At 51.1% G+C, this 56,165-nt stretch carries 57 protein-coding genes and 2 tRNA genes; 30 read left to right on the top strand and 29 right to left on the bottom strand.

Annotated elements, in window-relative coordinates; genetic code table 11:
• Window positions 1-191 precede the first annotated feature (191 nt).
• A complete protein-coding gene (locus DPA2511_RS17570; RefSeq protein ID WP_015855087.1) occupies window positions 192-1,334 on the top strand; it encodes a Fic family protein in 1,143 nt (380 codons plus the stop codon).
• 242 nt (window positions 1,335-1,576) lie between these two features.
• Here DPA2511_RS17570 and DPA2511_RS17565 read toward each other — a convergent pair whose 3' ends face one another.
• The 4 genes from DPA2511_RS17565 to DPA2511_RS23035 form a co-directional block, all read right to left on the bottom strand.
• Window positions 1,577-2,875 carry a DUF3644 domain-containing protein gene (locus DPA2511_RS17565; protein ID WP_015855086.1) on the bottom strand — a complete coding sequence of 433 codons (1,299 nt, stop codon included), beginning with the start codon at window positions 2,873-2,875 and terminating at the stop codon, window positions 1,577-1,579.
• A gap of 103 nt (window positions 2,876-2,978) precedes the next feature.
• Complete coding sequence (locus DPA2511_RS17560; RefSeq protein ID WP_015855085.1) at window positions 2,979-3,566, bottom strand: hypothetical protein; 588 nt, start codon at window positions 3,564-3,566, stop codon at window positions 2,979-2,981.
• A 55-nt stretch (window positions 3,567-3,621) separates the two neighbouring features.
• A complete protein-coding gene (locus tag DPA2511_RS23040) occupies window positions 3,622-3,882 on the bottom strand; it encodes a helix-turn-helix domain-containing protein (protein ID WP_015855084.1) in 261 nt (86 codons plus the stop codon).
• A gap of 103 nt (window positions 3,883-3,985) precedes the next feature.
• Window positions 3,986-4,246, bottom strand: a complete 261-nt coding sequence (locus tag DPA2511_RS23035) for a helix-turn-helix domain-containing protein (protein ID WP_012883609.1) — start codon at window positions 4,244-4,246, stop codon at window positions 3,986-3,988.
• Between the two features lie 120 nt (window positions 4,247-4,366).
• Here DPA2511_RS23035 and DPA2511_RS17550 point away from each other — a divergent pair, with 120 nt between their 5' ends.
• From DPA2511_RS17550 to DPA2511_RS17525, 6 genes are all read left to right on the top strand, one after another.
• Window positions 4,367-4,609, top strand: a complete 243-nt coding sequence (locus DPA2511_RS17550; protein WP_023638472.1) for a helix-turn-helix domain-containing protein — start codon at window positions 4,367-4,369, stop codon at window positions 4,607-4,609.
• Window positions 4,610-5,189: 580 nt separating this feature from the next.
• A complete protein-coding gene (locus DPA2511_RS17545) occupies window positions 5,190-5,456 on the top strand; it encodes a hypothetical protein (protein ID WP_015855082.1) in 267 nt (88 codons plus the stop codon).
• A gap of 9 nt (window positions 5,457-5,465) precedes the next feature.
• The gene (locus tag DPA2511_RS17540) at window positions 5,466-5,807 is read left to right on the top strand and encodes a hypothetical protein (RefSeq protein WP_023638471.1); all 342 of its coding nucleotides are present in this window, start codon (window positions 5,466-5,468) and stop codon (window positions 5,805-5,807) included.
• Between the two features lie 630 nt (window positions 5,808-6,437).
• Window positions 6,438-6,965 carry a hypothetical protein gene (locus tag DPA2511_RS17535; protein WP_015855080.1) on the top strand — a complete coding sequence of 176 codons (528 nt, stop codon included), beginning with the start codon at window positions 6,438-6,440 and terminating at the stop codon, window positions 6,963-6,965.
• On the top strand, window positions 6,955-7,692 hold the full coding sequence (locus DPA2511_RS17530) for a hypothetical protein (protein WP_015855079.1): 738 nt from the start codon (window positions 6,955-6,957) through the stop codon (window positions 7,690-7,692). The genes DPA2511_RS17535 and DPA2511_RS17530 overlap by 11 nt, the downstream gene beginning before the upstream one ends.
• A gap of 170 nt (window positions 7,693-7,862) precedes the next feature.
• Complete coding sequence (locus tag DPA2511_RS17525) at window positions 7,863-8,861, top strand: reverse transcriptase domain-containing protein (RefSeq protein ID WP_015855078.1); 999 nt, start codon at window positions 7,863-7,865, stop codon at window positions 8,859-8,861.
• A gap of 141 nt (window positions 8,862-9,002) precedes the next feature.
• On the opposite strand, the gene ccdB is transcribed toward DPA2511_RS17525, so the two are convergent.
• From ccdB to DPA2511_RS17505, 4 genes are all read right to left on the bottom strand, one after another.
• Complete coding sequence (gene ccdB, locus DPA2511_RS17520) at window positions 9,003-9,308, bottom strand: type II toxin-antitoxin system toxin CcdB (RefSeq protein ID WP_015855077.1); 306 nt, start codon at window positions 9,306-9,308, stop codon at window positions 9,003-9,005.
• A gap of 2 nt (window positions 9,309-9,310) precedes the next feature.
• Complete coding sequence (gene ccdA / locus DPA2511_RS17515; RefSeq protein WP_015855076.1) at window positions 9,311-9,529, bottom strand: type II toxin-antitoxin system antitoxin CcdA; 219 nt, start codon at window positions 9,527-9,529, stop codon at window positions 9,311-9,313.
• A gap of 58 nt (window positions 9,530-9,587) precedes the next feature.
• Window positions 9,588-10,331: a MobC family replication-relaxation protein gene (gene mobC / locus DPA2511_RS17510; protein ID WP_015855075.1), complete on the bottom strand. Its 744-nt coding sequence runs from the start codon at window positions 10,329-10,331 to the stop codon at window positions 9,588-9,590.
• 892 nt (window positions 10,332-11,223) lie between these two features.
• Complete coding sequence (locus DPA2511_RS17505) at window positions 11,224-11,574, bottom strand: hypothetical protein (protein ID WP_015855074.1); 351 nt, start codon at window positions 11,572-11,574, stop codon at window positions 11,224-11,226.
• 122 nt (window positions 11,575-11,696) lie between these two features.
• Here DPA2511_RS17505 and DPA2511_RS23565 point away from each other — a divergent pair, with 122 nt between their 5' ends.
• Entirely contained in the window at window positions 11,697-11,885 is a 189-nt protein-coding gene (locus DPA2511_RS23565) for a hypothetical protein (protein WP_033111580.1), read from the top strand.
• Between the two features lie 140 nt (window positions 11,886-12,025).
• Here DPA2511_RS23565 and DPA2511_RS17495 read toward each other — a convergent pair whose 3' ends face one another.
• From DPA2511_RS17495 to aspA, 7 genes are all read right to left on the bottom strand, one after another.
• Window positions 12,026-13,300 carry a tyrosine-type recombinase/integrase gene (locus tag DPA2511_RS17495; protein WP_015855073.1) on the bottom strand — a complete coding sequence of 425 codons (1,275 nt, stop codon included), beginning with the start codon at window positions 13,298-13,300 and terminating at the stop codon, window positions 12,026-12,028.
• A gap of 161 nt (window positions 13,301-13,461) precedes the next feature.
• A tRNA-Phe gene (locus tag DPA2511_RS17490) sits at window positions 13,462-13,537 on the bottom strand.
• A 326-nt stretch (window positions 13,538-13,863) separates the two neighbouring features.
• Window positions 13,864-14,439 carry a division control transcriptional repressor DicD gene (gene dicD, locus DPA2511_RS17485; RefSeq protein WP_015855072.1) on the bottom strand — a complete coding sequence of 192 codons (576 nt, stop codon included), beginning with the start codon at window positions 14,437-14,439 and terminating at the stop codon, window positions 13,864-13,866.
• A gap of 84 nt (window positions 14,440-14,523) precedes the next feature.
• Window positions 14,524-16,236, bottom strand: coding sequence for a protein-disulfide reductase DsbD (locus DPA2511_RS17480; RefSeq protein WP_015855071.1), 1,713 nt, complete (start codon window positions 16,234-16,236; stop codon window positions 14,524-14,526).
• Window positions 16,212-16,544 carry a divalent cation tolerance protein CutA gene (gene cutA / locus DPA2511_RS17475; RefSeq protein ID WP_015855070.1) on the bottom strand — a complete coding sequence of 111 codons (333 nt, stop codon included), beginning with the start codon at window positions 16,542-16,544 and terminating at the stop codon, window positions 16,212-16,214. The genes DPA2511_RS17480 and cutA overlap by 25 nt, the downstream gene beginning before the upstream one ends.
• Before the next feature lie 106 nt (window positions 16,545-16,650).
• Complete coding sequence (locus tag DPA2511_RS17470; protein WP_015855069.1) at window positions 16,651-17,952, bottom strand: anaerobic C4-dicarboxylate transporter; 1,302 nt, start codon at window positions 17,950-17,952, stop codon at window positions 16,651-16,653.
• A gap of 139 nt (window positions 17,953-18,091) precedes the next feature.
• Window positions 18,092-19,531, bottom strand: coding sequence for an aspartate ammonia-lyase (aspA, locus tag DPA2511_RS17465; protein ID WP_015855068.1), 1,440 nt, complete (start codon window positions 19,529-19,531; stop codon window positions 18,092-18,094).
• 407 nt (window positions 19,532-19,938) lie between these two features.
• On the opposite strand from aspA, the gene DPA2511_RS17460 reads away from it, so the two are divergent.
• The 5 genes from DPA2511_RS17460 to ubiA all read left to right on the top strand — a co-directional run bounded on the left by DPA2511_RS17460 (window position 19,939) and on the right by ubiA (window position 24,351).
• A complete protein-coding gene (locus DPA2511_RS17460; RefSeq protein WP_015855066.1) occupies window positions 19,939-20,412 on the top strand; it encodes an FxsA family protein in 474 nt (157 codons plus the stop codon).
• A 247-nt stretch (window positions 20,413-20,659) separates the two neighbouring features.
• Window positions 20,660-20,953: a co-chaperone GroES gene (locus DPA2511_RS17455; protein ID WP_015855065.1), complete on the top strand. Its 294-nt coding sequence runs from the start codon at window positions 20,660-20,662 to the stop codon at window positions 20,951-20,953.
• Between the two features lie 50 nt (window positions 20,954-21,003).
• On the top strand, window positions 21,004-22,650 hold the full coding sequence (groL, locus tag DPA2511_RS17450) for a chaperonin GroEL (protein WP_015855064.1): 1,647 nt from the start codon (window positions 21,004-21,006) through the stop codon (window positions 22,648-22,650).
• A 299-nt stretch (window positions 22,651-22,949) separates the two neighbouring features.
• Window positions 22,950-23,465, top strand: coding sequence for a chorismate lyase (gene ubiC, locus DPA2511_RS17445; protein ID WP_015855063.1), 516 nt, complete (start codon window positions 22,950-22,952; stop codon window positions 23,463-23,465).
• The gene (ubiA, locus tag DPA2511_RS17440) at window positions 23,428-24,351 is read left to right on the top strand and encodes a 4-hydroxybenzoate octaprenyltransferase (protein WP_081636767.1); all 924 of its coding nucleotides are present in this window, start codon (window positions 23,428-23,430) and stop codon (window positions 24,349-24,351) included. Before ubiC ends, ubiA begins: the two co-directional genes overlap by 38 nt.
• 83 nt (window positions 24,352-24,434) lie before the next feature.
• On the opposite strand, the gene plsB is transcribed toward ubiA, so the two are convergent.
• Entirely contained in the window at window positions 24,435-26,918 is a 2,484-nt protein-coding gene (plsB, locus tag DPA2511_RS17435; protein WP_015855061.1) for a glycerol-3-phosphate 1-O-acyltransferase PlsB, read from the bottom strand.
• A gap of 128 nt (window positions 26,919-27,046) precedes the next feature.
• On the opposite strand from plsB, the gene DPA2511_RS17430 reads away from it, so the two are divergent.
• Together DPA2511_RS17430 and lexA are read left to right on the top strand one after the other, a co-directional pair.
• Window positions 27,047-27,412, top strand: coding sequence for a diacylglycerol kinase (locus tag DPA2511_RS17430; RefSeq protein WP_015855060.1), 366 nt, complete (start codon window positions 27,047-27,049; stop codon window positions 27,410-27,412).
• A 110-nt stretch (window positions 27,413-27,522) separates the two neighbouring features.
• Window positions 27,523-28,134, top strand: coding sequence for a transcriptional repressor LexA (gene lexA / locus DPA2511_RS17425; protein ID WP_015855059.1), 612 nt, complete (start codon window positions 27,523-27,525; stop codon window positions 28,132-28,134).
• Window positions 28,135-28,284: 150 nt separating this feature from the next.
• On the opposite strand, the gene zur is transcribed toward lexA, so the two are convergent.
• Both zur and DPA2511_RS17415 read right to left on the bottom strand, forming a co-directional pair.
• The gene (gene zur, locus DPA2511_RS17420; protein WP_015855058.1) at window positions 28,285-28,794 is read right to left on the bottom strand and encodes a zinc uptake transcriptional repressor Zur; all 510 of its coding nucleotides are present in this window, start codon (window positions 28,792-28,794) and stop codon (window positions 28,285-28,287) included.
• 112 nt (window positions 28,795-28,906) lie between these two features.
• Window positions 28,907-29,608, bottom strand: a complete 702-nt coding sequence (locus DPA2511_RS17415; protein ID WP_015855057.1) for a pirin family protein — start codon at window positions 29,606-29,608, stop codon at window positions 28,907-28,909.
• 111 nt (window positions 29,609-29,719) lie between these two features.
• On the opposite strand from DPA2511_RS17415, the gene DPA2511_RS17410 reads away from it, so the two are divergent.
• On the top strand, window positions 29,720-30,616 hold the full coding sequence (locus tag DPA2511_RS17410) for a LysR family transcriptional regulator (protein WP_015855056.1): 897 nt from the start codon (window positions 29,720-29,722) through the stop codon (window positions 30,614-30,616).
• 111 nt (window positions 30,617-30,727) lie between these two features.
• Here the strand turns inward: DPA2511_RS17410 and DPA2511_RS17405 are convergent, their stop codons facing one another.
• The 9 genes from DPA2511_RS17405 to DPA2511_RS17365 all read right to left on the bottom strand — a co-directional run bounded on the left by DPA2511_RS17405 (window position 30,728) and on the right by DPA2511_RS17365 (window position 37,524).
• Entirely contained in the window at window positions 30,728-31,708 is a 981-nt protein-coding gene (locus tag DPA2511_RS17405; RefSeq protein ID WP_015855055.1) for a glutathione S-transferase family protein, read from the bottom strand.
• Window positions 31,709-31,795: 87 nt separating this feature from the next.
• Entirely contained in the window at window positions 31,796-32,191 is a 396-nt protein-coding gene (locus tag DPA2511_RS17400; protein ID WP_015855054.1) for a DoxX family protein, read from the bottom strand.
• Between the two features lie 167 nt (window positions 32,192-32,358).
• On the bottom strand, window positions 32,359-32,646 hold the full coding sequence (locus DPA2511_RS17395; RefSeq protein ID WP_015855053.1) for a YqjK-like family protein: 288 nt from the start codon (window positions 32,644-32,646) through the stop codon (window positions 32,359-32,361).
• Entirely contained in the window at window positions 32,643-33,038 is a 396-nt protein-coding gene (locus tag DPA2511_RS17390) for a phage holin family protein (RefSeq protein ID WP_015855052.1), read from the bottom strand. Before DPA2511_RS17390 ends, DPA2511_RS17395 begins: the two co-directional genes overlap by 4 nt.
• A gap of 6 nt (window positions 33,039-33,044) precedes the next feature.
• A complete protein-coding gene (locus tag DPA2511_RS17385) occupies window positions 33,045-33,350 on the bottom strand; it encodes a DUF883 family protein (RefSeq protein WP_015855051.1) in 306 nt (101 codons plus the stop codon).
• A 287-nt stretch (window positions 33,351-33,637) separates the two neighbouring features.
• Entirely contained in the window at window positions 33,638-34,012 is a 375-nt protein-coding gene (gene mzrA / locus DPA2511_RS17380; RefSeq protein WP_015855050.1) for an EnvZ/OmpR regulon moderator MzrA, read from the bottom strand.
• A 2-nt stretch (window positions 34,013-34,014) separates the two neighbouring features.
• Window positions 34,015-34,689, bottom strand: a complete 675-nt coding sequence (locus tag DPA2511_RS17375; RefSeq protein ID WP_015855049.1) for a DedA family protein — start codon at window positions 34,687-34,689, stop codon at window positions 34,015-34,017.
• 527 nt (window positions 34,690-35,216) lie between these two features.
• Window positions 35,217-35,993 carry a transcriptional regulator ExuR gene (gene exuR, locus DPA2511_RS17370; protein ID WP_015855048.1) on the bottom strand — a complete coding sequence of 259 codons (777 nt, stop codon included), beginning with the start codon at window positions 35,991-35,993 and terminating at the stop codon, window positions 35,217-35,219.
• A gap of 226 nt (window positions 35,994-36,219) precedes the next feature.
• Window positions 36,220-37,524 carry an MFS transporter gene (locus DPA2511_RS17365; protein ID WP_015855047.1) on the bottom strand — a complete coding sequence of 435 codons (1,305 nt, stop codon included), beginning with the start codon at window positions 37,522-37,524 and terminating at the stop codon, window positions 36,220-36,222.
• A 539-nt stretch (window positions 37,525-38,063) separates the two neighbouring features.
• Here DPA2511_RS17365 and uxaC point away from each other — a divergent pair.
• From uxaC to DPA2511_RS17345, 4 genes are all read left to right on the top strand, one after another.
• Window positions 38,064-39,473, top strand: coding sequence for a glucuronate isomerase (gene uxaC, locus DPA2511_RS17360; RefSeq protein WP_015855046.1), 1,410 nt, complete (start codon window positions 38,064-38,066; stop codon window positions 39,471-39,473).
• Window positions 39,474-39,637: 164 nt separating this feature from the next.
• On the top strand, window positions 39,638-41,089 hold the full coding sequence (locus tag DPA2511_RS17355; protein ID WP_015855045.1) for a tagaturonate reductase: 1,452 nt from the start codon (window positions 39,638-39,640) through the stop codon (window positions 41,087-41,089).
• Between the two features lie 18 nt (window positions 41,090-41,107).
• The gene (locus tag DPA2511_RS17350) at window positions 41,108-42,598 is read left to right on the top strand and encodes a UxaA family hydrolase (protein WP_015855044.1); all 1,491 of its coding nucleotides are present in this window, start codon (window positions 41,108-41,110) and stop codon (window positions 42,596-42,598) included.
• Window positions 42,599-42,685: 87 nt separating this feature from the next.
• Complete coding sequence (locus DPA2511_RS17345; RefSeq protein ID WP_015855043.1) at window positions 42,686-43,231, top strand: YgjV family protein; 546 nt, start codon at window positions 42,686-42,688, stop codon at window positions 43,229-43,231.
• Between the two features lie 61 nt (window positions 43,232-43,292).
• Here DPA2511_RS17345 and DPA2511_RS17340 read toward each other — a convergent pair whose 3' ends face one another.
• Window positions 43,293-44,252 (bottom strand): TerC family protein, encoded by a 960-nt coding sequence (locus tag DPA2511_RS17340; protein WP_015855042.1) that lies wholly within the window; start codon window positions 44,250-44,252, stop codon window positions 43,293-43,295.
• Window positions 44,253-44,630: 378 nt separating this feature from the next.
• Between DPA2511_RS17340 and rlmG the strand changes: the two genes are divergently transcribed.
• The 10 genes from rlmG (at window position 44,631) to apbE (ending at window position 55,700) form a co-directional block, all read left to right on the top strand.
• Window positions 44,631-45,773 carry a 23S rRNA (guanine(1835)-N(2))-methyltransferase RlmG gene (gene rlmG, locus DPA2511_RS17335; RefSeq protein WP_015855041.1) on the top strand — a complete coding sequence of 381 codons (1,143 nt, stop codon included), beginning with the start codon at window positions 44,631-44,633 and terminating at the stop codon, window positions 45,771-45,773.
• 118 nt (window positions 45,774-45,891) lie between these two features.
• A complete protein-coding gene (locus DPA2511_RS17330) occupies window positions 45,892-46,188 on the top strand; it encodes an MbeD/MobD family mobilization/exclusion protein (RefSeq protein WP_015855040.1) in 297 nt (98 codons plus the stop codon).
• A 393-nt stretch (window positions 46,189-46,581) separates the two neighbouring features.
• Complete coding sequence (locus DPA2511_RS17325) at window positions 46,582-47,526, top strand: pectate lyase family protein (protein WP_015855039.1); 945 nt, start codon at window positions 46,582-46,584, stop codon at window positions 47,524-47,526.
• 229 nt (window positions 47,527-47,755) lie between these two features.
• Window positions 47,756-48,229: an ATP-independent periplasmic protein-refolding chaperone Spy gene (gene spy, locus DPA2511_RS17320; RefSeq protein WP_015855038.1), complete on the top strand. Its 474-nt coding sequence runs from the start codon at window positions 47,756-47,758 to the stop codon at window positions 48,227-48,229.
• Between the two features lie 640 nt (window positions 48,230-48,869).
• On the top strand, window positions 48,870-50,528 hold the full coding sequence (locus DPA2511_RS17315) for an ABC transporter substrate-binding protein (RefSeq protein ID WP_015855037.1): 1,659 nt from the start codon (window positions 48,870-48,872) through the stop codon (window positions 50,526-50,528).
• A gap of 46 nt (window positions 50,529-50,574) precedes the next feature.
• The gene (locus DPA2511_RS17310; RefSeq protein ID WP_015855036.1) at window positions 50,575-51,528 is read left to right on the top strand and encodes an ABC transporter permease; all 954 of its coding nucleotides are present in this window, start codon (window positions 50,575-50,577) and stop codon (window positions 51,526-51,528) included.
• Between the two features lie 32 nt (window positions 51,529-51,560).
• Window positions 51,561-52,424, top strand: coding sequence for an ABC transporter permease (locus DPA2511_RS17305; RefSeq protein WP_035050349.1), 864 nt, complete (start codon window positions 51,561-51,563; stop codon window positions 52,422-52,424).
• Window positions 52,425-52,427: 3 nt separating this feature from the next.
• The gene (locus DPA2511_RS17300; RefSeq protein ID WP_015855034.1) at window positions 52,428-53,474 is read left to right on the top strand and encodes an ABC transporter ATP-binding protein; all 1,047 of its coding nucleotides are present in this window, start codon (window positions 52,428-52,430) and stop codon (window positions 53,472-53,474) included.
• Complete coding sequence (locus tag DPA2511_RS17295) at window positions 53,464-54,465, top strand: ABC transporter ATP-binding protein (RefSeq protein ID WP_015855033.1); 1,002 nt, start codon at window positions 53,464-53,466, stop codon at window positions 54,463-54,465. The genes DPA2511_RS17300 and DPA2511_RS17295 overlap by 11 nt, the downstream gene beginning before the upstream one ends.
• A gap of 173 nt (window positions 54,466-54,638) precedes the next feature.
• Window positions 54,639-55,700 carry an FAD:protein FMN transferase ApbE gene (apbE, locus tag DPA2511_RS17290; RefSeq protein WP_015855032.1) on the top strand — a complete coding sequence of 354 codons (1,062 nt, stop codon included), beginning with the start codon at window positions 54,639-54,641 and terminating at the stop codon, window positions 55,698-55,700.
• Window positions 55,701-55,832: 132 nt separating this feature from the next.
• Here apbE and DPA2511_RS17285 read toward each other — a convergent pair.
• Window positions 55,833-55,908: transfer RNA gene (locus DPA2511_RS17285), tRNA-Ile, on the bottom strand.
• Window positions 55,909-56,165: the final 257 nt, after the last annotated feature.

Below are 56,165 nucleotides of genomic sequence, written 5' to 3'. Positions count from 1 at the left end.
AGTGGGCTATTGACCCAGGCAACGGCCTGTTTCTCTCCATATTGAACATCGTTTAAACGTAGATTTGATATGTTGGATTTGTGATTTTTGAGATAATCATAGATGGTGTGATTTATAATCTATGGATTATATTGGTATTTTTGCTATTATTTTGAGATGTTCTCATGCTCGATTTGAGATAACCACATATCATGGCTCAATTTAATCACTTTGAACTCTCGCTTCTGAACCCCAGTTTTGACTCCCCTTTAGTTGATGCGCTGACGGAACTGGAGTTACTCCGGCATCTGAGACTGGAAACGGATGTTCACCCTATTCTGTTTGCGCAGTTGAAAGCCGTTTTCCACATGCTGGAGAGTCTGGGTTCTGCGAGGATTGAGGGAAACCACACCACGCTTGCCGACTATGTGGAAAGCAAAGTCGAAGGAACCCAAAGTTCGACGGATCAGCTCAAAGAAATCAACAATATTGAAGCTGCGATGGAATTCATCGACGAGCATCTAAATAATGGTGATGAGATAACGGAATATTTTATCCGCGAGCTACATAGTCTGGCGGTTGTCGGGTTGCAACAGGAAGGTGATAAAACGCCCGGTGCCTATCGACAACATAACGTCAGCATCGCTCAGTCTGACCATTTACCGCCGGATCATATCCACGTTCCTGACTATATGTCAGAACTGACCGCCTTTATTAACCGTGCTGATAAACCAAAATATGATCTGATGAAGATTGCACTGGTGCATCACCGTTTTGGTTGGATACACCCATTTGGCAATGGTAATGGCAGAACGGTTAGACTGCTGACCTATGCGTTATTGATCAAGTATGGTTTTAATGTTCAGGTAGGTGGCCGGGTTCTTAATCCGACAGCGGTATTCTGTAATGATCGTGAGCGTTATTACGCCATGCTGTCGCTAGCGGATAAGGGAACAGAGCAGGGCTTAGAAGAGTGGTGTTTATATGTACTTTCGGGAATTTCATCTGAGCTGAAGAAAGTCGACCAACTGACAAACCATGCTTTTTTGAGTACAAAAATACTGTATCCGGCGATCGACTTTTCATCTGAAAGAGGGCTAATAAACCCGTTGGAATCTAAAGTTCTGAAACGCGCCGTTGAGCTAGGGACGATAAAAGCGAGTGATCTACGCACCGCTTTACCTGACCTGAAACCGGCGCAGGTGACTTATCAGCTAGGTAAATTGATTGACCGGGGACTGCTCCAACCAGTGGAAGAAGGCGCTCGCTCCTATACGGCGAAGTTTTCTAACTCGTATTTGATTCGTGGGGTGATTAAGGTTCTGCGGGAGGAAGGGTTTATTCCTGATTTGTAAAATAAAAATTAATTGTAGAATAATTACTCTAAGGTATATATAACTAATGTGAAAACACAGAAATAATTTATGTGATATACCGTAACAGCATAATGATCTATTAGAAGATATAGATTAAAAGCTATTGGCCTGCCCCTCATAGATTAACGCCATCTTTGTTTGAGGATAGCGTTACATCGACTAGTTTGACTCACAGAAAAAATATTCCCCAGCACACTTTTGATATTTATCTTAATGTTTTTTTATTTTCTTCTATTATATGATTCCTTTGCTTTCACCAGATATCCTTCATGCTCCATGATCTTTTGTATAAATATTTCTATTAAATCAATGGAGTAGTAGTGATATTCTGGATTTTCATTTTTATGATGATATTTATTATTACTATTTTTCCATGAATTTTTGCATATAACCGAATCGAAACAATTTCTATTTATTACATACTTACCTTCTCTATTTTTCGAAGTAAGACATTTTGACAACTTATCTTCACTATATCTGGAATGCAATCTATCATTGATTTCTTTTATAGCATTTTTTTGCAGAAATGGATGCGTTTGAGAGCGATCAACAGCTTGTTTTATAACAAGTGCTTTCTTTAGCCCTTCCATACCTTCTTCTGCTTTAGCAAGAATGATGGAATTCCCATCCTCTGAGTCTTTCACGAAGACAAGTTTTACATTTAGGGGAATTGCGAATTCAATATCATCATTATTTTCCATAACATTATATAAAGATGATGTTAAGTTAAGTATGTCATCAGCAATATTTCCATATGTTGATTTCATCATTGCAACTGGAGGGGATTTAAATTCTCCAACTAATGAAATCATCCCCACATGGGAGTTTTTTAAAAATGATATCTCAGTAAATTCTTCAAAATGAGAGGTAAAATTCAAAACACCTGACTGAAATATTCTTGATATAATACCTTGAACTTCTGGCATTAACAAATGAACAGCTTGATCCCTGAAGTAAGCTATTTGCTCAATGTTCTTTCTGACTTTTGATTCGACAGGATAAATCCTGTCCAAACATTCTCTTAAAGAAATTGTTTCTTTAATTCCTTTTTTGTTGGTTTGTTTAAAGATTGTTTTTTCGCCATCCTTCTCAATTATTTTTGCTTTGAGAAATTGCTCCCATGCTGTACAAAAACACATAACAAACGCATCCATTTTATTTTCTAATGATGGTCTGTTATATAACTCTAATGCTAATATCATATTATCTCTTGACTTTTTCAATAACGCCTTTGCTAACTTTGATTTGCAGTTATGTCCTAAAGCTATTATATGTTTACTCTGAGATAATTGTTTGGCAAACTCTATCAGAGAAATACTTAGTGTATTTGAAGACTCAAATGAACTATTCCCGCTTTCACTGATAAATTCAGAAAGTTGACCTTTTCCATAATAAGTTTTAAATGTTGCTGGCTTCCAGCCTGTAGCTTTTAGAATATCAAACTCATCAAATATCTTATGGTTTTTTTCTGCATCTTGTAAAAAAATATAAAGTGCAGAAATGCTCTTGTTAATTTTCATACTATAATGCCTTATCTTGAATTTATTATTTTTGAATAAATATATTTTCTAATTTATTATAATTACTTGAATTTTTTGTTTATGTTTTTTTATTCATTAATAATTATCTTTCTAGAAAATATGTTATTAATTTTTTAAAACTAAACCCAATGCCAGATATATTAGGTTCTAGTATTATTGAATCTACGATCGCAGAACCAACTCCTTTTTTTATTTCTTTTGCTATTGCAAAGTCAGAAAGATCTTTTTCTGACTCAATATCTGAAAATACTCTTCCAATGAGAGATATAACTTCAGTCGTGTTTGTGCAAAACTTTTTTATAGGAATTAATACTAGTTTAAGGCCACCTGAATTGGATTCTTTATATAATCCCTTGTTCTTGTTATATCCGTAATTGTTTTCCTTGAAATAGGATGGGTGAGCATTGGTTATTAAAATAGCTGGGAGAATGTTATCTCCTTTTTCATTATTTATCTGATGCCATGAAAACACTTCATTTTCAAAATGAGCAAGTTCGGTTCCTTTTATCACAATAGCCCTATTTTTTGCAGCTATGCTTGCCATCTTATCAAAATTCTCATTTATAGCTTTTGCTAATGGTTCATGCCATCCGTAATCGAGCAAATATATTAGATAATCTCTGTTTTCACTTTTAGGGATATTATTAAGTGAGTGAACATAAAGCCCCATGTTTTCCCTCCAAATATATCATCTGTGCATACTATGATTTCTATTTTTAAATATATTAAAGGTTATTTGACCATTGATTATGTGTTTTCAGTACAACCTCAGCAAAATCATCATCAACCGTATAAAAATAACACTCCGGCACATTAAGCACCTTAGCAAATGCGCATATCATCTCAAATGTTGGGCGATGTATACCGCTTTCATATTGGGATATGCGTGATCGTGCAGTGGCTTCTTCAATACCCGCCAGTACGCCTAGCTTTTCCTGAGTGAGATTGGCTCGTAGGCGAGCAGTTTTAAGGCGAATGGGCAGCATAATGGCACCATCAATAAGAATATTGATAGCATGTTTAGCACTACTTTACATGAGGGTTGCTTAGACTTCCTGAACAATAGAGAGGGGGACTTATTTGCATTCATCAGGAATGGCGCTGATGTTTAAGATAAAGCTCCAGAATCATGTCAGCAAAATCATCGTTAACGGTGTAAAAGTAGCATTCCGGCACATTAAGCACCTTTGCAAATGCGCACATCATTTCAAATGTTGGACGATGTATCCCACCTTCATACTGAGACACGCGGGAACGTGCAGTTTCTTCCTCGATGCCAGCAAGAACTCCCAATTTTTCCTGAGTGAGATCTGCCCGTAGTCGGGCGGTTTTGAGACGAGCAGGCAGCATTCATTACACCATCAATGATCATAGATTGACTTAGTGTTTAGCATTACTTAACATCGTGGTTGTTTAGAATCTCTGAACAAGTGATGTTTAATGTAGGGCTACAGAATAAGGATCATGGCGATGATTGATAAGGACTGGCACCCGGCTGATATCATCGCCGGGTTAAGAAAGCGAGGCACAACTCTGGCGGCGGTATCAAGAGCATCTGGATTAGCGTCTTCAACACTCGTTAACGCATTGATAAGACATTGGCCGAAAGGTGAGAGATTAATTGCTGGTGCATTGGGAAAGCAGCCTGAAGATATCTGGCCGTCACGCTATCAGGATATGAGCCCACATCATGGGGAAGGGGAGGCACAATAGTCCCTTCGTAGAGAATCTCACTCTGTTTCCCAAAAGCAAAAAACCAGCCCGCAGGCTGGTTTTTCTGAATAAGTGGTGCCCGGACTCGGGATCATTCAGCTTTCTATTAAGTTGAAATACAGCATGAATTTTAATCGTAGTTGTTGTCAAGACCCGTAGGTTGACCCGTTTTTTTATAGATAGATCAGAATGATGGGGCGCATATGATAAAGAAATACTCGGTTTGTTCCTTCGGTTCGATTCCCTATGATGCCGACAAATCGTAATGACATTACCCGGATTAGACTGGCCCAGGGACGGGGAAATATGGGGGCGAAGGAAATTTTAGCTGGGACAACTGCCATCGGATATACGAGCCGTCTTGAGGCGCTAGGCGGCCCCGACCCCCTGAGAGCTGGAACACAAAATGAGAGGTAAAATTTATGACAAATATTGACACCTCGCCACTTTTTGGATAATCTATAAACTGAAAGCACGTACGGATGCCATCCCGGCAACCCGACATAGCAGGAGAACGTGACTGGCGGACGCTTTCATCCGAGCAGGCACATTAATTACCTATTAAGTGAGAGGAATTAACATGACTACCATTTCGCAGAAGTCTGCGAGGGAAATGCTTGGTACGCCGCAGCATTTCAGAGGCGGTGTCTATGTGACTAAAAATGGTGCCGCTGAGCTTTTCATCCAGACCGCAGAAGAACGTGAAGCGGAACTGGCGGAACGCCATCAGCAGCAGCAAGTAAATGCCATGCTGAAGCTTGTGAGCTTATCACAGCATGATTTTGATAACGGCCGTCATACGTCAATTGAGGACTACGTGTCCCGGAGGCGAGCGGCAAAAACATGATAAGGTGAAATGATGACTGATGTACGACTGACCCAGACGGGAGAACAAACTTTAGACAGTATTGAATCTTTCTTACAGCCGAAACTTGGCGAGGAAGATGCTCAAGAATTTGTGATTAACATAGCGCAACAAGCTGGTGCTGCTATTGGCGCCAATCCTTTGATGTATCCGCTTGAGCTGAGCGCTCAGGAACGCGGCGTTCAGTTAAGGCGCTGGTTAGATCCCACTGGTAAATACATCTGTCTTTTTCGCTACCACCCTCAGACCGATACTGTGCTACTGGATATCTTCGCCAGCACGCGTCAGGACTGGTTATCGCTTCTCTATCTCGTCCAGATATCCCGGCCATAAAACTCTCTCGTGAAAACGAAAGCCCCCTGCGATTAGCTGAGGGGGGCTCGTTCATTTTTATCTATGCCACCAGCATACCAGTAGAGAAATAAAAAACCGTCAATGAATGAAGGCGGTTTAAATCACTAACGGTTCTTTGAACCACTACGAAGGTAATATGACGTGCAATTTGCATGTGTTCTGAGAATAAATATTTAGTGTTTAATCCAACCCTTCAAAGTCCGACAGGGTAAACCAGTTAATCAACCGCTCACCTATGAACAGGCATAGCAGAGTGTTCTGGCAACATCACTGAAGCTGGCATCCCTAATAGTTTTACTTAATAGCGCTACACTTGGAGGTGTGCGACCTTCCGTCAGCGTTGGACTCGCACGATGAGAAGTGAAGCATCAGTGTTAGAATGACAGTGAGCCTGCGGTATGATGTTATGGATGGTTTTCTACATCAATCGCTGTTTGGTACGAAGTTTGGTGCTATGGGCAGCATTGATTAGTCTGGTTGGTTATTTGTGCTGTTTGAGTATTGATCAGATCGCATGATCCGGGCTGAGTTCTTTCAAAGCGATCTAGCTAGTAATAGCGCAAGGATTAGTTTATAAAACAGTGAAACTAATTTTTCAGGCGCTGCATAATGTCGGAGTTACACACTGTAGCAGACTATTTGGCTAAGCAAGCAACCAGTGTTCATAGTAAAGGCGGGCCGAGTTTACTACTTGCTGGGGCATTTGGACGCACGGCCTACAACAGATACTATTATGCTTGTTATCTTGATATTAGAATGTTTGTGGCCGAAATTAATTCAAAGTGGGGAAGCCTGAATCACTCAGAGGTACCTGATTTTTTAATTGGAGCTGTCAATAATAGAATTTCTCAAGAGTTAACCAAATGTGAAAGAGGAGGAATGATTACAAAAGGGGAATTATTATCAAAAAAAAGCTTAGTCCACACATCCTTGAATAATATGGCATCTGTAATGTCGAAGGCTTATACAATTCGTTGTACGGTTGATTATGAGCCAGATGTTAATATTGAATTCGATAAAAATACATTTTTGATAGATCAGGTTCCAGTAGCATCAGCAAAAGATTGGCTTAAAACAATAACCATTGAGAAGGTTAAAGTGATTAAAGTTATGAAGGAGATAGGTCTTGTTCAGTGATTTTATGATATCCGATATATTAAACAAATATCCTATGATTCAAGTCAAAGAGGTTGCAGGATACTCTGATGCAGTTTTACTTGTGGTTGATATGGGGAAAGTTTCCCCTGTTGCTTCGCGCGGGATGATTTCACATAGACAAGTCAATTATATCTCCAAGAAAATAAGTGAATTGTTAAATGTTAAGGTTTTTATTAGCTACTCCTTCTCAGAACAAAAAGAAAATATTGAGGCAGGGCTAAAAGCATTAGTGTCAGCAAATTTTAAACGTGGGAAGATAGTCGAGCTATATATTTCTTTTTCAAATGCTAAGGAAATAAATATATATTCTTTCTGTAAAGGTTTTAGTGAGCAGGATAGATCTAGATGGGAAAGTATTTCTGCTGACTATTTATCCAGTCTGAGTATTAAGGTTAGCCAATTTCTCTATGAACAAAAATTAAATCCTGAGCCTCCGCTCATGGTTATTTTAAGGTTTTCCAAGAAAATTTTCCCGTTTAACTTGGTGCAGTTGTCAGAGCAGATTGAAAATAATGGATATCATATCACCTCTGGCGATTGGCTGAATGCAAAACTAGATTCATTACGGAAAAAAGGATTTCTGCTTAGGGAGCTAAATGGAATTTATCGTTTAACTCAGTCGGGTCTCGAAGCTGTACCTGTGACAAAGTCTAGGCAAAGTTCTGATGTTGAAAGAATTCTTTACCTTGCACGAAAGCATCTGTAATGATATTTTTACTTCGGTAGTGGCGTTCACGAGAGTGTGTATCATGCTCATTTGTGAAGGTCGCGTACAGAATGTGCGCCTGTGAATCAGCAGGCGTTCCTTCGAAACGCCTGCTGATTCACAGGCGTCATCAACGAAAGTTTTCATCAGCTTTGCTAAGGAATGACCTTATGAAAACGCCACTACCTCTTCTGTTTTCTTATGAAGACGAGGCACAATTTCTAAGGAGTTTGTCTTCCGGTCTTCGCAATCGTCATTCTGAAGAGGTTCGACGCCTAGTGGCGATTGGCTTGCCTCCGGTAGTTTCATGGAGTGTTCTTTCAGTAGCTATTGGCGTAAGCCCACATTTTTTGAACTCTATCATTAAGAATAAATGTAAATACTATCGCTCTTTTACTATTTCTAAAGGTAAAGGTAAGAAAAAAAGACTTATCGAAGCTCCAAGGATAAGCCTGAAACTGATTCAGGCTTGGCTTGCATATCATTTAAGTCGTAATTCGGCTGATTATATTAGTGAAAATAGCTACGCGTTTATTCCAGGAGTAAATGGGATATATGAAGCAGCAAAAAGACATTGTGGATCGCAATGGGTTCTTTCTATTGATTTGAAAGATTTTTTTCATTATGTTAATTCAAATAAAATCATGCCGGCACTGCTCGATTTGGGTTACCGTACAGAGCAGGCTGCAAAAATTATTGATATTGTCACACTGCAAGATCGTCTCCCACAAGGTGCTCCTTCCAGCCCTTATATTTCAAATATTGCTTTTAAACCTACTGATGAGTTGATTGAAAGAATTATTACGGGACGCGGGGTGAGTTATACTCGCTATGCTGATGATTTAACTTTTTCAGGTTGTGATGCTGAATTTAATATAGATGGTTTTAAGGGGGAAATTATAAATGCATTGAAAAGTCATGGTTGGATAGTAGCTTTAGACAAAGTTAAAATTTCTAAAAAACCCAATAGATTGAAAGTACATGGGTTCCTTGTCCATAATCAAAAGCCTGTATTGACAAAAGGTTATAGAAACAAACTTAGGACATATCGTCACCTTATGCAGGCTGGCACGATAAAACCCGATGATTTAGATAAAATAAAAGGGCATTTAAACTACGGTTATTATATAGATAGGTTAAATAGTCAGGAAGTGGAATTTAGTTGCTAGTGCTAGAAATAGTGTCGGTAGTCGGTAGTAGGTTGTACATATCCTAGTGAATCGTACTGTTCGATTTTTGAGATATTTCGATACTCTATGTGATAAAACTGTATATATAATTCTCGACTCACTGAATTCTATTAATACATCTCATATCCCCCAAAACATAAGATTAATCGCATCCTTGATCTCATCCGCGTAGTCGCCAAGATTCGCGATGGTTTCACCAATGACTTCAACGGGAACGCTCGATAGTTCAGTAGTCATTAGCCGATAATCTTCGCCGTCGATGCGGATCAGAGGGAACAGCGTTTTATTCACTTTCTCAGACAGGTGATGTGCTTCGATAAGTGGAATGACCATGCGCCGCTTGGGTGTCTCGACAATATCGCTTTGTACATCGACAAACATTTTGTAGTGACTGGCGCGTTTGTATTGATAAACAATGAATTGCATGATCACCAGTTCCTGTTTTCATCCGCAAAGGAGCCATTCTGTGCGATAAATCGGGCGACTTCCTCCATCCCTTCGCGGTTTTCTTTCTTCCACTCTTCAGCCTTTATGCGGCGGGCTTCTTTGCCAATGGCGTCATTCACCAGCCCGGAAATATTGACTCCGGCAGCACTTAGAACCTGATAATTGTCTTTGTCCACGGTAACGCTGACGCGGTGTTTCATGATAGTTCTCCTCTCGTGTGCATACTTTGAGTATATACTTCACGTGGTTGTTCAGCAATTAGTCAAAATTTAACGCTAACCGTTTAAGCTCCTCAACCGTATAAACCCGAAAAACATTGCGGTGCTTCGCTTCCAGCCTGATACGCTGATGATTCACGATGACGTGTTTGATGTTATTGAACAGCAGTTCGATAGCCAGTTTTTTCTGTGGATCCGGCACGATGTAGAAAACGTACATCCAGTGCTTTTGAGTACGCGCCAGTAAATGGTTGGTGATAATCGACTGGTAGCGGGCTTTGGTTTTCAGGCGACGCTCGGTTTCAATTGCGATGACCGTTCCGTTCGGGAGTGTGATCATCCCATCTGGGCGATGTTTGACCTGATAGCGGTTGCGGTACGTTGAACAAGCGCCGCTAATCCACCCATAAGCGCCTTTCTTTTCCAGAATAAGCCGGGCGAGCTGGTTATCAAGGTGATGCTCCAGCGTCCAGCCGGTGATTTTTGCAGGCTCAAAGCGTGCAGGAAAACCGTCATCATCTGGCGTGACGACTGCGGCCAATCCGTCGTTGGTGATCCCCCACAGTGAGATTTTCTCCATCCTTGTACAAAACGTCTGCTTTTGAATGAATCCCATGTCGATGGCTTTTCCCAGCAGCAGATACAGCGGCTTGTGATTTTTATAATCAAAAAGCAGCATCAGGGTTTTAAAATCGCTGTAGGTTTCTTCTTTCAGGAAATTGAGCAGTATCCGGATCTTTTCGTGACTACGCGCTTGGCGTTCACGGTAATCGGAAATCAACATTGATCCTCCTTTGTCTCTGGCTGCTTTTCTTGTTCGTCTTTATCGCCTCATGGAATCGACTCATATTTCCGTGAATGGCGTGCGTCCATGCGATGCGCCGATAGCGTGAGGCGAATGGGGTGGCCGCTTCGCAGCCATGCGCCGGAAAATACATTTCCCGGCACAGAACGGCGTGCGCCAGTTCATGCGGGCTGGACGCCCTTATTGCCTGGCACATGGGGGTAATGTCGTGGCTGGACGCCACGCCAAAACCCCCAACGTCAACAGCGGCACACCGTCGCACGCTACGCGCGACTCCCCCCTTTGAGACGCCGTTTTTAGCCCACTTTTTCTTTTGCCCGTTCCGGTCAGCGAAAAAATGGGAAAACGCCTTCAAAGTGGGGAGTCGCGCCTCGCTACCGGCTGGTGGCCGGAGACTTAGCCACGACGGTGTGCGGGGCTGAAGCCCCCCAAATAAACCGACGCGTGGGCGCGTCTTTTTGCTCGCTGGGGCGGCAAATTTATTCGGCTCCCCCGGCCTGCTCGGTTCCCCTTGGGGGAACGCTCGCCGGTGGGTTCGGGCGACGCAAATGCCCCCTTTCTGCAAAATGGCATTTACTCGCCTCACACCACGGGTGAATGCCCGCGAGGCGTAGGCATCCCCCGCCTGAACCCGTCGCGTCCTGCGTCGTGTTTGGATGGCCTGTTGAGCGCTGTCAGTGTTGCGAAAATAAAACGTGTTGGCATGTCTTCTCCCTACTGAAATCAGCCGGTAGAGAAGGCTATCGGGAAAAGGGGAGGAGGCCTGCAAACAACTCAATATCGCATATCAAGAATTAGGGGGATTCAGTTATGGCAGCAAAAAAGCCCTGACCGTGAGTCACTCACGGCAGAGCTTTAATCGGGCGCAGGTTCAGAGGCTTATCGGGCGGGTCGGTGCGTGTGCGCGTCTGTGCATATCGTTAAGCGCCGGGATGAGTAAGCTGATGGCATTTAGCCCATGCCCCAACTGGCATAAACTTTCCGGCGTGGATTCGCACACGTCATTATCGGCAAAGGTAATCAGTGCATCGCCAATGAAATTCAGGCAATGACACAGCCCGGCGCTGGTTTCGGCGCAATACTCTGCCACCTGCGAGAGCTCGTCATCGTCCATGTTTGAAAAATCCAGACGCGCCAGCGCGGCATTCATGGCGGAATACAGGCTCTCGCAATCCGGCAGTGATTGGTAAGACGGGCCCGTGTTACTATCGGTGTCAGCCATAGCATTAGTCCTCATAATGTTGTGGTCAGAAGCCCGGTGAGTGTTCCTAGCACTGCCGGGCTTCGCTCTTTATCGTTGCAAAATACCGTGTAATTGCGGTGTAATTACAACAAGACCATGCTATGGAATTTGTAATTACAATGTCAAGTGAAAAGTCAAAAACAGACCAGTATCAGATTCGACTGTCCCACGAGTTTCGGGCGCAATTGGAAGAACAAGCCCACAAAGATGGCGACAAGACATTGGCTACATGGATAAAGCGTATTCTGCGCAAAGAACTCCAGACCCGAGGCATCGAACCCAAAGGTTAACGGTGATTCGGGGCCGTCAATGTCGCAAATCCTAACGTGTAAGAAACGTTTGGCAGAATGCCTGGATGGTTTTACGACAACGCTCCTGACGGGTTTTCTATCACATAGAAAGCCCGTCAGGAGCCAACAAGCGCAGCGCGTTAGCCGCAATATAACTCTTCTCCTCGGTAGCTCCGCGCATAAATATACGGTGCGACGTAGCCTTCGCGGTTTACATCCAAATAATCTGACCACCATTGCATCATTTCGATTCTGGCTTCCAGATGTTCCGCTTTATGTACATAAGCAGCCCGCACGCCATTGCGCTCTTTGTGGCTCATCTGCCGCTCAATAGCGTCTTTTGACCAGCGCCCGGACTCGTTCAGGGCGCTACAGGCCATGGTTCTGAAACCGTGGCCGCACACCTCGCTTTTGGTGTCGTAGCCAATCACGCGCAGCGCCTTGTTGATGGTGTTTTCACTCATTGGTTTGTTCAGGGTATGTGCGCCGGGAAAAACGAAGACCGATTCGCCAGAAATCGCCTGAATCTGTTTCAGCAGGGCGACCGCCTGCCGTGACAGCGGCACCAGATGTTCATCCTTCATCTTTGCGCCACGCTCTGAGAACCGCACGCCGTCTACCGCTTCGCGCTGGGCGGGCACGCTCCAGAGATGCGCTTTCAGGTTGAATTCATCCCAGCGGGCAAACCGGAGTTCACTGGAGCGCAGAAACACATGCAGATTCAGCTCCAGTGCCAGACGGGTGAGCATCCGGCCTTTGTAGTTCTCCATCTTCTCCAGCAGTTCAGGCAGGCGTTTTAGCGGCAGGGCGGGATGATGTTGGGTCGCCACCGGGGTCACGACGCCGTCCAAATCGTAAGCCGGATTGTATTTGATTACGCCCTGCTGGACGGCGTGGCGCATGATTTTGGTCAGATGCTGGCGCACCCGTCCGGCGACGTCATGCACGCCTTTATCGTCAATTGCCTTAACCAACTGCGCGAGATGGCGGGTTTCAACCTGTGCGATATCCATCGCGCCAATCGCGGGGAAAACGTAGCGTTTCAGGCAGGTGAGGATTTTATCGGCGTGGGCTTCCGACCAGAGTTTCAGGCTGCTGGTGTGCCACGTCTGAGCGAGATACTGAAAGGTGCGGGATTCATCAGCTGCGAGATTGTTCGTTTTGCGAAGCTGAGAAGGGCTGATGCCGGATGCCAGCAATTTACGCGCCGCATCGCGCTTTTCGCGGGCTTCCGCCAGTGTAGTTTGCGGGTAGGGGCCAAAGGCCAGACGGTTTTCTTTACCGCCGAAGCGATAGCGGAAATACCATAGCTTAGCGCCACTGGGTGATACCGTGAGGTACAGGCCTTGCGAGTCGGTGAGCTTGTAAGATTTTGCGAGAGGTTTCGCGGATCGGACTTTGCTGTCAGTTAACATATGAGGGTCACTCCCGTTCATCGAACTGAATGACCCGCAATCTGACCCACAAATTCCCCGATACGAAGGGATAAATCAAAACGCATCGGAAAAGATTTTTACGCCAACTTATTGAATCGCAACAACATAGGGATTGATAAGGAGGCATAAAAAAGGAAAGGTGGTGCCCGGACTCGGAATCGAACCAAGGACACGGGGATTTTCAATCCCCTGCTCTACCGACTGAGCTATCCGGGCAACGACGCGCATTAAACCGGATTAGGCTGAGTGCGTCAATGTGAATTCATGCCTTTTTAAACGGGTTGCCTGCTTTTTCAGCACTTACGTGTTTTTTGAACAAATAACTCGCGCCAGGCCCGCAGAGAAATAGAGAAAGCGTGTGTTCGGTGTGCTGTTATATCGAATAAAATCGGTGTGTTATGGCGGTTTTCGGCAGGAATACTGTTGATATTATTTTAATATTGGCCAATTTCTAGTACTAATAAGGGAAGCGCCGCAAACAAGATGGCGTAGTGGTAAGTGTTCCTTGCTAGGCGTATTGGTCTGTACAGGTACGGAAGCGGTCAGGTCAATGCGCCATTTTTACGACATAGCGCCATACGCAGAACATCCTCCGCCAGCCGACGAGCGACCTCAATATCGGAAATTTGACGTTTAACCAGCAGTTTGCTCAGGCATCCTTCCAGAATCAGCTCCATTTGCAATGCCACCATGTCGGTATCTTCAATGTCCAGCTCATCCAACAGTGCTTTGGTATAGTGCAGCGACGCCTGTTTTTGCTGCTCGGCGATGCTGTGGATCGGGTGTTCGGGATCAGGAAAAAAATAACAGGCGGCGATGAACAGGCAACCCGGATAGCGTTGATGCTGTACGGCTTCCCGCAGAACCTGATAGCGGGTCAGTAGTTTCTGTTCGATGGTCAGATGGTCGTCAAGCTGGACATGCCGTCGCCAGGCATCTACCTGCTGGGCATGATGGCGCAAGCTATCGTAGAGCAGTGCTTCTCGGTTCGGCCAGTAATCGCGCAGAACATCCGGCGCAATTTGTAAGCGGTTCGCCAGTGTTTCCAGTGTGGCGGCGCCGAACCCCTGTTGTTCGAGCAGGGACAGCGCCTGCTCCAGAACCGTTTCCCGTTGCATGGAGGGCTCCTTATCGATCTGCGGCCCGAACGGTGGCGAACGGGCCTTCATTCAAGACGTGTGTCGAACACAGCCTAGTGTGGTTTAGCGGGGCAGTTTCTGCAAATGCCCGACGAAGTCGGTTGCATTCAACAGGCCAGTCACTCGCGAACCCGGAATCTCCCGGCCGCTGGCGTCGAAAAACAGAATGGTGGGCAGCCCTAGCACCTGAAAATGCCGCAGCAGCGCCTGATGGGCGTCGCTGTTGGCGGTAACGTCCGCCTGCAGTAACTGCAATTGTGATAATCGTTGCCGAACTTGCGCGTCGCTGAAGGTGTATTTTTCAAACTCTTTGCAAGCGACGCACCAGTCTGCGTACAGATCGAGCATGGTGATGCGACCCGCACCCGATAGCGAACGATGAAGCTCGTTCAGATTGCCGACGGGCGAGAAGGCGAGCGGTCGAGGGCGATCCTGTGCGGCCTGAACCGGCATGAATAGCCAGTCCTGCAATGGGCGAACCGTCAGCAGCGCGCCGGCCAGCATGATGACCTGTACTATTCGCATCCACCCGGAACGGTGAGCCAGGCTCAATACAAATCCCCAGCCGAAGAAAGCCACGCCCAACAGCGCCCACATCCGTGCTTCCCAGATATCACCCAATACCCGGCCCAGCAGAAATACCGGCAGCGCCAGAATGACGAAGCCAAATCCTTCTTTGACGTGATTCATCCAGGCACCGCGCTTCGGCAGCAGACGGTTGCCGAACAAGGTTACGCCCAGTAGCGGCAGCCCCATGCCCAGCGCGTACAGATAGAGTGTGCCGGCGCCGGCTGGCAGGTCGCCGCTTTGCGCGATATACAGCAGCAATGCGCTTAACGGCGCGGTCGTGCAGGGCGAACAGATGAGCCCGGCGAGCGTGCCCATCATGAATACGCCGATGGCGGAACCGCCCTGTTGACGGTTACTCCATAGCGTCAGCCGGGTTTGCAGGGATGAGGGCAGCTGCAGGTTGTAAAGCCCGAACATAGACAGCGCCAGCGCGATGAACAGCACCGAGATGCCGGTGAGCACATAGGGGTGCTGCAAGGCGGCCTGAAAACGCAGGCCGGCGTAAGCTATCAGCACGCCGAGCAGGGTGTAAGTGAGCGCCATGCCCTGAATGTACAGTATCGAGAGCAGCAGCGTGCGGCGGGATGAGAGGCGTTGCCGCTGCCCGAGAATCAGGCCGGAAATCAGCGGGTACATCGGCAATACGCATGGCGTGAAGGCGACGCCGACGCCTATCAGCAATGCCCACAAGGGTGAGAATGGCAGCGGAATTGACGGTGTATCGACGGGCATCGCCGTGATGGCTGCAGGCGTTTGGCTGACGGCGCTGAGGGGGACTTTTCTGGTTTCCGGCGGGTAGCAGAAACCGTTGTCGGCGCAGCCCTGGTAAGTGACGCTCAGGGTGGCGTTGCTCTCCGCGCTTAGCAGCGAGACCGGCAGCGACAACGTCTGGCGAAAAATACTGACTTCGCCGAAGAATTCGTCGTGGTGCGGCGTTCCCGGCGGCAGTTCGACGTTGGCGATGTCGGCGTTATTGCCGATCAGCCTGATCTGTTGGCGGTATAAATAATAGCCGTCGTGGATTTGCCATTGGAGTGTCAGTTGCGAGCCCTGTTGTTGAAAATCAAAGGCAAATGCCTGATCGACAGGCAGAAAGCGCGATGATGATGGTTGTGCGCTGCGCTCGAAGGGATTCTGCGCAACAGCCTGACAGGTAAACAGCAGGCTGATGCCAATCAGGATCAGCGTAAGGATGCGTTGAGCCATGAGAGATAATCGCTATCGCCGTCCAGTACCGGCAGAACCAGGAGTTCCGGCGTCTGATAAGGATGATGTTGTTTCAGATGGGATAATAACGCCGGTTGATGACGGCGATCGCTTTTCAGTAGCAGTTGGGTTTCCGTCTGTTGTTCCAGTTTTCCTTCCCAATGGTACAGGGAAACGGCGCCGGGCAGCAGCGTAACGCAAGCCGCCAGCCGGGCTTCCAGAACAGATGTCGCCAGCGCTTTTGCGCTGGTCTCATCTGGAGCGGTGCAGAGAATGACGATTGCATCGCGGTTCGTCGATTCGGGCATCGTGACCTCGGCGCTGGGTAACGGGGAATATAATCTGCCTCACTATACTCTGCGTTCCCCGGTTGTGTAAGGCCGGATCGACGTAGGATGTCGATCCGGCTATGGGTTACAACAGAATGCTGCTCAGGATGAACCCGAACAGTACCGAGAGCGCGATGGCAATGACGCCGGGGATCAGAAACGCATGGTTGAAGACGTACTTCCCGATGCGGGTTGAGCCGGTGTCATCCATTTCCACCGCCGCCAGCAACGTGGGGTAGGTGGGTAACACGAAAAGTGCGGAAACCGCAGCGAACGAAGCGATGGCCGTCGCAGGGGCGACGCCCAGCATCAGTGCGGCGGGCATCAGCGCTTTAGCGGTTGCAGCCTGAGAATAGAGCAGCGTGGAGGCGAAAAACAGTACAACCGCCAACATCCACGGGTAGCTCTGCAACAGTGCGCCGGCGGTGCTCTGGATGTCGGCGATGTGTGCTTTTACGAAAGTATCGCCCAGCCAGGCGACCCCCATGACGCATATGCAGGCGCTCATACCGGATTTGAACGTGCTGGCAGTCAGGATGCGTGCGGTTTCAATTCGGCAGCTCAGGCAGATCAGCGTAGCGACCGTTAGCATGAAGACCACGATGGCTTCGTTGCGCGGCAACACTGGGTTGCGGATCAATGCGACCGCGTCGCTGATGGCGGTGGCATAGAACACCACTGCAACAATGCCGAGCAGAAATAACAGCACCGAAAGTTTCGCGCCGGGCTTCAGTTGCATGTCGCTTTGGCCGCGCAGAACCACCTCACTTTTGCGCAGGCGCTCCTGATACACGTCGTCGTCTTTCAACTCTTTGCCCAGGAAATTGGTGATGATGGCGGTCAACAAAATGACGGCCAGGGTGGTCGGGATGCAAATGCCCAGCAGCGTCAGGTAGCTAACGCCTTTGGGCTCCAGCAGCGAGGCGACAAATACCACTGCCGCGGAGATCGGCGAGGCGGTAATGGCTATCTGGGAGGCGACGACGGCAATAGATAACGGACGAGACGGCCGGATCCCTTGTTCTTTAGCAACCTCGGCGATGACCGGTAGGGTGGAGAACGCAGTGTGGCCGGTACCGGCCATCAGTGTCATGACATAAGTGACCATCGGCGCCAGAAAGGTGACGTAGCGCGGATGACGCCGCAGCAGTTTCTCCGCCAGGCTCACCAGGTAGTCCATGCCGCCCGCCACCTGCATGGCGGCGATAGCGGCGATGACCGCCATGATGATTTCGATAACATCAAACGGAATGGATCCCGGCTTGATATGAAAGCCCAGCGTCAGTACCAGAACGCCAAGACCACCTGCAAAGCCGATGCCGATTCCCCCCAGTCTTGCGCCGAGGTAGATGGCGAGTAAAACGATAATGAGTTCCAGGGTAAGCATGATCATGCTCCTTTTATTTTTGTTGCCAATATTGATTTGTTTTTATGGTTGCGTGCCGTGAGCGCCGAATGGCGCGGATACAATAAAGGCACGCAGTCCCTGGCGGGGCTGGCGTGCCTTCAATGAAGAGAAAGCGAAGTTACGATGCGTCGTTATCTTCGGTATAACGCCGGGCTTTGTAGGCCGGATGCATCAGGTTCTGTACGGAGAAAATGTCGTCCAACTCGGCTTCGGTCAGCAGGCCGCGTTCCAGCACGACTTCGCGAACGCTTTTGCCGGTTTCGGCGCAGATCTTGCCGACGATGTCGCCGTTATGGTGGCCGATGAACGGGTTCAGATAGGTCACGATGCCGATGGAATTGAACACATAGGATTCACAGACGGATTTGTTCGCCGTGATCCCTTCTACGCATTTTTCCAGTAAGTTACGGCAGGCGTTGGTCAGAATATAGATGGATTCGAACATGGCCTGACCAATGACCGGTTCCATGACGTTCAACTGCAACTGACCCGCTTCCGCCGCCATGGTGACGCAGGTATCGTTGCCGATGACTTTGAAACAGACCTGGTTCACCACTTCCGGCACCACCGGGTTGACCTTGGCCGGCATGATGGATGAGCCAGCCTGCAGTTCCGGCAGATTGATTTCGTTCAGCCCTGCGCGCGGGCCAGAGGAGAGCAAACGCAAGTCGTTACAGATCTTGGAGAGTTTAACCGCCAGACGTTTCAGCGTGCTGTGTACCATGACGTAAGCGCCGCAGTCGGATGTTGCCTCGATCAGGTCTTCCGCCGGCACGCAGGGCAGCTTGCTGACGTCCGCCAGTTTTTGCACCGCCAGATGCTGGTAGCCTTCCGGTGTGTTAAGGCGAGTACCGATGGCGGTTGCGCCCAGGTTCACCTCCAGCAACAGTTCGGCGGTGCGCAGCAGATTTTTATTCTCTTCTTTCAACAACACGTTGAAAGCGTGGAATTCCTGGCCCAGCGTCATCGGCACTGCATCCTGAAGTTGGGTGCGGCCCATTTTCAGAATGTTTTCGAATGCTTTGGCTTTGTGTTCAAAGCCATCGCCCAACTGGGTGACGGAATCCACCAATTTCAGGATGGCGCTGTAAACCGCGATGCGAAAACCGGTCGGGTAAGCGTCGTTGGTGGACTGACACTTGTTGACGTGGTCGTTGGGGTTCAGGTACTGGTATTCCCCTTTCTGGTGCCCCATCAGCTCCAGCCCGATATTGGCCAACACTTCGTTGGTGTTCATGTTGACGGACGTACCTGCGCCGCCCTGAAACACGTCGACTGGGAACTGATCCAGACATTTGCCGTTCACCAGCACTTCGTCGCAGGCACGAATGATGACGTCTGCAATTTTACGTGGGATGGTCTGCAATTCACGGTTAGCCATGGCCGCCGCTTTCTTGACCATCACCATTCCGCGCACAAACTCCGGTATGTCACTGATTTTCTGGTTACTAATATAGAAGTTTTCGATAGCACGTAGTGTATGAACGCCGTAATAAGCATCAGCAGGCACTTCGCGCGTACCCAATAAATCTTCTTCAATACGGATATTTTCTGACATGAGTTATTTCTCTTATATTCTACTTATTTGGAATTTATATGATGTATCGTCTCACCGTGGATAACTGAGGCAGAATGTTTGACCATTATGTCTCCAGCTGTTGTTATGATATTCTGCCGCATGGCGGAGTTTCCGTTGCGCTGATCACAGATGAAGGTCTGTCCCCCCTGTTCTGTGGAAATTGTGATAATAGTCACGACCTGTTACTAAGTAAAAAAATCTGTCGTTCTATCAGTTGAAAATAGCGGCAATCGCTACCATCTGCTGCATTATAGGATGCGTCTCGCTACAACTGGTCGTATCTTCAGGCCAGTTGCCTGAATGATGCTCGGGTAGGATAAGACGGCGAGTTGTCGGAGAAGCATATTTTTTATTAATGCGTTGAATCTGAACCACAGGAGCACTGGGTGCGCTGGATACCGTTTTTGCTGATTTTCCTTCTGGTCTATGTCGAAATCTCCATTTTTATTCGGGTGTCCGAAGTATTGGGGGTGGCGCCGACGTTGCTGCTGGTCGTATTGACGTCCTGCGTTGGAGTATCAATGGTGCGTAATCAGGGCATGAAAACCCTCATTCAGATGCAACAGCGCCTGCAAACGGGAGAAAGCCCGGCGGCCGAGATGGTGAAAAGCGTTTCCCTGGTGTTGTCGGGGTTTCTGCTGGTTCTGCCCGGTTTCTTCACCGATTTTCTGGGATTGCTACTGCTGCTGCCTCCCGTACAGAAACACCTGACGATGAAGCTGATGCCGCATCTGCGCGTCTGGCGCAGTTCTCCTGGCGGCGCATCGGGCGGCCATACATTCGAAGGTGAGTTCCAGCGCAAGGAAACTGATTCGGATCAGGATCATATCGAGCATCAGGACGATCGAAAAAACCGCTGATTTACAGCGGTTCTTGCTGTGGCATACATCCCTTACCTCTTACTGTGGGCCGACACGGAGCGCTGTTGAAAATGCTCCCGGCGTTTTGCCCTGTTTATGTAAAAAATGACGCTTAAGGAAAAAAAATTTATTTGTTCCCTTGAAGCGCCCGGATACGTCCCCATCTAGTTCACCACAAGGCCGGGTGTCAGGGTTCATCCGGCATTTAACCTAAACCGATATGGACTTTCTCAAAGGAGAGCTATCAATGAAAATTCGTCCATTGCATGACCGCGTGATCGTCAAGCGCAAAGAAGTTGAGTCAAAATCTGCTGGCGGCATTGTTCTGACCGGTTCTGCAGCGGGTAAATCCACCCGTGGTGAAGTCCTGGCTGTTGGCCATGGCCGTATCCTGGAAAACGGTGAAGTGAAACCGTTGGACGTGAAAGTAGGCGATATCGTTATTTTCAATGATGGCTATGGCGTGAAGACGGAGAAGATCGATAACGACGAAGTGTTGATCATGTCTGAAAGCGACATTCTGGCGATTGTTGAAGCCTAATCTTACGTAATCATCTGAACTGAACGAAACGAATTCAAGGGAAACTACCAATGGCAGCTAAAGACGTAAAATTCGGTAATGACGCTCGGGTAAAAATGTTGCGTGGCGTCAATGTGCTGGCTGATGCAGTAAAAGTTACGCTGGGCCCAAAAGGCCGTAATGTGGTTCTGGATAAATCCTTCGGCTCGCCGACCATCACCAAAGACGGGGTGTCCGTTGCACGTGAAATCGAACTGGAAGACAAGTTCGAAAACATGGGCGCTCAGATGGTGAAGGAAGTTGCTTCCAAAGCGAACGATGCTGCGGGTGACGGTACTACCACCGCTACCGTACTGGCTCAGGCTATTGTTAATGAAGGTCTGAAAGCTGTTGCCGCCGGCATGAACCCGATGGACCTGAAACGCGGTATCGATAAAGCGGTTATCGCTGCGGTTCAAGAACTGAAAAACCTGTCTGTTCCTTGCGCTGACTCTAAAGCTATCGCACAGGTAGGCACCATCTCCGCCAACTCCGATGAAACCGTGGGCAAACTGATTGCCGAAGCGATGGAGAAAGTGGGTAAAGAAGGCGTTATCACCGTTGAAGAAGGCACCGGCCTGCAAGACGAACTGGACGTGGTTGAAGGTATGCAGTTCGATCGCGGCTACCTGTCTCCGTACTTCATCAATAAGCCGGAAACCGGTTCTGTTGAGCTGGAAAGCCCGTTCATTCTGCTGGCTGACAAAAAAATCTCCAACATCCGCGAAATGTTGCCGGTGCTGGAAGCTGTCGCCAAAGCAGGCAAACCGCTGCTGATCATCGCTGAAGACGTAGAAGGCGAAGCGCTGGCGACTCTGGTTGTCAACACCATGCGCGGTATCGTAAAAGTTGCTGCGGTGAAAGCGCCGGGCTTCGGCGACCGTCGTAAAGCTATGCTGCAGGACATCGCTACCCTGACTGCCGGTACTGTGATTTCTGAAGAAATCGGTCTGGAGCTGGAAAAAGCCACGCTGGAAGATCTGGGCCAGGCTAAACGTGTGGTTATCAACAAAGACACCACCACCATTATTGATGGCGTGGGCGATGAAGCCACTATTCAGGGCCGTGTTACCCAGATTCGTCAGCAGATCGAAGAAGCGACTTCCGACTACGATCGTGAAAAACTGCAGGAGCGTGTAGCTAAACTGGCTGGCGGTGTTGCGGTTATCAAAGTCGGTGCTGCGACCGAAGTCGAAATGAAAGAGAAGAAAGCCCGCGTTGAAGATGCGCTGCACGCGACCCGTGCTGCCGTTGAAGAAGGCGTGGTTGCTGGTGGCGGTGTGGCGCTGATCCGCGTTGCTACTGCTATCAGTGGCCTGAAAGGCGATAACGAAGAGCAGAATGTAGGTATCAAAGTTGCTCAGCGTGCGATGGAAGCGCCGCTGCGTCAGATCGTTTCCAACGCCGGTGAAGAGCCGTCTGTTGTAGCCAACAATGTGAAAGCGGGCGAAGGTAACTACGGTTATAACGCTGCGACTGAACAGTACGGCAACATGATCGATATGGGTATCCTGGATCCGACTAAAGTCACTCGTTCTGCACTGCAGTACGCGGCTTCCGTCGCCGGCCTGATGATCACCACCGAATGTATGGTGACTGAGCTGCCGAAAAGCGATGCACCGGATTTAGGCGCCGCAGGCGGTATGGGTGGAATGGGCGGCATGGGCGGCATGATGTAATGCTCTGTCGTCAGGTTCGGGTGGCTTTGTCACCAGAGCCGACACCGCGTTTTGAAAACACTACCCGGCAGCCGCCGGGTAGTGTTTTTTGTTGGTGCTTCGTATTGCACGTCATAACATCGTGATACTTTCCTGACGGATTCAACTTATTGCGTTGTAGCCTCGGTTTATCCTGTCGGAATGTTGCGTGAAAACTGTACAAACCGTTAACGACACGTTCGGAACGTGTTATCGGCGAACTATTCTGCGCTACAATAAACGCGGTTATTTTATTTACTAAACAATGCCGGGTGGGATGCATGTCCGATGAGGCGTTGGCTCACCTGCACTCGGTTGAGTGGTGTGCGCCTGAAGTTTTACCTGCGACAGTCGCAGAATGGTTGACCAGCAGAGATTCAATGACACGCCTTCTGGAGCGTTATTGTCGATGTTTGCGCGTTCAGGTAGAGACTGAACGCTTCGTTGCTTCGCTGAGGATACCGGAAGAGCCTTCTCTTTTGCCGTTGAGCGAGCGCTATTGGTTACGTGAAGTGACGCTGTTTGGCGATGATCAACCCTGGCTGTTTGGGCGAACCGTCATGCCGGAGCAGACGCTAAAAGAAGCGGAAATCGATTTGACCCAGATAGGCAATACGCCGCTAGGGCGCTATCTCTTCCTGCAAGGGCCGCCGGTTCGCGACTTTATCCATACGGGGCGGAGCGGGCAACTTTGGACGCGGCGTTCGCGTTTGTTTCTTGCGGGCAATCCGTTGTTAATCACCGAGCTCTTTTTACCGGATGCTCCGATTTATTTCCCTGACAGGTATCAGGACTAACAGCAGAAAGGAGAATCAGGCGTTGGAAAAACTGCTTGCGGCAGAACGTTGGGGTGCGTATTGCCGGTTGATGAGAATAGACAAGCCGATTGGTTCGATGCTGCTGCTGTGGCCGACACTGTGGGCGCTATGGCTGGCCGGGCGTGGAACACCGACTCTTTGGACGCTGTGGGTATTTGTGGCGGGTGTTTTTTTGATGCGTGCCGCGGGCTGCGTGATTAATGATTACGCTGACCGCCATTTCGATGGTCACGTCAAACGCACGGCATCCCGGCCTCTACCGAGTGGTGCTGTGAGCGAACAATCCGCCAAGGTGCTGTTTGTCGTGCTGGTGTTGCTGGCATTCGGGTTGGTGCTGACCCTGAATCCGATGACCATTTGGCTTTCGGTGATCGGCCTGGCGTTGGCTTGGGTCTATCCGTTCATGAAACGGGTCAGCCATTTGCCCCAGCTGGTGCTGGGCGCCGCATTTGGATGGTCGATACCGATGGCTTATGCCGCTGTCAGCGAATCGCTCCCGGTGACTTGCTGGCTGATGTTTTTTGCCTATATTTGCTGGACGGTCGCCTACGATACGGAATATGCGATGGTGGATCGCGACGACGATCTGAAAATCGGCGTGAAATCCACTGCCATCCTGTTCGGTAGCCACGACACGTTGATCATCGGCGTTTTGCAGCTGATGACGTTAGCGGCGATGCTGGCGCTGGGAAGGATGATGGCGTTGAGCCAGATTTTTTACTGGTCGGTGCTGATTGCCGCTGGGTTGTTTGCCTATCAGCAGAAGATGATCGCCGGGCGTGAGCGGGATAACTGTTTCCGCGCATTCAGAAATAACAACTATGTCGGGATGGTGTTGTTCTTCGGCATTCTGTTCGGGTTATAAAAAAACACCCTGCCGGCGTGTGCTGGCAGGGTGGGTCATCTCTTCAGGCGTACTGGCCGGGCCGCCATGCTCCAGGAACGCGGTTATTCCTCTTCATCTTCCTTTCTGGTTGATTCCTTCGCCTCGTCGGCCGTTGTATTGGCTTCTGTTACACAGGCGCTTTCTATGGTCAGTTTCACTTCCGGCGTCAGTAAATCGCCGAGTATGTCGTAAATTTCCTGCACATTGTCGTGAACGCTATCTCCGCTGTCGCTGATGCAGCCTTCCATTCTCAGTGTATCGACCAGTGTTGAGAATACGGCCTTATCGAAGAATTCCGGCGCATTGATACCATGCAGTACGGAGAGACGCTGGGCCATGTTGCGGCTTTCTTTTTCCAGCGTACCCCGGCTAAGCGTCGGGTTGGCATTCAACAGCGATAACGTAATGGCATAACGCTGCAACGTCTCACGGATGCCGGCTGCAAGTAATTGCAGCGTGCGGATTTTGGCCGGGTTCAGCTCGACGGCATCTCCCCTATTGACGATCAACTGCTGTCGGCACAATTCCTGCGTCAGTGCATTGAGTACGCTACCAAGCTGTGTTTTATCGTAGTGCAGGAACAGTTCGGCCTGCAGCAATGGATAGAGTAAAGAGACCTGCCGCAATAACTCGGACGCAGCGATTTTGCGATGATGCATCACTATGCTGGCGATCAGCGATGGCAGCACCAGCAAGTGATGAATATTGTTGCGGTAATAGGTCATCAGTACGGCCTGCTCGCGTGGCAGGATAATGATGTCGCCGATGCTATCCTTTTCCACTTCGAACTTGTTCATGCCTAGCGCATGATCCAGCAGTTCGGACGCACTTTTCGTCGGCACGGTAATGTCGCCGGTATAGGGCACGTTACGCAGTAATTGCAGGTAGCATTCCAGCTGTTCTTCCATCTGCTCGCGGGTGAGGGAGCGCTGACGAGAGGCCAGCAAGGCGGTTGAACACAAATTCATGGCATTGGCCGCTGCCGCATTGTTGATTCGCACCATGATACTGGCGGCGATGCTCTGGACGGTCGGCGTCAGCCAGACTGGCCGCTGCGGCTCGATCGGGTCGATGTCGTCGCGCCATTGCGGTACGTGGGTGTTGAGGTAGCTGGTCAGCGATAGCGGTTCGCCGATGTTTACGTACCCTTGCCCCAGATTACGCAGCTTACTCAGGCCGCGCACCATCTGTATGAACCCTTCTTTTTCTTTGGTAGCGCCGCGCAATTCCTTGGCATAGGTTCCCACTTCCATCACATGTTCGTAACCAATGTAGATAGGAACCAGTGTTATGGGACGGGTTCCGCCACGCAGCATGGCTTGAATCGTCATCGCCAGCGTGCCGGTTTTAGGTTCCAGCAAACGCCCCGTGCGTGAACGGCCGCCCTCGACAAAATACTCTACGGAATAACCGCGGGTGAACAGTTCGCCCAGGTATTCGCGGAACAACGTGGAATAGAGCTTATTGCCTTTGAAGGTTCGGCGGATGAAGAAAGCGCCGAGACGGCGGAAAATCGGCCCGGCCGGCCAGAAGTTCAAGTTAATGCCCGCCGCGATGTGCGGAGGCACCAGCCCCTGGTGATAAAGCACATAGGAAAGCAGCAGGTAATCCATATGGCTGCGATGACAAGGAACATACACCAGTTCGTGCCCGTCCTGAGCCAGCTGGCGGACCCGCTCGGCGTTATGGACGTTAATCCCTTGATATAACCGGTTCCAGGTCCAGCTCAGGACGCGATCGGAAAGGCGAATCGCTTCGTAAGAAAAATCGGCGGCGATTTCTTCCAGCAGGGTAATCGCGTTCTGTTGCGCTTTCTCGTGGGAAATCTTTTTTACCCGCGCTTCATCATCGATGGCTTTAGCTATTGCTTTGGACGACAACAGTTTGTTGAACAGATCCTGCCTTGCGGGCAGTCTGGGGCCGACTGCTGCCAGTCGTAGTCGGGAAAAATGCATCCGCGCTACGCGAGCCAGCTTGTGGGCGATGGTCTTGTCAGTACCATGTTCTGTGGCCATATAACGCAGGGATACCGGCGTTGAGAAACGCACGAAACTGTCCCGTCCCAGCCACAAAACGGCAAAAAATTTCTCGATGCCGTTCAGCAATCGTAAATGTGGCGTTTCCTGATTCTGCTGGCCTTCGCGGCCAGGTGAGCGTCCGAACATGACGGACACGGGAATCATCTGGATATCCAGATCCGGATTATTACGGTGCAGATCCAGGTAGTCATGAAAGAGCTTGATCGATTTCTCTTTCGGGACGTAGTAATGGAACACGCGCGGGCCGTCATTGACAAAGACGTAACTTGGCAACGTCTTGCCATCAATATGGAGTGGCTGCAGCGGATCCGGCAAACCGAGCTCGCGGCATTTGGTGCGCAGAGTCAGTAAATCCGCTTTGGAGTTGTAGGGCAGCACATAGAAAATCGGCCGGGACGGATCCAACTGTTGTTCAGCAACGGGATCCTGGGGAATAACTTTACTCTTCACCAGGAATTTAAGGGGAATATTCAGTAATTTATAGTAAATTCTACGCCAACCTGACATAACAACCAGAAGCCTCCTGTTAGCAACGCGCCGAAAGGATACCAGAAACCCGACAGGATATCTGTGGTGATACGTTCGTGCGGGCACGTTAAAATTGCGTTCAATCACAAATTACAGGTGGAGCAAGTATGAATAAAACAACGGGGTTCACCCGGCTCGTTAAAGCAACAGGGTACTCGTTGCAAGGATTGAAACAGGCATGGCTGCACGAAGCGGCATTTCGTCAAGAATCGCTACTGACTCTCGCCGCGATTATTATTGCGTGTTGGCTACCGGTTTCAACGATTGAGCGGTTGTTGCTCATCGGTTCGGTGGTGTTGATTGTGTTGTTTGAGCTTGTCAACAGTGCGATAGAAGCGGTTGTGGATCGTGTCGGGATGGACTATCACGAATTGTCCGGCAGGGCGAAGGATATTGGCTCGGCGGCGGTGTTTGTCGCCTGTTTGCTGGCCGCAAGCGTGTGGGGAAGCTTGCTGTGGAGCCATTTTGCGTGAGGCTTCGAATATTCGCAGAAAATTCCGTGGAATAGCGTTCTTCCGGGTTCCCATTGCCGGTATCCCTGTATATACTCACAGCGAAACTGTATAAACAACCAGGGGGCGGGATGAAAGCATTAACCACCAGACAACAACAGGTCTATGATCTTATTCGCGATCATATCTCTCAGACCGGGATGCCACCGACCCGTGCTGAAATTGCAAGTCAACTCGGCTTTCGCTCGCCAAATGCAGCGGAAGAGCATCTTAAAGCGCTGGCGCGCAAAGGTGTCATAGAGATCGTTACCGGCGCATCTCGTGGAATCCGGTTGCTGATGGAAGAAGAAGATCAAGGGCTACCATTGATTGGCCGTGTGGCTGCTGGCGAGCCCTTACTGGCTCAACAGCATATCGAATGTCATTACCAGGTCGATCCCGCCATGTTCAAGCCTAACGCGGATTTTTTGCTGCGCGTCAGCGGTATGTCGATGAAAGATATTGGTATTCTTGACGGTGATTTGTTAGCTGTTCACAAAACCCAGGATGTGCGTAATGGTCAGGTCGTCGTTGCACGTATTGAAGATGAAGTGACGGTCAAGAGACTGAAAAAGCAGGGGAATATTGTGCAGCTGCTGGCAGAGAACAAGGATTTTGAGCCCATTGTCGTCGATTTGCGTGAACAGAATTTCTCGATTGAAGGTTTGGCCGTCGGCGTAATTCGTAACGGCGACTGGAGCTGATTTTTCTCGCCGGTTTGATTCCGATTCCTGCTACTTATACAGTCTGGCTGGCGCTTTTTGTTTACCTTTACCGATGAGCGCCTGCCGTGACCTGTAAAATCCCTTTTGATGTGTGACGGTCGATGTTGAACCTCGTAGGTTGCCCGATGTTCAACGCTTCTTCACGATCAGGCTGTGATCATGATTGCAACTATCCCGCTGTTCGCAGGACTCCACCTGTTGGCATTCTCGGCAGAAACCATGCGCTTCCACAACGCTGTGCCGCATCACGAACCCTGACTGTTGCGCCAATTGCTGCAGCGTTTCTTCCACGCCTTCAGTCTGGCGTTCAGTCACTTGTCCGCACCGGTCGCAGATGAACAACGCGGAAGTATGGCTGTGTTCTTCAAAGTGGTGGCACAGCACATAGCTGTTGTTGGACTCGACACGATGAATAAATCCTTGCTCAAGAAGGAAATCCAGTGCGCGATAAACTGTGGGCGGCTTGGCTTGCGGCTCTGATGCACGCAGGAGATCGAGTAAGTCATATGCACTGATGGCGCCGGTTTGCTGTGCGATTAAACGCAGCACTTCCTGACGCTGGGGTGTAAGACGCACGTTGCGCTGCTGACAAAGCTGTTCGGCCTGAATGACAAGTTTGTCCGGATTGACGGAATCCATGGCAATAACCCTGAAGCCTGTTTGGGATCATGCGGCCATCTTAGCATGACAGGGCAAAAACACTGAAACGCGCCGCTTTAGCGCCTATTTGCCTTAGCTTGTGTTGGGTAGGTCAGGCGACCAGGTCGATCAGTAAAGCTCGCGTATCGGAGCCGGCCTGTAAAGTGAGACTCTTTTCCTGTTGGATGAATGCGCCATCTCCGCAGTGCAAATTCCGGCTCGCATCGGCGCAACCGCAAACGCGGATGCTGCCGTAGATGGATTGCAGATAACCGCTATTACCTTTCAATGGCAGGGTCTGCTGCTCGCCGGTTTTCATGTCCACATGGTGAATCCAGACCTGCTGGCGAAGGTGAAGGGCGTTTGGGGTATCTTCCGGCGAGGCGATTAACTGGTTGCCAGACGCTTGCAGCGTCAGCCGCTGCAGGGGGGAATTCTCGCGCGTCGGACACGCATCCAACCATAACTGAAGACGAGTCAACGGGGTTGTGTCGTCGATGTTGTGCTCGCTATAGCTAATGCCCGGCTGTGTTGCCAACAGTAATACGTCGCCCGCATCGGCGCGGATGTGGGCGCCGTTGCTATCACGGTATTCGGCCCGCCCTTGCAACAGAATATTCAGGATATCAACACGTGGATAGGTACGCGGCTGAAAGGCGGTTTTGGGTGACAACACTTCCTGGTTCAGCACGCGTAATGACGCAAACCCGAGATAATCAGGATCGAAATAGTGGCCGAAGGAAAAGGTATAACGAGCCTGTAACCAGCCATAGTCAGCCTGGCCGCACTGTTCAGCAACTCTGCTAATGATCATGGTATTTCAGACCCTTGGAATTGTTAATGCTGAGATGGTAATTGGCTGGACGATGGATTGTTAGCCAGTTAATCTGGTGGGTACATTCAAAAATCCTGAATGAGTGGAGAAATGGCAAAAGAACGAGCATTAACATTAGAAGCTTTACGGGTTATGGACGCTATTGATCGTCGAGGAAGTTTTGCCGCCGCGGCGGATGAATTGGGCCGGGTTCCCTCCGCGCTGAGTTACACCATGCAGAAGTTGGAGGAAGAACTGGATGTCGTGTTGTTCGACCGTTCCGGCCATCGAACCAAGTTCACCAATGTTGGTCGCATGTTGCTGGAACGTGGACGCATATTGCTTGAAGCGGCAGATAAGCTGACGACGGATGCTGAAGCGCTGGCGCGAGGATGGGAAACCCATTTGACTATCGTGGTGGAAGCGCTGGTGCCGACTGAACGTCTGTTTCCTCTATTGGATAAACTGTCGCTGAAAGCCAATACTCAGGTGTCGCTGCTGACTGAGGTGTTGGCGGGAGCCTGGGAGCGCCTGGAGCAAGGGCGAGCGGATATCGTTATTGCCCCAGATATGCATTTTCGCTCCTCCTCGGAAATCAATACCCGCAAACTCTACTCAATGAAGAACGTCTATGTGGCTAGCCCGGATCACCCGATTCATGATGAACCTGAGCCATTATCGGAAACGACTCGTGTTAAATACCGAGGTATTGCGATTGCCGATACTGCCCGTGAACGCCCGGTTTTGACGGTTCAACTGTTGGATAAACAACCACGGCTGACGGTGAGCTCAATGGATGACAAACGCCGGGCGTTATTGGCCGGGCAAGGCGTTGCGACGATGCCTTATGATCGTGTAGTGGATGATATTGCTGCGGGTCGCCTGCGGGTGGTCAGCCCGGAAAGCACGTTTGAAAGCAACATTATCATGGCGTGGCGGCGGGATAGTATGGGTGAGGCCAAGTCGTGGTTCTTACGTGAAATCCCCAGAATTTTCAATGTATCCTGACGTTTGCAGTGTCTGGTGCAACGGTTATGTCTTGCGCCGTCTGTCGGACGGCGACTGGCATCCCGTAATGATACTGACAGAAGTTGGTGAACATCTCGGTGCAGGAATGGCTTAGAATCCGTCTCGGCCGTGCGGCGTATCCAGCGTCGCTACCGGGCCGGCGGAGATAATGCCGTATGGATTGATTGTGCCGTGGCTGCGGTAGTAGTGATAACGAATATGCTCGATTGAGACGGTATCCGCCACACCAGGCATTTGGTAGATCTCCCGCAGAAAACCATGAAGATTGGGGTAATCACTTAATCGATAACGATCGCATTTGAAATGCGTGTGATACACCGGATCAAAACGGATCAAGGTGGTCCATAAACGAATATCCGCCTCTGTTAAACGTTCCCCCGTCAGATAACGCTGTCGACTCAGTGTGATCTCCAGTCGTTCAAGCGCTGTGAATAGGTGATGAACGGCATCATCGTAGGCCGCCTGTGTTGTCGCAAATCCCGCTTTATACACCCCATTGTTGACCTGGTGATAAATCCATTCGTTCAAATCGTCAATCTGCGCGCGTAACGCCTGTGGGTAGAAATCACCGTGTGCCGCGCCGCACGGGTCAAATGCGGTGTTGAACATGCGGATAATATCGGCAGATTCGTTGCTGACAATGGTGTGTTGCTGTTTATCCCACAATACTGGAACCGTTACCCAGCCGCTGTAGTCTGCTTTGGCGTGCAGGTAGAGCTGATAGAGAAATTCGTGCTGATAAAGCGTATCGCCGGTAGTGTGAGGGAAATTGACATCGAACGTCCAACCGTGCTCCAGCATCAGCGGGTGTACAACGGATATGTCGATATGCGATTCCAGCTTTTTGAACAAGCGTAATAGTAGCGTGCGGTGTGCCCATGGGCACGCCAGCGAAACATACAAATGGTAGCGTCCCGATTCCGCCTTGAAACCGCCTTGTCCGGTCGGGCCGGCGGAACCATCGGGAGTGATCCAGTTGCGAAAAAGCGTCTGAGGGCGTTTGAAATGCCCACCGGTGGACTGCGTTTCATACCAGGCGTCATGCCACACGCCATCAACCAGTAATCCCATATTCAGCTCCTTTAGGAAACGACGGTGGTGATAACGGTGTTATCACCATGGTGAACCAGCATCGGCGCATTACAGCTTGGCGGCATATTACCACTTTTTGTTGAGCAAGCGGTCGATGCTCAATGCGCCGGGGCCACTGACAAACAGCAGTACGTAGCCGCCGGCAATGGTGAGATTTTTCATGAACATCAGCTGGTTGACGCCTTGGGAAAAGTCACTATGGAAAATGAATGCGGTCAGCAAAGTGAATACGGCGGTAGCCATTGCAGCCGTGCGGGTCAGCAAGCCGAACAGTACAGCCAGCCCGCCACCCAGCTCCAGTAGAATGGTTAACGGCAGCAGCGCGCCGGGAACGCCCATAGCCTGCATATATTGTTGTGTCGCGGCATAAGATGCTCCGAGTTTCCCGTATCCGGCGGCAATAAACAGAATAGGCATCAGGATCCGAGCGAGCAGTAACAGGGCATTCTCAAAATTTTTCATTAATTTTCTCCAATCATCTCTTAAATGGAAATAGCAATAAAATTGCGTTAATTCAGCGTAATTAATCTTGGTTGCGCACATGTTATGGAGAAAGGGGAGTGGGTTCCAGCAAGTAATATTGTTGTTTTATGTCAGAAAAATTGATGTCTGTGGCGGCAGGCGAGTGTTTAAGGTCTGGGCAATAAGTGCTGCACCCGTTTTATCGTGCTCCATAGATTACCGGCTCGCCGTAACCAGCGTAATGTCCGGTGCGGTGAGCGCAACCCCAGCAGCACCAGGATCGGCAGCGCCAGCGGCAAATAACGGCGAACGCTTTCCCAGCGCTGCCAGTAGTGGTCGTAAGGCGCGGTAATAGCCAGATAGAGTTTTTTTTCTTTCATCAGCTCCAGACGTTGTTGCTGAATAGTTTGCAGCAGTAAGGATTTCTCTGTGGCAAGCTGCCGTTGTCGGTTCATTCCGATTTGTTTTCCAGTAGGGAACGGTCTGCGGCCAGTTCATTACGTGTTGCCTGCAACAGGGTGGAGCGGCGCACGCGCACCACTGTCCAGCCGCCGATGATTAACGCCAACATCAGGAACGCGGCGGTGATCCCCCCCAGCGCAACCAGACGCCACGCTGGATCCAGGCTCCAGATAATCAGAGCGACCAGACTGATCAAACCCAGGGTTGCCAGCAATAGCGTCAAGCCGACCATCAGCAACAACTGAATCAGTAGAATCTTTTCCTGTTCCAGTTCAACAACAGCCAGCCTGACTCTGGTTTCTACTATTCCGACCAGCAAAGAGAGGATCCTTTGTAACGATCCGATAGCTGCGCTAGCTGGCCCTTGGCGTTGCGGTTCCGTCATCGTGGATTACCGGCGGCTCAGCAGCAGACCAAGCACGATGCCCACCGCAGCGCTGAACCCGACGCTGGTCCAGGGGTTGGTGCGAATATAGGTCTCTGTGGATTGGGCGGCTTCGCGTGTCTGGTTGATTATTTGTTCACCCGTGTTATCCAGTTTTTCCCGTGACTCTTTGAGTACCGCCTCGGCTTTGTCACGCAATTTTTCCATCTCAGCCTTGGATTTTTCACTGGAAGATCGCAACACTTCTTCGAGAGTGTCGGCCAGCGAGCGGAGTTCCGCACGCAGTTGTTCTGAATCGGATTCTTGTGCCATGTGAACGCTCCTGAGTTTGGTGAGTATCACCATCAACTATAGTGTAAATTTTCCTCTCTGGAAGGGACGTGCTTGTGGATTATTCTGATAACACATTGTAATAAATAATAAATTTATTTAACTGATAGCAGTTTTTGCCTAAGCAAGGAAATGATGTGCTGATGTGCTGATGTGCTGATGTGCTGATGTGCTGATGTGCTGATGTGCTGATGTGCTGATGTGCTGATGTGCTGATGTGCTGATGTGCTGATGTGCTGATGTGCTGATGTGCTGATGTGCTGAAAAACTCACCCTAGTTTGAATGGTTGCTGGCTTAATTTTTGGCGCCAGATCGGGATGGCGTCGGGCTGCCGGGCTATCACGCTGGCCTGGGGAAGCGCTGATTTTAGCACCTCACTGGCGGCACGGCTTTGCTCGGGAGAAGAGAGCCGTACAATAATACTGTCGTCTTCCGGCGTAATACTTTTAATGCCGATGCCGTGTTCGTTCAGGCGCTGATAGATGTAAAAACCGTCCGGCAAGGCTGCGCCTTGATGCTGTGGAATGATATGCAACGTGACGTCATCCGCTGTACGGCGAGATGATGTCACCAGCACGACCAATGGCAGCAGAAGCAGCAATAGATGGAAAACAAATCCAGTTTTCATCCGACGGTTGATCATCGTTAATTTCCTTTTTCGCGAGGCACCATGCGTTTTTTCCGCCATAGAACAAGCAGAGAACCCGCTAACCCCACTAACAGCAATACGAGCGGTAACAGCATCAAACAGGACATTAACTGGTCTTCATACTTGCGAAATACCGGGCTTTTCCCCAGCGCAAAACCGAGAGAAACCAGAATAGTGACCCACAAAAAACCGCTCATCCAGTTGAAGAGCTGAAAACGAGCGTTATTCAATCCAGACAACCCGGCAATCGTGGGTAACAATGTGCGCACAAATGCCAGAAACCGGCCCATCAACAAGGCAGACAGTCCGTGACGATGGAACAACCGGTGTGCCCGTTGATGATAGTGTGCAGGAAGATGTGACAACCATCCTTGAACAACGCGCGTATTTCCCAGCCATTTACCTTGCAGGTAGCTCATCCAGCATCCCAGACTGGCCGCACTGGTTAACAGTACAATAGTGAAAGGGTAATTCATGGTGCCTTTGGCGACCAGGACGCCCACCAGAATCAGCAGGCTATCGCCCGGCAGAAACGCCGCGGGCAGCAGGCCATTTTCCATAAACAAGATCAAAAACAGCATAATGTAAATTGTCCAGACCAGTTTGGGATTAGCCAGGACGTCAAAATTCTGATGCCAGAGTGCATTCAACAGTTCTTTAACAATATCCATCTGGTGTTCCTGTACTGCGGTGTTAGGGCTGTACGGCTAAGAACCAACCCCCTGCCGGTGATGCTTACTGAAACTGAACCGGGACCGATGTCGGACACGGCGTACTGTAGGCCGAAAACTGTTGTGTATGCCGGGAAGCGACACAACACGGCGCTGACTGTTCATCGGATGGCGTACTCCGTCACGCGCTTGCACGTCTGATGAGCTGTTTATCCGTGTCCTGCCGATGGAATATGCAGTTTTACGCTTTTATTCTGATGAATATCCTTAACTGAACGAGCCTGAACATCAACCGGATGTTCATTTTGGCTGGTTGACCCTAACTGTGGGCTCTCAGGCGTAAAAAAAGTGCACTAACTGTAACAAAACGTCCGGACGCGAGATAGGAAAATATCACATATCTTTGGTCTGTAACTGACTGTTTATTGGGGGAAGGTTGTGAGTTCCGTCATATTTTACACATACTGACAGAACTCGACGTTGGATAACGTTTTTACCTCCATTGACGGCGAGGCGTGCGTGCCGGCTTAGGATTTGCCGTTGGTGATGTATTCCAGATGGACGACGGGGTTTTCAGCGAACATGTAACGGTCGACATTGAATTCGAAATCATCCGTGGTGGCGCGGAACAGCATCTGCTTGGTGTTTTCAAGGTGTTGCCACATCGCCAGCTTAGCGGCATAGGGATCCTTGCGAATCAACGCCTTGAGGATCTGATCATGATCTTCGCACCAGCTTTCGATCGACTTGTCGTCAATATGTTCGTGCAGTTTGCGCCAATAAGGGTTATGAACGCGCTGACTCCACATTTTTTCAACGATAGTCGCCAGTGCCGAGTTCTGGGTGGCCAGTGCAACCTGAACATGGAACTTCAGATCCCATTGAGAATCGCGGAAGCGATCTTCTTGGCGGGCATTTTCCTGAATTTCCATCAGTTGGATAATATCCTGACGAGTCACCTGAGTGGCGGCAAACTCGGCAATGTTACTTTCGATAAGCTGGCGAGCCTGTAGCAGTTCGAAGGGGCCGGTTGTGACAAAATCCGCATCGCCGTTGGGCGAAACCAGATGGCGTTGCTGGTTGGAAAGTACATGAATGCCCGAGCCTTTGCGTACCTCTACATAGCCTTCCACCTCCAGCATGATGATGGCTTCACGCACCACGGTACGGCTTACATTCATTTCTTCTGAAATGTTACGTTCGGCAGGCAGTTTTTCGCCGACCGGATACATTCCGTCCTCTATGCGTTGTTTGAGTTCAGCTGCCAGTTGCTGGTACAGCCGTCGGGATTCTGTCAGTGCCATATTGCCTGCTCTTAAGATAGAAAGCGTTTCCTGAGGTAAGCCTATCTCGTTAAAGGTGAACATCAATTTCAGGCGGATAGCCTGGTTCGGGATGAATTTGTTATACCACTTTATCACGCATTACAGCCAATAGCTGTGTGATAGTTAACGATTGTAATGATGCGCGGGAGAGAGGAGTCATCCGGCATCGCATGATACCGGATGATGGGGGAAAATCGGAAATCTATCAGTGTTGTTGCGCGATTTTCATATCATTCGTTTGCTGGGCATTGAGCTCAGTGGCTGGGCGGTTTTTCAGTACCGTCCAGATGACAATGGCGGCCAGAAGATCGAACACAGCCAGCACGGCGAACAGCGGACTGAAGCCAATGGTATCGGCCAGCGCGCCGACGACCAGCGCAAACAGCGTACTGGCGGTCCAGGCAGCCATTCCGGTCAGGCCGTTGGCGGTAGCAACCTCATTACGACCGAACACGTCGGAAGATAGTGTGATCAGCGCACCGGACAGAGACTGGTGGGCGAAACCGCCGACGCACAACAACGCGATGGCGACATACGGGCTGGTGAACAGGCCGATAGTGCCAGGGCCGATCATCAGCAAGGCGCCCATAGTGACCACCATTTTGCGCGAGACGATCAGGTTAACCTTGAAGTATTTCTGGAACAGCATCGGCAGATAACCTCCCAGCACGCAACCCAGGTCGGCGAACAGCATCGGCATCCAGGCAAACATGGCGATTTCTTTCAGGTTAAAGCCGTAAGCTTTGAACATGAACAGCGGGATCCAGGCGTTGAACGTCCCCCATGCCGGTTCAGCCAGGAAGCGCGGCAACGCAATGCCCCAAAACTGACGGTTACGCAGGATCTGCCAGGCGGACATTTTTTTGCCGTTGCCGGATTGATGCTGGGCTTCCTGGCCGTTCAGGATGTAATCACGTTCTTCATTACTGAGTTTTTTCTGGTCTTTCGGGTGTTTGTAGAAGTAAAGCCAACTCAGCGCCCACAACATGCTAAGCACGCCGGTGATGATGAACGCCATCTGCCAACTGTGCGCCATGATGGCCCAGACCACCAGCGGCGGCGCCAGCATGCCACCTATTGAGGAGCCGACGTTGAAGTAACCGACTGCGACGGAACGCTCTTTGGCCGGGAACCATTCGCTGCTGGCTTTCAATCCTGCGGGGATCATGGCGGCTTCAGCCATACCTACGGCGCCGCGTGCTATCGCCAGCCCACCCCAACTATTCGCTAACGCGGTACCGGCGCAGAACAGCGCCCACAGAATGGCGAACATGGCATAACCGACCTTGGTGCCCAGCAGGTCAAGAATGTAGCCTGCCACCGGCTGCATGATGGTATAGCAGGCAGAGTAGGCGGCGATGATGTAGGAGTATTGCTGAGTTGTGATGTGCAACTGTTCCTGCAACGTTGGCGCTGCTGCTGCAATCGCGTTACGTGTCAGGTAGCCCAGAATGGTGCCGATAGTCACCAATCCGATCATGTACCAGCGCAAGCCTCTAATTTTACGCATTTGGAAATTCTCTCCGAGTTAATTCACCGCTAACTGGTTATGCCAGTTGCGATAATGTGTAGACCATATCGAACGTGGTGGGACGCGATTTTCCCTGTTCAAACATTTTTACTGCCGTATCGGGTACATCGTTATGCGGCGGCCCGGATGATGTGCCGCCGTGCTATCCCGCTGGCTCAGTTCGTCAGCAATCCGCTGCGCCTTGCTCTGTTTTTCATTGGTGTCCAAATCTCGTCATTTGGTCTTACATGTTTGAGATTGAACGGCATCGTTATGCCGCGCTACAATAATTTGTCATACCAATTTAAAAGTTGAGTGATATCACAAAACCATTATTTTGTTATGGAATAAAATGAAGCCGGCCTATTGAGTGGGGTTTTAGGGGGGTGTATGCGTAAAAATGGTGACAAGGGAAGCGTTTTAGGTCATTTTTGCGATCATGACCTCACTAATGATATTGGTTATCTAAGATAATTGGTGTGATATCTTTTCAACGACGCCAAGTTGGGTTGGCAAATGTGTAGTGTGAGGATGCAAACATGCCCCAGTTTTTAAGTGAAGATTTCTTGTTGGATACGGAATTTGCTCGTCGTCTTTATCATGAGTTTGCAGCAGACCAGCCGATTTTCGATTACCACTGCCATTTGCCGCCTGCGCAGATCGCTGAAAATTATCGTTTCGCGAACCTGTATGATATCTGGCTGAAAGGTGATCATTATAAGTGGCGTGCCATGCGCACCAATGGCGTCCCTGAGCGTTTATGCACCGGAGATGCCAGTGACTGGGAGAAATTCGAAGCCTGGGCCGCGACGGTTCCTCATACCATCGGTAATCCGCTTTATCACTGGACCCACCTTGAATTGCGCCGTCCGTTTGGCATCACCGGGACGTTGCTGTCGCCGTCCACCGCCAAAGAGATTTGGGATCGCGGCAATGCGTTGCTGGCGCGTGACGAGTTTACCGCTCGCGGCATCATGCAGCAGATGAACGTAAAAATGGTCGGTACTACGGATGATCCGGTCGACGATCTGCAACACCACAGCGCTATCGCTGCGGATCAGACGTTTTCCATCAAGGTTCTGCCGAGCTGGCGCCCGGACAAAGCCTTCAATATTGAACAGGCCACGTTTAATGACTACATGGCGAAACTCGGTGAGGTTTCTGATACCGATATTCGCCGTTTCAGCGATTTGCAGGCCGCACTGGCTAAACGTCTGGATCATTTTGAAGCGCATGGTTGCAAAGTGTCGGATCACGCGCTGGACGTCGTCCTGTTTGCCGAAGCCGATGAAGCGACGCTGGACGGCATTCTGGCGCGCCGCCTGTCGGGCGCAGAATTGAGCGATCACGAAGTTGCACAGTTCAAGACCGCTGTGCTGGTATGGCTGGGTGCCGAGTACGCGCGTCGCGGCTGGGTGCAGCAGTATCACATCGGCGCGTTGCGTAACAACAACCAGCGTCAGTTCAAACTGTTGGGGCCGGATGTGGGCTTCGATTCCATCAACGATCGCCCGCTGGCGCAGGAGCTTTCCCGTCTACTCAGCAAGCAGAATGAAGAAAACCTGCTGCCGAAAACCATCCTGTACTGCCTGAACCCGCGTGATAACGAAGTGCTGGGCACCATGATCGGCAACTTCCAGGGCGAAGGCATGCCAGGCAAGATGCAGTTCGGTTCCGGCTGGTGGTTCAACGACCAGAAAGACGGCATGCAGCGTCAGATGACGCAGTTGGCGCAGTTGGGCCTGCTGAGCCGTTTCGTCGGTATGCTGACCGACAGCCGCAGCTTCCTGTCCTATACCCGTCATGAATATTTCCGTCGCATTCTGTGCCAGATGATCGGCCGTTGGGTGGCCGATGGCGAAGCGCCGGCAGATTTGCCGCTGCTGGGCGAAATGGTGAAAAACATCTGTTTCGACAATGCCAAAAACTATTTCGGCATTGAGTTATAAGCAAAAAGGGAAAGCGGGCACCGTTGCGGGCCCGCTTATTTATGTTGTGATTTCGGGCTGGCGCAGGGTGCTGAATCTGCCGCCCTGGCGCTGTCGTGCTGACCTGACGTTTGTACTGACTGGCGTTTGTCCCGAATAGTGTCGTGTTTCGAGGTAGCTTGTTAATGCAAACGCTGAATCGTCGTGATTTTCCCGGCCGTCGTCACCCTGACCGTGTTATTCAATTTGGTGAGGGCAATTTCCTACGCGCCTTTGTGGACTGGCAACTGGATCTGTTGAATGAACATACCGATCTGGATGCCGGCATTGTGGTGGTTCGTCCGATCGATACCGATTTTCCTCCCGCGTTGGATACCCAGGATGGTCTCTATACCACCATTATTCGCGGTCTGAATGAACAGGGCGAAGCGGTGCGCGAACCGCGTCTTATCCGCTCCGTCAATCGTGAAATTAATATTTACCGTCAGTTTGATGACTATCTGGCGCTGGCGCATGACGCCAATATTCGTTTTGTGTTTTCCAACACCACGGAAGCGGGCATCAGCTACCATGCCGATGATCGCCTGACCGATACGCCGCCGGTGAGTTTCCCGGCCAAGCTGACCCGCCTGCTGTTCGAGCGTTTTAATCATTTTAATGGCGCCGTTGATAAAGGCTGGGTGCTGCTGCCGTGCGAGTTGATCGATTACAACGGCGAAAAACTGAAAGAGCTGGTGCTGCGTTATGCCGCGCAGTGGGCGCTGCCGGCGGCGTTCACTGCCTGGCTGAATGAGCACAACACATTTTGCTCGACGCTGGTGGATCGTATCGTCACTGGCTACCCGAGAGCGGAAGTGGACACGCTGCAACAGGAACTGGGCTATCAGGATACGTTCCTGGATACCGCCGAATACTTCTATCTGTTTGTGATTCAGGGGCCGCAATGGCTGGCGGAAGAGCTGCGCCTGAACAAGCTGAACCTGAATGTCCGTATCGTGGACAATATCAAACCGTATAAAGAACGTAAGGTCGCCATTTTGAACGGTGCGCACACTGCGTTGGTGCCGGTGGCGTTCCTGGCCGGCCTGAACACCGTGGGTGAGTCGATGAATGATGCCCAAATCAGCCGGTTTGTCGAAACCACCATCGCCGAAGAGATTGTGCCGGCGCTGGATCTACCGCATGACGAGCTGGCGTCGTTTGCTCAGGCGGTACTGAGCCGATTCCGTAACCCGTTCATTCAGCACCAGTTGTTGTCGATCGCCCTGAACGGCATGACCAAATTCCGTACCCGTATCCTGCCGCAGTTGCTGACCTACCGTGAGCGTCAAGGCGTGCTGCCGCGACGTTTGACTTTCGCACTGGCGGCGTTAATCGCCTTTTATCGCGGCGATCGCGACGGTGAAAGCTACCCGTTGCAGGACGACGCGCACTGGCTGGAGCGTTATCAGGCGCTGTGGAATGGCGTCAAAGCCAATACCACGACACTGGCCGAGGTGGTGAATGCGGTACTGAGTGATGCGGAACATTGGGAACAGGATCTGACCAACGTTCCCGGTCTGGCCGCCCAGGTTACTGAACAATTGCAGGCTATTGTTGAGCGCGGAATGCGTGCTGCTGTTGAAGGTTATTGCTAATCGCGAAAGGTTTTATCCATGCAAAGCATCATCAAAATTCACTCGTTGGACAATGTCGCCGTCGCGTTACGCGATTTGGCACAGGATGAAACGGTCTCGATTGGCGATCTGACGTTGACGCTGGCGCAGCCGGTGTCGCGTGGTCATAAGTTTGCGCTGACGGCGATTGCGCCGGGCGCGATGATCGTTAAGTACGGTTTGCCGATCGGTCATGCGATTGCGCCTATCGCTCCCGGTGAGCACATCCATTCCCAGAATGCGAAAACCAATCTGAGCGATCTGGATGAGTACCAGTACCAGCCGGAGCTGATTGCACAGTCGTCGCAGATGCACGACCGTGAAGTCCACATCTATCGCCGCAAAAACGGCGATGTCGGTATTCGCAATGAACTGTGGATTTTGCCGACGGTGGGCTGTGTGAACGGTATTGCCCGTCAGATTCAGCAACGTTTTCTGAAAGAAACCCATGACGCCGAGGGCATTGATGGCGTCTTCCTGTTTACTCATCCATTCGGCTGTTCCCAACTGGGGCAGGATCATGAGAACACCCGGACGATGCTCCAGAACATGGTGCGTCATCCGAATGCGGGCGCGGTGCTGGTCATTGGATTGGGGTGTGAAAACAACCAGGTGTCCGCGTTTCGCGATACGCTCGGCGAATTTGATGCCGAACGAGTCAGCTTTATGATCTGTCAACAGCAGGAAGATGAGGTAGAGGCCGGGCTGGAGCGGCTGCATCAGCTGTATCAGGTGATGCGGGAGGATAAGCGCGTACCAGGCAAACTCAGCGAATTGAAGTTCGGTTTGGAATGCGGCGGCTCTGACGGGCTGTCTGGCATTACGGCCAATCCGCTGTTGGGACGCTTCTCCGACTTTGTTATCGCCAACGGCGGTACCACTGTGTTGACCGAAGTGCCGGAGATGTTTGGCGCGGAACGCATTTTAATGGGCCGTTGTCGTGATGAGGCCACGTTTGAGAAAACCGTGCATATGGTCAATGACTTCAAACAGTATTTCATTGAGCATAACCAGCCGATCTACGAAAACCCTTCGCCGGGCAACAAGGCGGGCGGCATCACGACCTTGGAAGAAAAGTCGCTGGGTTGTACGCAGAAAGCCGGGCAGAGCCAGGTAGTCGATGTACTGAAATACGGCGAACGTCTGAGCATGCCGGGGCTGAATCTGCTGAGCGCGCCGGGCAACGATGCGGTGGCGACCAGCGCGCTGGCGGGGGCCGGGTGCCATATGGTGTTGTTCAGTACCGGACGCGGTACGCCTTACGGTGGTTTTGTGCCGACGGTGAAACTGGCGACCAACAGCGAACTGGCAAAGAAAAAACCGCACTGGATTGATTTCGACGCTGGTCGTCTGATCCATGACATGCCGATGGATGAACTGTTGTCACAGTTTGTCGATCTGATTGTCGAGATCGCTGATGGCAAGCAGGCTAAAAATGAGCTCAATGATTTCCGCGAACTGGCGATATTTAAGAGCGGCGTAACATTGTAAACATTGTGGTTTTTACATAAAATAAAACGGCGTTTCATATTAGAAACGCCGTTTTATTTTTATGCACTCAGTTCCGAGGCTGTAATCATGACACTTTACGAGTTTGCCCAGGCTGTGGGTGTACTGGCGTTTTTTGTCGGTATCACCATGTTTTTTAACCGAAATGAGAAAAAATTCAAGCTACAGCTCTCTATCTATAGTGCAGTTATTGGTGGGCACTTTTTCCTGATGGGGGCGAACGCCGCAGGCATGAGCGCCGTGCTCAACGCCCTGCGTACGTTAGTGACCCTTAAAACCAGCAATATCGCCGTCATGTTTGTGTTTATCGCCTTGACGTTGGCGCTGGGTATTCCTGGGGTCAGGCATCCCGTGGAAATGCTGCCCATCATCGGAACGATTATCAGTACCTGGGCGTTATTCCGAACTCACGGATTAAAAACCCGTTGTGTGATGTGGTGCGCGACGGCCATGTGGGTGATCCACAATATCTGGTTGGGTTCGATCGGCGGTTCGCTGATTGAAGGCAGCTTTCTCATCATGAACGGCTTTAATATCATTCGGTTCCGCCGCATGCAGCTGCGCGGGATTGACCCTTTCAAGGTAGAAAAGGCGGCGCTGGCGAAAAGAGCCTGAGCCGCAGATGTGTTAACGCCGAGCCACAACGCAGGGCATGCCCCTGCGTTGTGGTGATGGCTCAACGCTGGCGTTGACGGCGGTTGACCCAGATATTGATGAGTATAGTGACGGTCAGTATCGCGGCGACGACGCCGAGCGAAACGGCAACCGGAATATGCACCAGATCGATGATCACCATCTTGACGCCGATAAACACCAGGATCACGGCCAGCCCGTATTTTAGCAGCGAGAATTTTTCCGCGACGCCGGCCAGCAGGAAATACATGGCGCGTAAGCCCAGAATGGCGAACAAATTCGACGTCAGTACGATGAACGGATCGGTGGTGACGGCGAAGATGGCCGGAATGCTGTCTACCGCGAAAATGACATCGCTGATCTCTACCAGAATCAGCACCAGTAGCAGCGGTGTGGCATAGAGCAGCCCGTCTCTGACGACGAACCATTTTTCACCGTGCAGAGTATCGGTAATACGCAGGTGGCCACGTAGCCAGCGGACAACCGGCTTATCGCCAATCGCTGCGCCGTCTTCTTTCGCCAACGCCATTTTCAGGCCGGTAAACAGCAGAAACGCGCCGAATAGGTACAACAACCACTGGAACTGCGTTACCAGCCAACTGCCGGCGAAGATCATGATGGTACGCAGTACAATCGCACCCAGAACGCCATAAATCAGGACTTTGCGCTGGTATTGCGCCGGGATGGCGAAATAGCCGAACAGCATCAACCAGACAAAGACGTTATCCACGGCCAGCGCTTTTTCGATCAGATAACCGGTGAAGAAAGCCAACGCCTGGACATCTGCTACTTCCCGCCCAACTGTCGTGCTGAGGTACCACCAGAATGCGGCATTGAACAGCACGGCGAGCGCCACCCAGGTCAATGACCATGCGGCTGCCTGCCTGAATGTCATCACGGTGGCGCCTTTGCGCCGCTGGTAGAACAGATCGATCGCCAGCATGATCGACACAATCAAGGAGAAACTTCCCCACAACAGAGGGGTACCTATCGTCGTGACCATAACCCTATTCCTCAGTCAGAAAACAAAAACGGCCCGTGTCAGAAGGCACCGGCCGTTTGCGCTTAAATTGCAAATGTACCTCGCCTTCCGGCAAGGTCTCACTTACAACTTAATGTGGAATACTCATTAAGGTTGCCCGGCAACCGGGTGCGTAATGCACCGTAATGACGATTGACCGGCGAGAAGTTACTCCCCTTTGCGTGGTTAAAGATAGGTGAAATCTCCGGGAGGATCAAACCGCCTGCCATCGGTATGGCGGCCTGATGCGCAGTCGTGGATATTTGTCGGGAAAAAAGGCGCTTTCATCAGGAAAAATCATTTACTGGAAGGCGAATTTAGGGGATAAACAGCGCCGGATTGTGTATGACAGGAGTGGCTATGAGCCAATTTGAGCTGGAGAATCGCAGCCTGAGTCTGATTCGTTACCCGCAGGTTGATGCGCAGTCGTCGTTGCAAGCGTGGGATGCGGCGGATGAATATTTGCTGCGCGAACTGGCGGCCCTGGAGATTGCGCCGGGGCCTCTGCTGGTTTTCAACGATGCGTTCGGCGCGCTGGCGTGCGGGCTGTATGCGCATAATCCTTACTGCATCAGCGATTCTCTGCTCAGCCAGCTCGCAACCCGACACAATTTGGCCCTCAATGGCTATGGGCTGGAGGGCGTCACGTTGCTTGACAGTTTAGCGCCTCTGCCGGAATCCCCCGCGTTGGTGGTGATCAAAGTGCCGAAGACGCTGGCGTTGCTAGAGCACCAGCTTCGTCAATTGCGGCGGGTGGTTACACCGCGAACGCGCGTACTGGCTGCGGCAAAAGCCCGTGATATTCATACCTCGACACTGGATCTGTTTGAACGGATCTTGGGGGAGACACGTACCTCTCTGGCCTGGAAAAAAGCGCGTCTGATTTTTTGTCAGCCGGAAGCGCAGACGGTCGCTGAAGATGACATGGTGTCGGTCTGGCCGCTGGATGAACTCGGTTATCAAATCCACAATTACGCCAATGTTTTTTCGCGCAGCGGGCTGGATATCGGCGCCCGATTCTTTATGCAACATTTGCCCACCGGATTGGATGGAAACATCGCGGATTTGGGGTGTGGCAATGGTGTCGTCGGCCTGGCGGCGTTGAAGTCTAATCCATTGGCGACAATGAGTTTTTTCGATGAGTCCTATATGGCGGTGGCATCCAGCCAGCGGAATGTGATGACGAACTGTCCTGACGATGCGCCGCGGTGCCGGTTTGTGGTGAATCATTCATTGTCAGGCGTCGCTCATGATAGCCTGCAGGCGGTGTTGTGCAATCCGCCGTTTCATCAGCAGCAAACCATCACGGACGATATCGCCTGGCAGATGTTCCTTGATGCCCGCCGTTGCCTGAAGGTCGGCGGCGAGTTAAGGATTGTGGGCAACCGCCATCTGAATTATTTCCACAAGCTCAAACATCTGTTCGGTAATTGCGAGAATGTTGCCAGCAACGCCAAATTTGTGGTGTTACGCGCCGTGAAGAGCGAATGTCGGCGACGTTAAACACTCTGCTCCGTGGCGCAGGATGCGGCTGAATGGTTGCGTCGATGGTAGGAACAAGGTTTGTTGCGATGCCGCACTGTTATTATAATTCGCAGGTTAAGTAAGCGAAGGAATCACGATGTGTATTGAAGAGTGGGAAACTCGTCTGGAAAACGCACTGCTGTCGTTGGAGGAGAGCGTTAGGCGGCAGCAACAAAACTGGCGGCAGGACTATCAGCGTCTGCATTTGCAACTGGCGCAAGCACAGCAGCGTGAAGCGGATTTGTGTGCTCGCATCAATGAGTTGGTGACGCGGGTGAATTTAATGGATGATTCTCCTGAACGTAATCCGCTGCTGCAAAAAGTGAATCTGATTCGAGCCCATCTGGATGCGCTGGCGAAAGAAGCGGCAGCATTTAAACGCTCGCTGCCCTGAATATTTTCAGGGCAGACAATAGATATGTTGATGTCTGGCATGTTGCGAGTTGCAGATGTGTTGATTTCTTTTTCTCATCCCATTTACATATTTGAGCCGTCTCCTGGCGATTTGCGGCGGCGGCATTTTCCTGCAATGTGAATTATTCAAAATATAAAATATATTTTCGGATAATAATTTCTCGTTTTTTTATTTTTCGCCTATTTTTGTTATTTTTTATTTATTTGATTTTTAAATAAATATATTTCCCCTTCGTTGTGTGGTGGGTGAATAAATAGAATGAAAATGAGAGGGTTAATTAACTGTTGTAGGGTGTTCCTGTCTGAATAATCAGATATGTCTAAAAAAGAGAAATTCTCTTTTTTATTATTTAATTATTGCAGGAGAAATATTATGGCATACCCTAATTATGGTACTTCTGGAATGGTGGGTTTTGCAAAAGCAGGTAGCACTACAGGGGGAACGGGTGGAACAGTCGTCACTATTACCAGCCTGAGTGATTTGAAAACGCATATTGCCGGGACAGATGCGAAGATTCTGGTTATTAATGCCAACATCAGCGCCAGCTCTCTGACCAAAGTATCTATGGGAGCGAATAAAACCATTATTGGATCCTATTCTAATAATACCCTGACTAATATTCATTTTCGCACTACGTCGAGTTCTAATAATATTATTTTCCAGAACCTGACAATTAAGCACACAAGCTCTATCAACGGTAACGACGATATTCAAATTTACCTGACGCATGGGAGTAAATACTGGCTTGATCATCTGACTTTCCCTGGTCACTCCTATACGCTGACCGACGGTGGGTTGGACAAACTGATTTATGTCGGTGAAAAAGCAGATTACGTTACTATCAGTAACTGCCTGTTTAAAAACCATGAATATGGGCTGATTTTCGGATATCCGCAGGATGGCAGCAGCTATGCGTCAACTTACGATGGTTATCCGCATCTGACCATTTGCCATTGCTATTTCAGTAATGTTTATGTTCGCGCGCCGGGGTTGATGCGGTATGGTTATTACCACGCTTATAATAATTATATCGATCAATACCATCTGGGGTTCACGCTGGCGCAGAATGCCAAGATTGTGTCCGAATATAACTATTTCGGCACAACCAGCAGCACCAACGGTATGTTGGATGATAAAGGTACCGGGACATTTACCGATACCGGCAGTACGCCGTCGATCACCAATCAGTCATCATCAGCCAGTAAGTGGACGCCTTCATCTAATTACAGCTACACGTTGAAAACGGCTTCAGCGGCAAAAACATTTACGCAGAAATATGCCGGCGCCCAAAGTTCCAGCCTGACTTTTGGGGGGTAATTAGATCGTTGATTAAGGGCTAACGGGCTGGCGACAGCCCGTTTTTTATAGTCTCAATGTTTACCCTTACAGAATATTTCCTCTTTCTCCACAATTCCGTTAATTATGAATAATACCCTTTCATAATTTTACCCTTACTCGCACTACCTGAAATTTGCCCACGTATACTGCATTGCAACGGTTGATATAACCTGTCAGCCAATAAAGCCATAACGTGAGGAAAGAAATTATGTCTAAATTAACTGCGGTTATGTTTGCCTCTGCTTTAGCCCTGGGTGCCACAGGCGTTGTCTATGCGCAGGGAAATACCGCTATGGATTCGTCAGCGCCGATGATGCAGCACCATCGCGGTGAACACGCTGGAAAAGGCATGGAACAGGATATGATGTTCCGTGGGTTGAATCTGACGGAAGAACAGAAACAGAAAATGCGCGATATCGTGCAGAATGCACGTAAAGGGGAACGCCCCTCCGTTGAAGAACGCCGAGCGTTTCATAGCCTGATTGCCTCCGACAGCTTTGATTCGGCCAAAGCCCAAGGTCTGGTGGATAAGATGACGGAAAACAAAAAAGCCCGTTTGCTGCAGCGTCTGGAAATCCAGAACAAAATGTATAATGTGCTGACGGCGGAACAGAAAAAAGTGTTTAACGATAATTTCGAAAAACACATGAATGAACCGATGCCGCCAAAAGCGCCTCAGTAATTTCTCCACCCGCGCCCCGCAATGCTTTTGAAGATGGCGGGGCGTTTTCGCAACCAATAACGGTTATAGATACTCTACACCATTCGCGTTGCAGGAAGGCGGCAACGCAGCGAATCCCCAGGAGCGTACTCAAGCCGGTGACTGGGGTGAGCGAGGAAAGCCAACACACCTGCAACCTGAAGTCTGTCGGGGATATACCCTATTCATCATTTCCTTTCTTTTCCGATAATCCTTTCTGTTCCGATAAGGTGTCGGCGGCTGTATTTCTCTCGTGTTATACCAATGCGCCCTGTTATTCAGCACGTTAGCGTGCGTCGGCGCTATGCCGTGTACGCATCGCAGGGAAATTATTCAAGAGTGCATAAATTTCACCGGCATAGTGCAGGGGGATCTTGCTTTATCCTGTCGGCGGCGAGGCCATCATCCGATTGATGTCACCAACGCATGGAATTATATATTTTATATAAATCAATATTATACGATTTTTCTTCGTTATTTCCCTTGCTGGACGTCCCCTGCTCGACGGGCTGCTGGTACGCATTTTGCTGTACGCCTTATTGGATATGAACAGCGTCTCGCTGTGATCGACGGCGCTAACGACGGGTATCAACCCGCAGCCATTTTCAACAGGGAAACTGCAATGCCGAAATATTCACGTTCTTCCCGTAACTTCATGTTGGCTGGCGCTTTTGGCGCACTGGCCCTTGGCAATACTCTGGTTCAGGCTTCCACACTGCGCATCGCGATGACGGCGGCGGATATTCCGCTGACGCTCGGCCAGCCCGATCAGGGGTTTGAGGGGAACCGTTTCACCGGTATCCCCCTGTATGATGCGTTGGTGGAATGGGATCTGTCGCAAGGGGAAAAACCCAGTGGGTTGGTGCCCGGGCTGGCGACCGAATGGCACGTGGATCCGGCCAATAAGAGCCGCTGGATTTTCACCCTGCGTAAAGGCGTGAAATTTCATGACGGTACCGACGTGAATGCCGACGCGATTGTCTGGAACGTCGCCAAGGTATTGGACAAAAATGCCCCGCAGTATGCGCCGGGGCAGATAGGCAACACGTTGGCGCGGATGCCGACGCTCCGAAGCGCGGAAAAAATCGATGACAATACCGTCGTGCTGGTGACTTCCGAACCGGATGCGTTGTTGCCGTATAACGTAACCAACCTGTTCATCGTATCCCCTACCGCTTGGCAGAACTATTTCGATGCGGTGCCGGCCTCCGCAGGGGATACCGCAGCGCGCAGCAAACAGGCGTGGACGGATTTTGCCGCACATGCGGTAGGCAGTGGGCCGTTTGAGCTGGAGAAACTGGTGCCGCGTCAGCAGTTGATCCTGAAAAAGAACCCCGATTATTGGAACAAAGATCGCGTTCCCCGCGTCGATCAAGTGGTGCTGATCCCGTTACCGGAAGCCAACGCCCGTACCGCCGCGTTGCTTTCAAAACAGGTGGACTGGATTGAAGCGCCCGCACCGGATGCGGTAGAGCAAATCAAGGCGCAGGGATTCCAGATTTACGCCAACGCTCAGCCGCATCTGTGGCCGTGGCAGTTCTCCTTTTTGGCGGGATCGCCGTGGAAAGATATCCGGGTACGCAAAGCGGCGAACCTGTGCCTGAACCGCGGCGAACTGAAAAGTTACCTCGGCGGCTATATGAAAGAAGCCACCGGCGTTTATGAAAGCGATAGCCCGTGGCACGGCAAACCGGCGTTCGAGATCAAATACGACCCGGACGCCGCCCGCAAACTGATGAGCGAAGCCGGGTTCAGCGCCGGCAAACCGCTGCATGTGACGGTGGCGACTTCTGCCTCTGGTTCCGGCCAGATGCAGCCGCTACCGATGAACGAATACATCCAGCAGAACCTGAAAAGCTGTTTCTTTGATGTAGAAATCAAAGTCACTGAATGGAACACCCTGTTCACCAATTGGCGGCTGGGCGCGAAGGATCCTGCGTCTAAGGGTATTGACGCTATCAACGTCAGCGCGGCAGTCGCCGATCCCTATTTCGGCATGATCCGCTTCGCCACCGAGAAGGCCTTTCCGCCGGTCGCTACCAACTGGGGGTTTTTCTCAACGCCTGAAACCGAAAGGCTTATCGCTCGGGTGAAGCAGGCCTTTACGCCGGCAGAGATGGATGCGGCGGCTGCCGAGCTGCATGCCGCAATTGTCGATCAGGCGCCATTCCTGTTCGTGGCGCATGACGTCGGCCCGCGCGCTATCTCCCCGGCAGTAACCGGCGTGGTACAGCCGCAAAGCTGGTTTATCGATCTGGCGCTGGTCAGCAAGAAAGAGTAACGGCACTGATGGCGGCGCCGTTGCAGGCGCTGCCCAAGGAGGGGATATGCTTTCTACCCTGTTTTACCGTGTACTGCTGGCGATCCCGACCATGCTGGGCGTGGCGGTGATCTGTTTTCTGCTGGTGCAGATAGCCCCTGGCGATCCCTTGGTATCGGTGATGCCGCCGGATGCATCCGAGTCGTTGCGCCATTCATTGATGCAGGCGTACGGTTTTGACAAACCGCTGCCGGTGCAGTTTCTGCTCTGGCTGTGGCGGGCGCTGCAAGGTGACTTGGGATTGTCGGTGGCGACCGGCCGGCCGGTGATCTCCGAAGTGATGACCGCCGTGTCCTATTCACTGCGTCTGGCGTTGCTGGCGACCAGCATCGGGTTTCTACTCGGCAGCCTGTTTGGTTTTGTGGCCGGTTACTTTCGCAACAGTGCGATCGATCGCATTGCATCGGTGCTGTCGGTCTTCGGCGTCAGTGTGCCGCATTACTGGTTGGGGATGCTGCTGGTGATCGTGTTCTGCGTAAAACTGGCGGTGTTGCCCGCCACCGGCGGCGGCCCGATCGGCGAGCCGGGATGGGCGTGGGACTGGGCGCATCTGCAGTTTATGGTGTTGCCGGCCATTACGCTGTCGGTGATCCCCACCGGCATTATTGCCCGTACCGTCCGTTCCCAGGTGGCGGATATCCTGAGTCAGGAATTCATTATCGGTCTACGTGCCCGCGGGCTGAGCGAGTTTGGCGTTTTTCTGCATGTGATGAAAAACGCCGCGCCGACCGCGCTGGCGGTGATGGGGCTGCAAGTCGGGTATTTGATGGGCGGCTCGATTCTGGTGGAGACCGTCTTCTCTTGGCCGGGAACCGGTCTGCTGCTCAATACCGCCATTTTCCAGCGCGACTTGCCGTTGTTGCAGGGCACTATCTGGGTGCTGGCGCTGTTTTTTGTGCTGCTCAATCTGCTGGTGGATATCCTGCAAACCGCGCTCGATCCACGGATTAAAAGGAGCTGACTAGGGTGGATACGGCAACGTCAAAAACGGCGATGGTCAGCGCCGCGCCGGCGCCGACCGGCGGTTACTGGTCCGGCGTACTGATCCGTCTGCTGCGCGACCCGACCGGTATGGCTGTCGGCGGCGTGATTCTTTTGCTGCTGGCGCTGGCGGTGTTCGGCCCTTGGTTGATCGTCAAAGATCCCTATCAGACGTCCATGTTTATGCGTCTCAAGCCGATCGGCGCGCCCGGCTTTGTCCTCGGCTCCGACGAGTTGGGGCGCGATATGCTGTCGCGGCTGATCCTCGGCACACGGTTGTCGCTGTTTATGGGGATCGTCCCGGTCGTGTTCGCCTTTTTTATCGGTGGAGCCATCGGCATCATCGCCGGTTATGCCGGCGGACGTGTGAATACGCTAATCATGCGTACCATAGATATTTTCTACGCTTTTCCGTCGGTGCTACTGGCGATCGCGCTGTCCGGCGCGATGGGCGCAGGGATTGGCAACGCGCTATTGTCGTTGACGCTGGTGTTCGTGCCGCAGGTGACGCGAATCGCCGAGAGTGTGACGACGCAAGTGCGGCACATGGATTATATCGACGCGGCCCGCGCCACCGGCGCCAGCGCGTTTACCATCATTCGCGTCCAGGTGCTGGGCAATGTGCTGGGGCCCGTTTTTGTGTTTTCCACCGGGCTGATTTCGGTATGCATGATTTTGGCGTCCGGCCTGTCGTTTCTGGGACTGGGCGTTCGCCCGCCGGAACCGGAGTGGGGGTTGATGCTGAATACGCTGCGTACCGCCATCTACACCCAACCCTGGGTGGCCGCCCTGCCGGGCATGATGATTTTCGTTACCTCGATTTCCTTCAACATTCTTGCGGATCGCTTGCGCGCCGCCATGGCTATCAAGGAGTAACGGATGCAGCCATTTATCAATGAGGATCTCGGCGGGCCGGCTCAGCCACTGCTGACAGTGGATAATCTGGTCAAGCATTTCCAGGTGCGCAAAGGCGCCGGGCACAGCGTGGTTCAGGCGGTGGATCACGTCAGTTTCGAGGTCAGAAAAGGGGAAACATTGGGGGTGGTGGGGGAGTCGGGGTGCGGCAAATCCACCACCGCACGGTTGCTGATGCAGTTGTCGACACAAGATAGCGGTGAGTTGATTTTTGATGGACAGTCGGTTGGATCCGCCCGTTTGCCGATGAAGTCCTATCGTCGTCAGGTGCAGATGGTTTTTCAGGACAGCTATGCGTCCCTTAATCCGCGTCTGACCATGGAAGAAAGCATCGCGTTCGGGCAGCGTGTGCACGGTATTCCCCGTCGACAAGCCAGCGAATACGCCCGCTATTTGTTGGCGCATGTTGGCCTGGAACCGTCGCGTTTTGCCCACCGTTATCCGCATGAGCTTTCCGGCGGCCAGCGGCAGCGCGTGAATATTGCTCGGGCGCTGGCGATGAAGCCGCGGTTGGTGATTCTTGATGAGGCGGTGTCGGCGCTGGACAAGTCGGTGGAGGCGCAAGTGTTGCAGCTGCTGCTGGATTTAAAGCGAACGCTGGATCTGACCTATGTGTTTATCAGCCACGATCTGCATGTGGTGCGTTATCTTTCGGATCGCATTCTGGTGATGTACCTGGGGGAGGTGGTGGAGGTCGGTTCGGCGGAAGCGTTGTTTACCGATGCCAAACACCCGTATACCCGTGCGCTGTTGAGCTCGATGCCGTCGATGGATCCGGATAGCCGAACGCTGGAATCGCCGCTGTCCGGCGATCCGCCTAGCCCGATCGCACCGCCGTCCGGTTGTCGTTTCCATACCCGCTGCCCGCAGGCGAAAGCGGTGTGCGCCCAGCAAAAGCCGCGGCTGTTGAGCGTCGGCGACGATCATCACAGCGCCTGCCTGATGGCTCAGCCCGATTCACCGTATCACGGCAATTTCATTGACGTTCGGGAGGTGGTCGATGTCGCATGAGCGTTTTGTCAGCATTGATAATCTGCACGTCCGTTTTCGACGCGGTGGACAGGTGATTGAGGCGGTCAACGGCGTTTCGTTGGACGTTGGGCGTGGAGAAGTGATGGCGTTGATTGGGGAATCCGGCTCCGGCAAAAGCGTAACGCTGCGGGCGTTGATGCGGTTGCATCCGCCGCAGAGTACGGCTATGAGCGGGGCTATCCATGTGGATGGCGAGGATGTTCTGACGATGTCTCCCGCCGCATTGCGGCGTTTCCGCGGTGCGAAAACGGCCATGATTTTTCAGGAGCCGCTGCTGGCCTTCGACCCGGTCTACAGCGTCGGCCAGCAGATAATCGAAGGGTTACGCCGCCATGAAGGGCTTTCCTATCAGGCGGCGCGCCAGCGAGCGCTGGAAGCGTTGCGACAGGTGCGTATTCCCAGCCCTGAGCAGCGGCTTGACGCTTATCCTCATGAAATGTCGGGAGGAATGCGCCAACGGGCGATGATCGCGCTGGCGCTGTCGTGCCAGCCTGAGCTGTTGTTGGCGGATGAGCCCACCACCGCGTTGGATGCCACGGTGCAGATCCAGATTCTGATTCTGCTGCGCGAACAACAGAGGGCGTTGGGGCTGGCTATTATCTTTGTCACCCATGATATCGGCGCCGCCGTGGAGATTGCCGATCGTGTGGCGGTGATGTATGCCGGGCGCATTGTCGAGGAGGCATCTCTGAAAGAGATCATGACGCAGCCGCGTCATCCTTACACGCAGGTACTGCTGGGTAGCCGCCCCCGCGGGGGGCTGAAAAAAGGCGATGTACTGAAGTGTATCCCCGGATCGCCGCCGGATCTTTCCCGTTTGCCGCCGGGATGCGCATTTGCCGAGCGTTGCCCTCATGCCGGCCCGGCCTGCTCGCAGGCGGTTCCGGAACAGGAAAGTGTGGCGGCGCGCCATGTGGTGAGCTGCCACCGCTGGCGTGAACTGCCGATCCCCGCGTTTGCCAACTCTTGATGGGAAATCGGGGTGATGACATTACCCTCCCTTTTGCCCGGCGTTACGATCGCGCCGGGCGTTACCGCCTGATCTGACATTGCGTTTAAACAGGTTTTGTCGTTTCTTTGCTTTTCAAGCGCCCAATCTTGCTCTATCAATAGCACGTTGATTTTATCCAAGGAGTGTTCTTCATGGCGTTTCCTGCCTTTAAATGCATGATTTTTTTCGGTGCGCTTGGTCTGCTGACTGCGTGTAACGGCAGCGACGGCGGCGATAAACCGTCAGTCAATACACGTAAGTTGACCACCCTGGAGGGAAAAACCATGGGTACTTTCTACAGTGTGAAAATCAGCGGTGAATTACCGGAGGGACAGCCGCAACTGCAACAAGAGATCGATGCCTTGCTGGAACAGGCCAATAATGAGATTTCGACCTATCGCAAGGATTCCACGTTATCGCGTTTTAACCGTTATCAAGGCAGCGATCCGCAACCGATTAGCGGCGGCATGGCGGATATCATTCTGACCGCGCAACGTATCGGCCGGGCGACAGGGGACGCCATGAATATTACGGTAGGGCCGCTGGTCAACTTGTGGGGTTTCGGCCCGCAAAAGCAACCAGCGACCATTCCTAGCCAGCAGCAGATCGATGCTGCTCGTCAGAAGGTTGGGTTAAACCATCTGACATTGATAAGCAATGAGAAAGGCGAGTGGATACAGAAGGATTTGCCGGATCTCTATGTCGATCTCTCCACGCTGGGTGAAGGATATGGCGCGGATCTGTTGGCGCAATTGATGACTCAAAAAGGGATCACCAATTATTTGGTGTCGGTGGGCGGGGCGATCTCCAGCCGTGGCGTAAATGCACAGGGGTTGCCCTGGCGGGTGGCGATCCAAAAACCGACTGACAAAGAGAATGCTATTCAGGCGTCGGTGAACCTGCAGGGCTATTCGATCAGCACTGCGGGCAGCTATCGCAACTATTTTGAACAAAATGGCAAGCGTTACTCCCACGTTATTGATCCCGCAACCGGCAGGCCAATTACCCATCAATTGGTTTCCGCTACGGTGATAGCCAAAACCGCGTTGGAAGCGGACGGGTGGGATACCGGATTGATGGTGCTGGGGACGGAAAAGGCATTGAAACTGGCTGAACAGCAAAGCATGGCGGTATATCTGATCACCAAGACTGATAAGGGCTACGAGGCGGTCATGACCCCGCAGTTCAAGGCATTTCTATTACCTGAGCAGTAATAATGGTAATAAACCGTGTTGATGGCAGGGCGCCTTTGGTTTCCCGCCAAACCCAGTGCGACGCGCTACGCCAAATACAAAAAAGCCACCTGCTGAGAGGTGGCTTAATTATATGATTTTAAAACTAAAATCTGGTGGCCCCTGTTGGGTTTGAACCAACGACCAAGCGATTATGAGTCGCCTGCTCTAACCACTGAGCTAAGGGGCCGAATGGCTGCCGATTATAGGGTAATCGGCAAAGTCAGGTCTATAGCCGCGTGGTCATATGCTCGTTTTCTATGCAGTACAGATCGTTGTTCTGATTCATGAATCCCGGTTATCAAGCCGCAGATAGAGGCTGCTGCCCGAATAGCGATGCTATGAGCATAAAAAACCCCGGCGGGCCGGGGTTTTTTATCGTAGACAAAAGAATGTCGGTATTAGTCGTCCAGGAAGCTGCGCAGCACTTCGGAGCGGCTCGGATGA

This window comes from Musicola paradisiaca NCPPB 2511, assembly GCF_000400505.1.
Taxonomy (GTDB): Bacteria; Pseudomonadota; Gammaproteobacteria; order Enterobacterales; family Enterobacteriaceae; genus Musicola; species Musicola paradisiaca.
The sequence above is the reverse complement of the archived record's forward strand: the minus strand, read 5'-3'. Positions and strand labels throughout refer to the sequence as shown.

Excerpts from the sequence above, each read along its gene's own strand:
- DPA2511_RS17560 (WP_015855085.1), bottom strand. The coding sequence starts at position 3,566 with ATGGGGCTTTATGTTCACTCACTTAATAATATCCCTAAAAGTGAAAAC.
- DPA2511_RS17345 (WP_015855043.1), top strand. The coding sequence starts at position 42,686 with ATGACACTTTACGAGTTTGCCCAGGCTGTGGGTGTACTGGCGTTTTTT.
- uxaC (WP_015855046.1), top strand. The coding sequence starts at position 38,064 with ATGCCCCAGTTTTTAAGTGAAGATTTCTTGTTGGATACGGAATTTGCT.
- plsB (WP_015855061.1), bottom strand. The coding sequence starts at position 26,918 with ATGTCAGGTTGGCGTAGAATTTACTATAAATTACTGAATATTCCCCTT.
- DPA2511_RS17565 (WP_015855086.1), bottom strand. The coding sequence starts at position 2,875 with ATGAAAATTAACAAGAGCATTTCTGCACTTTATATTTTTTTACAAGAT.
- DPA2511_RS17540 (WP_023638471.1), top strand. The coding sequence starts at position 5,466 with ATGATGACTGATGTACGACTGACCCAGACGGGAGAACAAACTTTAGAC.
- mzrA (WP_015855050.1), bottom strand. The coding sequence starts at position 34,012 with ATGATCAACCGTCGGATGAAAACTGGATTTGTTTTCCATCTATTGCTG.
- DPA2511_RS17430 (WP_015855060.1), top strand. The coding sequence starts at position 27,047 with ATGAATAAAACAACGGGGTTCACCCGGCTCGTTAAAGCAACAGGGTAC.
- DPA2511_RS17535 (WP_015855080.1), top strand. The coding sequence starts at position 6,438 with ATGTCGGAGTTACACACTGTAGCAGACTATTTGGCTAAGCAAGCAACC.
- ubiC (WP_015855063.1), top strand. The coding sequence starts at position 22,950 with ATGTCCGATGAGGCGTTGGCTCACCTGCACTCGGTTGAGTGGTGTGCG.
- DPA2511_RS23035 (WP_012883609.1), bottom strand. The coding sequence starts at position 4,246 with ATGCTGCCTGCTCGTCTCAAAACCGCCCGACTACGGGCAGATCTCACT.
- DPA2511_RS17405 (WP_015855055.1), bottom strand. The coding sequence starts at position 31,708 with ATGGGATTACTGGTTGATGGCGTGTGGCATGACGCCTGGTATGAAACG.
- DPA2511_RS17545 (WP_015855082.1), top strand. The coding sequence starts at position 5,190 with ATGACTACCATTTCGCAGAAGTCTGCGAGGGAAATGCTTGGTACGCCG.
- DPA2511_RS17415 (WP_015855057.1), bottom strand. The coding sequence starts at position 29,608 with ATGATCATTAGCAGAGTTGCTGAACAGTGCGGCCAGGCTGACTATGGC.
- DPA2511_RS17470 (WP_015855069.1), bottom strand. The coding sequence starts at position 17,952 with ATGCTTACCCTGGAACTCATTATCGTTTTACTCGCCATCTACCTCGGC.
- DPA2511_RS17550 (WP_023638472.1), top strand. The coding sequence starts at position 4,367 with ATGATTGATAAGGACTGGCACCCGGCTGATATCATCGCCGGGTTAAGA.
- DPA2511_RS17330 (WP_015855040.1), top strand. The coding sequence starts at position 45,892 with ATGTGTATTGAAGAGTGGGAAACTCGTCTGGAAAACGCACTGCTGTCG.
- DPA2511_RS17505 (WP_015855074.1), bottom strand. The coding sequence starts at position 11,574 with ATGGCTGACACCGATAGTAACACGGGCCCGTCTTACCAATCACTGCCG.
- aspA (WP_015855068.1), bottom strand. The coding sequence starts at position 19,531 with ATGTCAGAAAATATCCGTATTGAAGAAGATTTATTGGGTACGCGCGAA.
- ccdA (WP_015855076.1), bottom strand. The coding sequence starts at position 9,529 with ATGAAACACCGCGTCAGCGTTACCGTGGACAAAGACAATTATCAGGTT.
- ccdB (WP_015855077.1), bottom strand. The coding sequence starts at position 9,308 with ATGCAATTCATTGTTTATCAATACAAACGCGCCAGTCACTACAAAATG.
- DPA2511_RS17395 (WP_015855053.1), bottom strand. The coding sequence starts at position 32,646 with ATGAACCGACAACGGCAGCTTGCCACAGAGAAATCCTTACTGCTGCAA.
- DPA2511_RS17350 (WP_015855044.1), top strand. The coding sequence starts at position 41,108 with ATGCAAAGCATCATCAAAATTCACTCGTTGGACAATGTCGCCGTCGCG.
- DPA2511_RS17525 (WP_015855078.1), top strand. The coding sequence starts at position 7,863 with ATGAAAACGCCACTACCTCTTCTGTTTTCTTATGAAGACGAGGCACAA.
- exuR (WP_015855048.1), bottom strand. The coding sequence starts at position 35,993 with ATGGCACTGACAGAATCCCGACGGCTGTACCAGCAACTGGCAGCTGAA.
- DPA2511_RS17390 (WP_015855052.1), bottom strand. The coding sequence starts at position 33,038 with ATGACGGAACCGCAACGCCAAGGGCCAGCTAGCGCAGCTATCGGATCG.
- DPA2511_RS17570 (WP_015855087.1), top strand. The coding sequence starts at position 192 with ATGGCTCAATTTAATCACTTTGAACTCTCGCTTCTGAACCCCAGTTTT.
- DPA2511_RS17410 (WP_015855056.1), top strand. The coding sequence starts at position 29,720 with ATGGCAAAAGAACGAGCATTAACATTAGAAGCTTTACGGGTTATGGAC.
- ubiA (WP_081636767.1), top strand. The coding sequence starts at position 23,428 with ATGCTCCGATTTATTTCCCTGACAGGTATCAGGACTAACAGCAGAAAG.
- DPA2511_RS17305 (WP_035050349.1), top strand. The coding sequence starts at position 51,561 with ATGGTCAGCGCCGCGCCGGCGCCGACCGGCGGTTACTGGTCCGGCGTA.
- lexA (WP_015855059.1), top strand. The coding sequence starts at position 27,523 with ATGAAAGCATTAACCACCAGACAACAACAGGTCTATGATCTTATTCGC.
- DPA2511_RS17480 (WP_015855071.1), bottom strand. The coding sequence starts at position 16,236 with ATGGCTCAACGCATCCTTACGCTGATCCTGATTGGCATCAGCCTGCTG.
- rlmG (WP_015855041.1), top strand. The coding sequence starts at position 44,631 with ATGAGCCAATTTGAGCTGGAGAATCGCAGCCTGAGTCTGATTCGTTAC.
- DPA2511_RS23565 (WP_033111580.1), top strand. The coding sequence starts at position 11,697 with ATGGAATTTGTAATTACAATGTCAAGTGAAAAGTCAAAAACAGACCAG.
- spy (WP_015855038.1), top strand. The coding sequence starts at position 47,756 with ATGTCTAAATTAACTGCGGTTATGTTTGCCTCTGCTTTAGCCCTGGGT.
- DPA2511_RS17365 (WP_015855047.1), bottom strand. The coding sequence starts at position 37,524 with ATGCGTAAAATTAGAGGCTTGCGCTGGTACATGATCGGATTGGTGACT.
- DPA2511_RS17400 (WP_015855054.1), bottom strand. The coding sequence starts at position 32,191 with ATGAAAAATTTTGAGAATGCCCTGTTACTGCTCGCTCGGATCCTGATG.
- DPA2511_RS17325 (WP_015855039.1), top strand. The coding sequence starts at position 46,582 with ATGGCATACCCTAATTATGGTACTTCTGGAATGGTGGGTTTTGCAAAA.
- mobC (WP_015855075.1), bottom strand. The coding sequence starts at position 10,331 with ATGTTGATTTCCGATTACCGTGAACGCCAAGCGCGTAGTCACGAAAAG.
- DPA2511_RS17375 (WP_015855049.1), bottom strand. The coding sequence starts at position 34,689 with ATGGATATTGTTAAAGAACTGTTGAATGCACTCTGGCATCAGAATTTT.
- DPA2511_RS17310 (WP_015855036.1), top strand. The coding sequence starts at position 50,575 with ATGCTTTCTACCCTGTTTTACCGTGTACTGCTGGCGATCCCGACCATG.
- DPA2511_RS17455 (WP_015855065.1), top strand. The coding sequence starts at position 20,660 with ATGAAAATTCGTCCATTGCATGACCGCGTGATCGTCAAGCGCAAAGAA.
- cutA (WP_015855070.1), bottom strand. The coding sequence starts at position 16,544 with ATGCCCGAATCGACGAACCGCGATGCAATCGTCATTCTCTGCACCGCT.
- DPA2511_RS17355 (WP_015855045.1), top strand. The coding sequence starts at position 39,638 with ATGCAAACGCTGAATCGTCGTGATTTTCCCGGCCGTCGTCACCCTGAC.
- DPA2511_RS17495 (WP_015855073.1), bottom strand. The coding sequence starts at position 13,300 with ATGTTAACTGACAGCAAAGTCCGATCCGCGAAACCTCTCGCAAAATCT.
- zur (WP_015855058.1), bottom strand. The coding sequence starts at position 28,794 with ATGGATTCCGTCAATCCGGACAAACTTGTCATTCAGGCCGAACAGCTT.
- dicD (WP_015855072.1), bottom strand. The coding sequence starts at position 14,439 with ATGCAACGGGAAACGGTTCTGGAGCAGGCGCTGTCCCTGCTCGAACAA.
- DPA2511_RS17340 (WP_015855042.1), bottom strand. The coding sequence starts at position 44,252 with ATGGTCACGACGATAGGTACCCCTCTGTTGTGGGGAAGTTTCTCCTTG.
- DPA2511_RS17295 (WP_015855033.1), top strand. The coding sequence starts at position 53,464 with ATGTCGCATGAGCGTTTTGTCAGCATTGATAATCTGCACGTCCGTTTT.
- apbE (WP_015855032.1), top strand. The coding sequence starts at position 54,639 with ATGGCGTTTCCTGCCTTTAAATGCATGATTTTTTTCGGTGCGCTTGGT.
- groL (WP_015855064.1), top strand. The coding sequence starts at position 21,004 with ATGGCAGCTAAAGACGTAAAATTCGGTAATGACGCTCGGGTAAAAATG.
- DPA2511_RS17300 (WP_015855034.1), top strand. The coding sequence starts at position 52,428 with ATGCAGCCATTTATCAATGAGGATCTCGGCGGGCCGGCTCAGCCACTG.
- DPA2511_RS17315 (WP_015855037.1), top strand. The coding sequence starts at position 48,870 with ATGCCGAAATATTCACGTTCTTCCCGTAACTTCATGTTGGCTGGCGCT.
- DPA2511_RS23040 (WP_015855084.1), bottom strand. The coding sequence starts at position 3,882 with ATGCTGCCCATTCGCCTTAAAACTGCTCGCCTACGAGCCAATCTCACT.
- DPA2511_RS17385 (WP_015855051.1), bottom strand. The coding sequence starts at position 33,350 with ATGGCACAAGAATCCGATTCAGAACAACTGCGTGCGGAACTCCGCTCG.